Genomic DNA, 43,846 nt, shown 5'->3' on the forward strand with positions numbered 1-43,846 from the left:
ACCGGCTCGTCCAGCACCAGCACCTTCGGCTTCAGCGCGAGCGCGCGGGCGATGCCGATGCGCTGGCGCTGACCGCCGGAGAACTCGTGCGGGAACCGGTTGCCGTGCTCGGGCCGCAGGCCGACGGTCTTCATCAGGTCGCGGACCTGCTGCTTGCCGCCGTTCTCGTACAGCCCGTGGATGCGCAGCGGTTCGGCGATGATCTCGTTCACCGGCAGCCGGGGGTCGACCGAGGCGTACGGGTCCTGGAACACGATCTGCATGCTGCGCCGCAGCCGCTGCAGTTCGCGCTTGCCCATCGTCGCGAGGTCTTTGCCCTCGTAGGTCACCTTGCCGCCGGTGAGCGGCTGCAGCGCCAGCGCCACGCGGGCGGTGGTCGACTTGCCGCAGCCGGATTCGCCGACCAGCGCGAGCGTCTCGTGCGGGTAGATGTCGAACGACACGTCCGACACCGCCTGCACCGCGCCCGAGACGCGGCGGATCAGGCCGCCGCCGCGGATCGGGAAGTGCTTGACCAGGTTCTGCGCGGAGAGGACGGGCGCCTGCCCCGTCGTGGCCTCGCTCATCGGTTCGTCTCCGTGTCGGTCGCGGTGGCGTCCACGGCGACCGGGACGGCTGCCGCGTCGGCCGAGGTGGCGCTGAACAGCTCGGCCGGGTCCTTCCCGACGACCTGCTCGGTGAAGTGACAGGCCGCGTGCTGGCCGTTCGGGCCCGCGACGAGCTCGGGTTCCTCTTCGTCGCAGATCGGCTGCGACAGCGGGCAGCGCGGGCTGAACGGGCAGCCCGGCGGCATGTTCTGCGTGGCGGGCGGCGAACCGGTGATCGGCGTGAGCCGTTCGGTCTTCACGTCCAGCCGCGGCAGGCTGCCGAGCAGGCCCAGCGTGTACGGCATCCGCGGGTTGTAGAAGATGTCGTCGACCGTGCCGGATTCGACGACCTTGCCCGCGTACATCACGTGCACCCGGTCGGCCTGGCCGGCGATCACGCCGAGGTCGTGCGTGATCAGCACCATCGCCGCGCCGGTTTCCTTCTGCGCGGCCTGCAGCGCCTCGAGGATCTGCGCCTGCACCGTCACGTCGAGCGCGGTGGTCGGCTCGTCCGCGATGATCACGTCCGGGTTGTTGGCCATCGCGATCGCGATCACGACGCGCTGGCGCATGCCGCCCGACAGCTGGTGCGGGTACTCGTCCGCGCGCTGCTTCGGGTTCGGGATGCGGACCAGGTCGAGCAGTTCGATCGCCTGCTTCTTCGCGACGTCCTTGCGCACGTCGTGGTGCGCGGTGATCGCCTCGGCGATCTGGTCGCCCACGGTGTACACCGGGTTCAGCGACGTCATCGGGTCCTGGAAGACCATCGCGATGCCCTTGCCGCGGACCTTGTTCAGTTCCTTCTCGTTGCACTTCAGCAGGTCTTTCCCGCCGAACCGGATCGAGCCGGACACCTTCGCGGTCTTCGGCAGCAGGCCCATCACCGCGAGCGAGGTCACCGATTTTCCGGAGCCGGATTCGCCGACGATGCCGAGCACCTCGCCGCGGCGAAGCTGGTAGTTCACCCCGCGGACGGCGCTGACCACGCCCTCCCCGGTAGGGAACTGCACGGTCAGGTCCTCAACGACGAGGACGGGATCGCCGCCGCGTCCGTCGGAGACGTTCTGGGTCATGCGCGCACCTTCGTCTGCTGGGGGTCGAACGCGTCCCGCAGGCCGTCCCCGATGAAGTTGATCGTCAGTGCGATCAGGATGATGAAAATGCCCGGGAAGTAGAACAGCCACGGCCGCGTGTCGATCGCGGTCTGCGCGCTGCTCACCAGGAGACCGAGCGAGGTGTCCGGCGGCTGCACGCCGAAGCCCAGGAACGACAGCGCCGTCTCGAGCAGGATGGCGATCGACACGAGGATCGTCAGGTTGACGATGATCGCGCCGAGCGCGTTGGGCACCAGGTGCCGGAAGATGATCCGGCTGTCGCTCGCGCCGAGCGCCTTCGACGCCTCGACGAACTCCTTCTCGCGCAAGGAAAGCACGACGCCGCGGGCCACCCGGGACACGTACGCCCAGTAGAGACCGCCGATGACGACCGCGATCAGCCACCACGAACCGCCGGACTGGTGGCCGAGCACCGCGGCCACCGCGAGCAGCGGCAGCGTGAGCACGAGGTCGGCGATGCGCATCAGGACCGTGTCGAGCCAGCCGCGGTAATAACCGGCGACCGCGCCCCACACCGTGCCCACGACGGTCGCGAAGATCGCGACGAGGATCGAGATCTGCAGCGAGATCTGCGTCCCGCGCATCACCTGCGCGAGGGTGTCGTGGCCGACGGCGTCGGTGCCGAACGGGTGATCGCCCGAGGGCGGGGCCGAGTTCTGCTCGGTGATGGTGCCCGCGTCGTACTTCCAGATCGCCGCGCCCACGTAGGCGAACAGGATGATCAGCACGAACACGACGAGGCTGATCATCGCGAGCCGGTGCTGCAGGAACCGCCGGAAGACCAGCTGCGCCTGGCTGCGTTCCTTGACCGTGAACTCGCGTTCCGGCCCGGCTTCCGGGGTGGTCGCGACCTGCAGGCGGGAATCCGAGCCGGTCGGCATGTCGGGAATCGTTTCGTCAGGCATAGCGGATCCTCGGGTCGAGCAGGCCGTAGAGCAGATCGGCGACCAAGTTGAGCAGGATGATGAACGTGGCCGCGATGAGAAGCCAGGCCTCCACCGCGTACACGTCGCTTCGCTTGATCGCGTCCAGCAGGAAAGCGCCCGCGCCCTGCCATTGGAACACGGTCTCGGTCACGACGGCGCCGCCGAGGATCGAGCCGATGTCGAGTGCGGTCACCGTGGTCAGCGGGATCAGCGCGTTGCGCAGCGCGTGCTTGCGCGTCACCGTCCAGCGCGGCAGGCCCTTGGCCCTCGCGAGGCGGACGTAATCGCTGTTGAGCACCTCGAGCATCGAGGCGCGCTGGTACCGGCTCCAGGCCGCGTAGCTGGTCAGCGCCAGCGAGATCGTCGGCAGGATCAGGTGGCCGAGCACGTCGCCGAACTGGGCCCAGAACCCGCCCGCGGCGACCACCGACGAGGAACCGATGGTGTAGAAGACCTGGTCGCCGACCGTCGTGTTGATCGAGATGCCGACCTGCTTCAGCACCAGCGCGAACCAGAACGACGGCATCGACAGGAACAGGAAGCCGAAGAAGGTCGCGGTGTAGTCGAACTTGGAGTACTGCCGCGACGCGCTGATGACGCCGATCAGCACGGCGAGGATCAGCGCCACCACCATGGCGAGCACGATCAGCCGCAGCGTCACGCCGAAGCGGCCGAACACCTCGCTGCCGATGTTCATGGTGGACTGGACCGAGGGGCCGAAATCACCGTGCAGCACGCCGGTGATCCAGTGCCAGTATCGCTCGAGAATCGGCTGGTCGAGATGCAGCCGGATGCGTTCGAGTTCGATGGTGCGAGGGGGCGGCGGCGGGTTTCTCGCGATCAGCGGGGTCAACGGGTTGGCCGAAAGCGACACCATCACGAAGACGACGAACGTCGACACGATGAGGATCGGCACCGAGACGAAAAGCCGGCGCAGTGCGAAGGCAAGCATGGAGGTCTTCCTGCTCTGGACGGTGTTCTGCCGGCGCCCGCCGCTCGTGGTGGCAGGGCCTTGGCGACGAAACGGGGCAATCGTGGTGTTCGGGAACTAAAAGGGCATTCGGTTGCGGATACGGTGAAGGGCCGGCATCTCGGCCGGCCCTTCACCGGGTGTCCCGCGGGAATCTACCGGTCGTTGATCACTTCCGGATGCCCCACTCCGCCATGTTGTACACCGGCCCGTCGAGGGTCGAGTTGTTGCGGATGTTCGCGATCTTGTCCGACGAGGCGATGAAGGTCGGCTTCTGGTACAGCGGAAGCACGTACGCGTCGTTCGACATGACCTGGTCGGCCTGGTTGAGCAGGTCCGCCGCCTTGGTCTGGTCGGTCTCGGCGTTGGCCTGCGCCATCAGGCTGTCGACCTGCGGGCTGCTGTACTTGCCGTAGTTGTTGCCCTGCCCGGTGCCCCAGTTCTGGATGGCGCCGCCGAACGGGAACGGCGAGGCGACCCAGGCGAAGACGATGACGTCGTAGTCGCCGCTGGTGGTGGTCTGGCCGAGGTCGTCGGTGGACTGGACCTTCACCTTGACGCCCAGCTGGGCAGCGGTCTGCGCGAACAGCTCGCACTCGTTCTGCCGGATCTGGTTGCCGACGGTGTAGCGGATGCGCAGCTCGGGGATGGCCTTGCCGCTCGGGTCCGACAGCTGGTTGTTGTTCAGCTTGTAGCCCGCGTCGGTCAGGATCTTCTTGGCCTTCTCGATGTCACCGGAACCCTGGCCGGTCGAGCTCACCGTGTCCTTGTAGCCGGTCTGCTGCGGCACGAAGTTGTGGTTGTTGAGCGGCTCGACCTTGTTGGTGAACTGGCCGACGGTCTTGGCGATCATGTCCTTGCGGTTGATCGCGGTGAACAGCGCCTGGCGCAGCGGCTTCTGGGACAGCGCCGGGTTCTTCAGGTTGAAGTCGAAGTGCTCCCAGGTCAGGCCGAGGCCGATGAACGAGGAGATGTTCGGCATGTTCTTGACCTGGTTGATGAGGTCGACCTGCGGCTGCGGGTAGATGACCTGCACCTCGTTGTTCTGCAGGGCGGTCGGCTCCTGCGTCGCGTCGGTGATGACGCGGAAGATGACGCTGTTCAGCTTCGGCTTCTCGCCCCAGTACTTCTCGTTCGGGACCTCGGTGACCGACTGGTTGTTGACGAACTTCGAGATCTTCCACGGGCCGCCGGACCAGGTCGGGACGGTCGTGCCGAACCACTTGAAGGACGACGCGAGGCCGGCCGGGGTGTTGATGTCGCCGTGCTCCTTGGCCAGGTGCGCCGGGTACATCGCGCCGCCGGAGCTCCAGAGCAGCTTCCAGTCGGTGAACGGCTTGTCGAACACGACCGTCACGGTCTTGCCGCCGTCGGAACCGGTGACCGACTTGACCTGGTCGTAGCCCGCGGTGCTGGCCGCGGCGCAGTCGGGGCAGTCCTTGCCGTTCTGGACCTTGTAGTTGTAGATGAAGTCGTCGGCGGAGAACGCGGTGCCGTCCGACCAGACGGCCTTCGGGTTGAGCTTGTAGACCACCGTCTGCGGGCTGGTGCTCGTGACGTCGGCCGACTCGACGAAGTCCTTGTTCAGGACCGGCTTGAGGTCGGGCGTCGCGTAGAAGGTGTAGGGCAGCAGGCCCTTGGTGACCTCGCCGGTTTCGAAGACGTTGCCCTCGGCCGAGATGACGTTCCAGTTCGGGACGTTCTTCTCGATGGCGTAGGTGACGTCGCCGCCCTGCTGCAATTGGTCGGCCTGCGCCGTGTTGCAGCTGTTCGGGTTCTTGTCGCAGTCGGCGAATGCCTGCCCGGTCTGCACCGCGCTGTTGCCGCCTCCGCCACCACCGCATGCGGAGAGCAGAAGGGCCGCGCCCGCGACGAACGCGCCGAGTTTGGCGGCGCGCGACCTAGTCGTCACTAACATTCATTCTCCTTGCTCGACGCCGTCGCGGGTTTGCGAGGCGGCTCTTCCTGACGCGCAAGCACCGATCGGTATCGCGTTGCTCACCGTAGCCGTGAAACTTAGGCATTGGACAGACGGCAAACCTATCGATCCGGACACTCTCAGTGAGATCGTTGCGGAACAGATATCTCGCACCCCCTGGTTGCACCGTGGTTTCCGCACTTGATCGACTACGGTTAGTAGTTGATCACGGAAATTCGGAACCGGTTCGGGTGGTGGTTCGGTCCAGTGGGCCGACTGGCCCGGCGGACAATAACCGCCCCGTTCCGTGTGCGGTACCCCAGCTAATGGAGCAATCACACGGCCGCGACGAACCCGAAGTGACAAGAAATTGGTCCGATCTCGTGAAACGAAACAATGCGCCCGCCGCCGGGCGCGGGCAGGACTGTCCGGACGGAGGCGGGTGCTCGGTGGGTGTTCCGAGCATCTTGCGTCCTTGCCCGCGCATTCCGAACCGCGGAACGTTCCGCGGAAGGGAACGCCCACGGTCCGGGACGCTGGTCCGACTTAGTGGGATGCCGATGCATTTTCCCGTGCACGCCGCGGATTTCGTTCCGGAACGCCGCGCCGGGGGTCGGCATCCCGGTGCCGGACGCGACGGTCACTAACCTGAGGGCGTGAAGCGGAAGCTGCTGCTGGTCCACGCGCACCCGGACGACGAAAGCATCGCCACCGGCGGAGTCATCGCGCGTTATGCGGCCGAGGGCGTCGAGGTGTGCGTCGTGACCTGCACACTCGGCGAAGAGGGCGAAATCGTCCCGCCGCGGCTCGCGCGCCTCGTCGCGGCGGAGGCCGACCAGCTCGGCGGATACCGGTCCGGCGAGATGGCCGCCGCGGCCGTCGCGCTCGGCCTCACCCGGCACGAGTACCTCGGCGGCATCGGCCGGTGGCGCGATTCGGGCATGGCGGGCACGCCGGCAGCCGACCATCCGAGGGCGTTCACCGGCGGATCTCTGGTGGAGCAGACCGCGCAGCTGCGCGAACTCATCGACGACTTCGCTCCCCAGGTCGTCGTCACCTATGACTCCTTCGGCGGCTACGGCCATCCCGACCACATCCGCGCGCACGAGATCACCATGGCGGCCGCGCCGGACGCCCCGTCGGTCGAGCGGGTCTTCCACGTGGTCCAGTCCGAGGCGGCGCTCGCCGTCGGGCTGGCGGAACTGCGCGCCGACGGAACATCACCGTTCCGGGTGGCCGCCGACGGCGAGCTTCCGTCCACTCCGGACGGCAAGATCACCACCGTGGTCGACATCTCCGCGCACCGGCAGGCGAAGCTCGCGGCACTGCGTGCGCACGAAACCCAGCTGACCGTGGTCGACGGCGCCGTCACGCACTTCGCGCTCACCAACAGCATCGCGCAGCCGATCCCGTCCGCCGAATACTTCGTGCTCGCCCAGGGCGACGCGCACGGCGCCGAGACCGATCTGTTCGGCGGGTGGTGATGGTGTCCACCCCGCCCGCGCCGCTCACCCGTGACCAGTGGCTGATGCTGGTGCTGCTGGCGTTCGACGCGGTCGTGCTGGCGCTGCTCGAACTGTTCTTCCTCCCGCTGCGCCTAGGCCCGCTCGGCGAGGTGCCGATGCCGGTCACCGCGCTCGTCGGAGCGGTCACCACGCCGTGGCTCGTGCTGACCGCGGCGAAGCTCGTCCGGCCCGGGCTGTCGTTCGTTCCGCTTCTGGTGTGGGTGCTCGTCGTGTTCGGGGTCGGCCTGTTCGGGCCGGGCGGTGACGTCGTGCTCGTCCAGGACTGGCGCGCGCTGCTTCTGCTCGGCGCGAGCGCGCTGCCCGCCGCGCTCGTCCTCGGCGGCGGGCTCGGCCGGGCCGCGGCGAAGAGCGGCGCCCGTGTCTGAGGCCATTTCGGACCGTCAGGTCGTCGCGATCCTGCGCCCGTTCGTCCGCGCTTGCGCTCCGATGATCGACGCCCTGCGCGAGGCCGACCCGTTCGGTTTGCAGGCGCGCGCCCGGCGCGGCGAGGGCGAGTTCTCCGACGCCGGGTTCAAGAAGAAAATGCTCCACGCGCTGACGACGGTGAAGGTGCCGGGCACCGCCGGATGGGCGGCGATGGACATCGACCAGCGCGCGAGCTGGTGGGTCAACCGGGTCGGCAGGCTCACCTCGTTGCTGACGTCGATCCCCGGTCTCGGCGGCGCGCTCGCCGACCGGCTGCCGGTGCAGGACACCCTCGGCGCCGCGTCGCAGGGGCTGGTGCTGTGCGCGATCGCGGGGGAGTACGGCGTGACCGACGTCGGCAGCCGCGTCCGGCTGATCGCCTCGGTGCTTTTCGAGCGGGACATCGACGCCGACCTCGCGGCGGGAGCCAGCCACGACAAGTCCGCTCAGTCCGCAGAGGACAGTGAGACCGCGCGGCTCACCGAGGAACTCGACGAATCCCACCGCAAACACGGCAACGTGACCGCGAAAGCCGTCGCCACCACGCTCTGGCACCTCGGCAAGTCGCTGTGGGGGATCACCGGCGAACTCGAGAAGCGCCCGCGCGGCCGGTGGTTCCACCGGGCACTCGGGATGCTGCCGGTGGTCGGCGCGGCGGGCGACTACCTCGGCGAGCGCTCCGGGCTCAAGAAAGTCTGGAAGCGCGCGCACGCCTGGCTCATGGCCCACCGGCAGTGGGCCTGAGCCCTTACCGCCAGAACAGGAACGCGCTCTGCCCGATGAAGGCCGCGGACGCGTTGCCGCCGAGCGGTGCGTAGATGTGCCCGGCGATCGTCCAGAGCAGATCCGACACTGGCCGGAAAAGGAAGAACAGCGCGAACAGCACCAGCGGAGCCCACGGCCGCACCCGCGCGCCGAACGCCCGCGCCTGCGGGGAGAGGTACGGCTCGAGCGCGCCCCAGCCGTCGAGCCCCGGCACCGGCAGGATGTTGATCAGGAACGTCATCATCTGCAGCAGCGCGAGGTAGGACATCGCATAGAAGAGGCCGGCCGCCATCGGGATCAGCATCGTCGCCAGGCACAGCGCGGCTCCGCAGGCGAGGTTGCTGAGCGGGCCGGCCAGCGAGGTCCACGACGCGGTCGCGCGGTTGCGCAGCGCGCCGCGGTTGATCCACACCGCGCCGCCGGGCAGCGGGATGCCGCCGATCAGCAGGAAGATCAGTGGCAGCACGAAGGACAGGACGGGGTCGGCGTAGCGCCGGACGTCCAGCGAGAGGTACCCCTTGTGAGCGATCTCGTGATCACCGCCGCGGAAGGCGACGAAGGCGTGCCCGAACTCGTGGAGCGTCAGCGACGTCATCCAGCCGCCCGCGACGAGGAGCACGACGCCGGCGATGAACATCGGGTCGCGGGAACCGAGAAGAGTCGTGGAATCACCGTATGCAGCCAGGAAACCACCGGCGACGGCGACGGCGAGGATGCCGAGGAAGATCGGGCTCGGACGCACTGCTGATCTCTGCACCCCACCAGTCTTCCGTATGCCCGGTGTGAAGTCTTCGGCGTGTCCCCTTGCGCACCCGGGCACAGAGATCCCCCGAACTCGCTACTCGGCTTGACCTGGCCGACCTACACAGGTGTAATCACAGTGATGTCATTCGCTGTCGGAGGGGGCAGCGGGTGTCGTTTCACCACCGCCAGCCTGGGGAGTGCGTAGGAGCGAGGAGGCGGACGTGCGGTTGGAAGCGGACAACAGGGAATGGGGGCACGTCGTGGGTTGGGGAGAGAACCCGGAGCAGCAGCTCGGGGATCTGACCGACCTTTTCGACGTCCCCGAGGAGCAGGACTGGCAGGAGCGCGCCCTGTGCGCGCAGACCGACCCGGAGGCGTTCTTCCCCGAGAAGGGCGGCTCGACCCGCGAGGCCAAGCGGATTTGCCTTGGCTGCGAGGTCAAGGACGACTGTCTCGAGTATGCGCTGGCGCACGACGAGCGCTTCGGCATCTGGGGCGGACTGTCCGAACGGGAACGTCGCAAGCTGAAGAAACGGGCTGTCTAAACGGGTTTCGGTTCCCCCGGTCCACGCGGACCGGGGGTGCGCCCCGCCGCCGTCGTGGCGGCGAGCCAGTGGTGCGGCCGGTGCGACGCGGCGGGGAGGGGAGCCCCCGCCGGGGTGTCGCCGGGCACATTCGACGGATTCGCGCGGCCTGATCCCGTGGCCCCGTGAGGGCAAAACTGCCGTCGCGGAGGCCGTAAATTTCGGTGCTGTGCCGTGGTTCTCTTTGTGATCTTCGTCTTCCGCGCACGAGATCCCCGGGGTGCCGCGGATCTCGTGCCCGGACCGGATGCCGCCGGTTCCTCGCTTGAGCGCCGGTTCGGCGCCCGCGGGATTTCTCTGGTGCTCGGGTTCGTCCACGCGGTGGGATTCGCCGGGCGTGCGGCGTGGGCCGGTGCCCGCGCGTCGAGCCACGCCGTAGGGTGACCGCACCCATCGTCCCGTCCGAGCAGGAGCCGTTCTTGCCTCGCACCGTCGTTCCGCCCGCTGTGCGGACGTTGCCCGTTCTGGCCATTGCGGTCTGTCACGACGGCGAGGAATGGCTGCCGCTGGCGCTTTCCGCGTTGCGGCGCAGCACAGTCCGTCCGCGGCACGTGCTCGCCGTGGACACCGGATCAACCGACCGTACCCCGAAACTGCTCGCCGACGCAGCACAGCCGGGCGTGGCCGCCGAGGAACCCGTGCTGTCCGGAGTTGTCACTCTGACGAGTGAAACCGGGTTCGCGGAAGCGGTCGCCGCGGCCGTCGCGCACGCGGTAGAACGGTGGGGAGACCCGGGAACGTGGCTGTGGGTGCTGCACGACGACTGCGCCCCCGAGCCGGACTGCCTCGACCAGCTCGTCCGCGCCGCGGAGGAAAACCCGTCCGCGAAGGTGCTCGGCGCGCTCGGCACCGACTGGACCGATCCGCGGCTGATCGTCGAGGCCGGGCTGTCCACCGACGCCTCCGGGCACCGCCAGCAGATGGCCGCGCCGGACGGCGAACCCACCGAGGTTCTCGCCGTGCCGAGCGCCGGATCGTTGGTGCGGCGGGAACTCTGGGACGCCCTCGACGGCTACGACCAGGACTTCCCGTTGCTGCGCGAGGATCTCGACTTCGGCTGGCGCGCCAACGCGGCCGGCTCGCTCGTGCTCTCGGTGCCCGCGGCGCGCGTCCGGCACGCCCGCGCGCTGTCCACCGGGCAACGCACTCCGGACGCCGCCGGACGCCCGCTCGCCGCGCTCAACCGCGCGCACGGCCTCCGCGTCTTTCTGGTGAACTGCTCGGCCCCGTCGTTCTGGTTCGGGCTCGTCCGGCTGCCGATCATGCTGGTGCTGCGCGCGTTCGTGTTCTTCGTGCTGCGGCGTACCACCGAGGCAGGTGCGGAACTGGCCGCGCTCGGATACTTGTGCGGGGGCAAGGGAAATCTCCGCGCGGCCCGTGCGCAGCGGCGGGACCAGCCTCGGCCGGGGACTGTCCGCGGGCTGTTCACGAGCCGGATCACGCGGCTGCGCAACGCAATCAGCGCCGGGGTGGTTGGGCTCGTCCGGCGCGGGGTACAGAGTGATGTCGCCCTCGGGACCGTTCCGGAGAGCGTCGAGCAGGAGTCTGCGTGGATTCCGCCGGAGGCGCTCGCCGCGTCTGGGGCGCGTCCGGTCGGTCCGGACGCATTGCCCGCTGGCGCGCTGCGCGGCCTGAGCACTCGGGGCCGGGGGCTGCGTCGGCCAGGCACGGTTGTCGCGGTCACGCTGCCGGAAGCGCCGGTGTCCGAAGAGGACACTGAAGCGGTCGAGGAGAGTGCGGCCTCGCCGTCGCCGTCGCCCCGTCCGGAGCCGGCCGCGCCGGAACCGGATCTGGTGTTCGTGGAGGTCAACCGGCGGCGCGTGCTAGCCGCGACCGTCTTCGCTCCTCCGGTGGTGCTGGTCGTCCTGCTCACCGCGCTGGCTTTGGTGCTCAACCGCGGGCGGCTCGGGCTCGACCTGTGGGGCGGCCAGTTGCTGCCGGTCGGCGGGCTGGGCGAGATCTGGTCGACGTATCTGTCGCCGTGGCATTCGATCGCTGGCGGCACTGGTGCGCCCGCTCCCGCGACGCTGCCGGTGCTCGGGACGATCGGGGCGATCTTGGCTCCGATCGGCGGTCCGGCCGCGCTGGTGGCGATCTTGCTTATCGGTGACATCCCGCTTGCCGCGCTCAGCGCTTATGTCGCTACTCGCAAGCTTGCGGTGCGTCGTTGGGTGCGTGCTGCTGTTGCTGCGACGTATGCGTTGCTGCCTGCCGCTACCGCGTCGGTCGCGCAGGGGCGGCTCGACGTGGTTGTGGTGCATCTCGTGTTGCCGCTTGTGGTCGCGGGGATCGTCCGGTTGCTGACTCGGCCGGGTACGCGGTGGTTGCACGTCTCGGCGCTGTCGGCGTTCGGTGTCGCGTTGCTGGGGGCGTTTTCGCCGCTCGCGCATGGGCTTGCGCTGGTGGGGCTGTTGGTCGGGTTCGTGGTGTTGCCCGCGCCGTCCGGGCTGGCTCGACGGGTGGCGTCGGTCGGGATTGTGGTGCTGCTGCCGCTGGTTCTGCTGCTGCCGTGGCCGACGGTGTTGTTGCGGCATCCGGAACTGTTGCTGCAAGGGCTTGGCGGTCCGGCGGCTCCGGCGTCGGCGACGGATCTTGCTGGGCTTACTCCGGGTGGGCCGGGGGCGTGGCCGATCGGGGTTGTCGTGTTGGCGGCGACGCTGGTCGCGCTGGTGGTTCGGCCGCGGAAACAGGTCGTCGGCGGGTTGGCTCTCGCGGTGCTGGGGCTGATCGGCGTGGTGTTGGTCCGGCAGGTGCAGTTGACGCCGATGCAGGGCGGTGCGCCCGCGTCGGGGTATGCCGGGGTGCCGTTGCTCGTAGTCGGGGCTGGGTTGTTGTGGGCTGTGCTGGCTACTTGGCAGCGTGGTGGGCTTGCGATGCCTGCTGCTTGGTTGCCGAAGGTGCTGGCGGTGGCTGGGGTTGTGGTGGTGGCCGCGCTGGGGGTTGGGGCCGTCGCGACTGGGGCTGAGGGGCCGTTGACGGCGGCGGCTCGTCCGCAGTTGGCGCCTGAGGTGGCTGCCGATGTCGCGGCTACTGGGCGGGGCGTGCTGGACGTTTCTTCTGGGCAGGTTCGGCAGACCGGTGGTCGGTTGGCGCTTTTCGGTGATGATGAGCTCGCGCCGGTCAAGGGGTCGCCGGACCGGTTGGCTGAGTGGCGGCGAGGGCTGGGGCAGGGGGATGTTGCCGCGCTGAAGCGGGTGTTCGCGGCGGCTGCGGCTTCTGGGGTGCAGTACGTGGTGTTGCCGCTGGGGACGGATGCTCGGGCGTTCGCTGGTGCGGTTAGCGATTTTGCCGCGGTGGCTGCTCCGATGGCGGACGGGCGGCCGGTGTTGCGGTTGTTGCCCAAGGCTGGCGAGGTGGCGTTGATTTCGCCGGAGTTGGCTAAGCAGGCTGTTACCGGTGGGGGTGCGCCGGGGACTAATCCGGGGATTTCGCCGGTGGCGGCGCGGTTGCCGGATGTTCGGGTTCGGGCTTCCGAGGGGCCTACTGGGCGGTTGCTCGTGTTGGCGGCTGAGCAGGAGGCTGGGTGGCAGGCCAGTGTCAATGGGAAGGCTGTGCCGATTGTGCCTGCTTGGGGGCATCAGGTCGCGGTGTCTGTGCCGCCGCAGTCTTCGGAGGTGTCGGTGATGTTTCCGGGGACTGAGCGGGGGTTGTTGCTGTTGGTGCAGTTGGCCGCGGTGTTGTTTACGGCGTTGACTGCGATTCCGTCTCGGCGGCGGGGGTGACTGCTCGTCGCCTGGCGGCGACATTGCGCCTGAGTGGGGGCCACCACCCCGAAGCTTGATTGTCCTGACGGTTCGGGGGTGCTTGTCAAGGCGGGAAAGATGCCTTGACAAGCACCCCCGAACCGCAGAGGAGGCTTCGTATCGGGGTTGGGGGTGGGGTGGGTGGCTCCAGCGGTGGGTGCAGCGGCTGCGGTTTGTTGGTCGTGAGGGGAACCCTGAGGGACTCAGAGTCCGTGAGGGTTCCCCTCACGGACTGGGCCAAGGGTCAGTCGCCTTCGATTACGTCTGGTTCTACGCCTAGGTAGCCTGCGACCTGTTCTACCAGGACATCGTGGACTAGGTCTGCTAGTTCTGACGGGTCTTTGGCGCGTGCTTCCAGGGGGCGTCGGTAGAGCACGATCCTGGCGCGGGTGGGGAGGCCGGTTCGGTCTACGCCTGCGGGGACCAGGCGCGATAGGGGGACTGCGCCGTCGTGCAGTACGCCGTCTGCGGGGGCTCGGCCGTCCATGCGGACTTCTGGGACGTCGTCCACCGCTACGTCCAGTTTTGTCAGTTCGTGGCGCCAGCGGGCTTCGATGGGCTCCAGGGCGTCCAGCACTAGCGCGTCGAAGCGCTCCGCGCGGCTTGCTGCTGCGGGCAGGGTCGCTGGATAGAGCGTCCCGCGCAGGCCCCGGCCGTGCCGGTCCCGTCGCATTCGCTGCCGTTGTCGGTAGTCACGAGCCGTCGCCACCGTCCAAGTCTATGCGGTCGCCAGGACAACGCGCGTGTCGCCGGTACTCGCTTGCGGCGACGCGCTATCGTTTCGGATCGTGCGGAGCGTACGGAAATGTTCGCGAACGGGTTGCCTCGAACCCGCTGTCGCCACGCTCACGTATGCCTACCAGGACTCGACCGCGGTCGTCGGACCGCTGGCCACCGCTTCCGAACCGCATTCCTACGACCTGTGCGAGGCCCACGCGCTGCGGCTGACCGTCCCGAAGGGCTGGGAAGTCGTCCGCCACGAGGGGGCCTTCGCCGCGCCGGAGCAGTCCGCCGACGAGCTCACCGCGCTGGCCGAGGCGGTCCGCGAGGCCGGTCGCTCCGACGTCCCCGCGGCGCAGCCCGAGCCGGAAGGCCCCTCCGGCAGGCGCGGCCATCTGCGCGTCCTCCCGGGGCGCGCCTGAGCTGTCCTCCCGCCCGGTAGGCTTTCGCCCGCGGCGCGACTGGCGTCGCCACGGAACTAGCGGCGGGGAGAAGGCGTGCCAGACCTTTCGGGCATCGTGAAGGCCTACGACATTCGCGGCGTGGTCGGCGAGCAGCTGGACGCCGCCCTCGTCCGGGACTTCGGGGCCGCGTTCGCGCTGCTCATCAAGCCCGAGGCACCGGCCGTCGTGATCGGCCACGACATGCGCGACTCGTCGCCCGGCCTGGCCGAGGCGTTCGCCGACGGGGTCACCTCCCAGGGCCTCGACGTGGTGTCGATCGGCCTGGCCAGCACCGACCAGCTCTACTTCGCCTCCGGTTCGCTCAACCTGCCCGGCGCGATGTTCACCGCCAGCCACAACCCCGCGAAGTACAACGGCATCAAGATGTGCCGCGCCGGCGCGTCCCCGGTCGGGCAGGACACCGGCCTCGCCGAGATCCGCGACACCGTCGAGCAGGGCGTCCCCGCCTTCGACGGCCAGCGCGGCACCGTTTCCGAGCGCGACGTCCTCAGCGACTACGCCGCCTACCTGCGCAACCTCGTCGACCTCTCCGGCTCGCGGCCGCTCAAGGTCGTGGTCGACGCCGGCAACGGCATGGGCGGGCACACCGTCCCGACTGTCTTCGACGGGCTGCCGATCGACGTCGTGCCGATGTACTTCGAGCTCGACGGCACCTTCCCGAACCACGAGGCCAACCCGCTCGACCCGGCCAACATCGTCGACCTGCAGGCCAAGGTGCGCGAGGTCGGCGCGGACGCCGGGCTGGCGTTCGACGGCGACGCGGACCGCTGCTTCGTCGTCGACGAGCGCGGCGAGCCGGTGTCGCCGAGCGCGATCACCGCGCTGGTCGCCGTGCGCGAGCTGGCGAAGGAGCCGGGCGGCACGGTCATCCACAACCTGATCACGTCGAAGGGCGTGCCGGAGATCGTCGCCGAGCACGGCGGCAAGCCGGTGCGCACGCGGGTCGGGCACTCCTTCATCAAGGCCGAGATGGCCCGCACCGGTGCGATTTTCGGCGGCGAGCACTCCGCGCACTACTACTTCCGCGATTTCTGGCGCGCCGACACCGGCATGCTGGCCGCGCTGCACGTGCTGGCCGCGCTCGGCGAGCAGAACGGGCCGCTGTCCGCGCTCACCCAGGACTTCTCGCGCTACGCGGCGTCCGGCGAGATCAACTCGACGGTCGGCGACCAGGTCGCGCGGATGCTCGCGGTGAAGGACGCGTACGCGGGCAAGTCCGGCGTCGAGATCGACGAGCTGGACGGGCTCACCGTGCAGCTGCCCGGCGGCGCGTGGTTCAACCTGCGTCCCTCCAACACCGAACCGCTGCTGCGGCTCAACGTGGAGGCCGCCGACCGCGCCGCGGTCGAGGCGCTCACCGCCGAGGTGCTCGCCCTTGTCCGGGCCTGACCCGCTGGCGCCGGATTGTGTCCGGAAGGCGCCCTCAACACCCCAACGACGCGTGGTATGGAGGAACTATGGCCATCACGCTTGACGCACAGCTGCTGGAGATCCTCGCGTGCCCGTCGCCGGATCACGCTCCGCTGCGTCCCGGCACGCCGGACGACGCCGAGGCGGACGCGCTGACCTGCACCGAATGCGGCCGGGTGTACCCGGTGCGCGACGGGATCCCGGTGCTGCTGCTCGACGAGGCGACGCTGCCCGGCTCGGCCGACCACGGCGACAGTGCTTGACCATGCTTGACGATTCCCTGCTCGACGACACCGCGCGGCTGGCCGACGCCGACCGCGCGGGGTTGCTGCGTGCCGCCGCGATGGCGGGCGCGCAGGTGCGGGCCACCGCCGAGGCGGCGGCCGAACTGGAGCTGAGCGACCGGCTGGACGTCGGGCGTCCGCGTTCGCTCGTGCTCATCGACCGGCCAGGGGTGAGCCGCACGCTCACCCGGCTGCTGGCCGCGCTGCTCACGCCGTCGTGCCCGGTGCCGGTCGTGGTGGCCGAATCGGTGCCTGCCTGGATCGGCGCGCTGGACGTAGTGTTCGCGCACACCGACGACGCCGGCGACCGCGAGCTGGCCGCTTCGCTGGAGCGCGCCGCCCGGTTCGGCGCGTCGGTGGTGCTGTCCGCGCCGGCGGAGGGGCCGGTCGCGGCGTCGGTGGCGGGCAAGGGCGTGCTGCTCGCGCCGCGTGTCCCGGTGCCGCCGGAGCTGGCGTTCCCGCGCGGGCTCGCCGCCGGGCTGCTCACCGCGAACGCGCTCGGCCTGCTGGTCGCGGACGTGCAGGCGCTCGCCGACCAGCTCGACCTCGAAGCGGAGAAGGACTACCTGGCGCGCGAGTCGTTCGCCAACCCGGCGAAGGCGCTCGCGCTGCGGGTCGCGGACCGGGTGCCGCTGCTGTGGGGGCTCGACCCGGTCGCGGTGGCGGTCGGCGAGCACGCGGCGCACGCGTTCGCCGCGCACGCCGCGCTGGTGTGCGACGTGGAGGACTACCGGCAGGCGCTCGCTCGCCCGGCCTTGCGGCGGATCGCACAATCAGGCGGCGTGGAGCGAGACATTTTCGCCGACCCGGACGACTCTCCTGGTGGAGTCGCGACGCGGGTGCTGCTGCTGTCGGTGCGGACCGGCCCGGCCACCGAGGCCGCCCGGTACCAAGCCGAGGAGTTCCTGCCGGGCGCGGACCTGATCGCGCCCGCCGAGGAGATCGAGGCCGACGAGATCGTCCGCGCCGCGGTGCTGGCGCTGCGGTTCGAGCTGGCCGCGGTGTACCTGGGGCTGGCGGCGGGCAGCATCGGCGGGGCCGGGAGATACGAACCGGCCTCCGCCTGAGGGAGCAGGGGGGAACGCGGGCAGGCGGTTCCGCCGCCGCGTGCGTCGGCCCAGTGCCGACGGGAAGGATTGGGAGTTGACAGTGGAGCTGTTGCGCAACGCCGTACGGCCCTACGCCTGGGGATCGCGAACGGCCATCCCGCAGCTGCAGGGCCGCCCGGTGCCGGCGCCGCACCCCGAGGCCGAGCTGTGGATGGGAGCGCACCCGGGGGACCCGTCGCACGTGCTCGGCCCGGACGGCACCGAACTGAGCCTGCTCGAACTCGTCGACGCCGATCCGGTCGGCCAGCTGGGCGAGGACTGCGCACGGCGCTGGGGCAACCGGCTGCCGTTCCTGCTGAAGATCCTCGCCGCGGAAGAACCGCTGTCGATGCAGGCGCACCCGTCCGCGGCGCAGGCCGCGGAGGGACACGCCCGCGAGGAGAAGCTGGGCATCCCGCGCGACGCCGCGAACCGGAACTACCCGGACCCGACGGCGAAGCCGGAGCTGGTCTGCGCGCTGACCGAGTTCCACGCGCTGGCCGGGTTTCGCGACCCGAACCGCACGGTCAAGCTGCTGAAGGCGATCGAGACGCCCGGGCTGGGGAAGTACACCGGCCTGCTGGAAGCCCAGCCGGACCCGGCCGGTCTGCGCGCGCTGTTCACCACCTGGATCACGCTGCCGCAGTCCGCGCTGGACGAACTGCTGCCGGAGGTGCTCGACGCGTGCGTCCGGCACGTCCAGGACCACGGCGAATTCGCGACCGAATGCCGCACGATCCTGGAACTGGGCGAGACCCACCCGCGCGACGCCGGCGTCCTGGCGGCGTTGTTGCTCAACCGCCTGACACTGCGCGCGGGCGAGGCGATCTACCTGCCTGCCGGGAACCTGCACCTGTACCTGCACGGCACCGCGGTGGAGATCCTGGCGAATTCGGACAACATCCTGCGTTGTGGCCTCACGCCGAAGCACGTGGATGTGCCGGAGCTGCTGCGCGTGGTCGACTTCGCGTGCGGGGAAATGCCGGTGCAGCACGGAGAATGCGCCGGCCAGCGGATGGCGGTTTACCACACGGACGCTCCGGAATTCGAGCTGTCACGGGTCGAATGGGCGGCTGGGGACGACGTCGAGATCGAGGTCGACTCGGCTGGGCCGCAGATCCTGTTGTGCACCGAGGGGGATCTTCTGGTGGTCGCCTCGGATGGGGAGCAGGTAGAGCTGCGGCGGGGGCAGTCGGTGTGGCTGCCTGCCGCCGATCCGGCGGTGCGGGTGCGGCCGTTGGCCGGGGTGCGGACGCAGCTGTTCCGGGCTACTGCTGGGGCTTGCGAGATGTGAGCTGACCGGCCGGTTGTCAGGTCCCGTGCTTCCGGCCGCAAAGGCTGCTCTAGGCTCCCACCGGGCAATTCGGGCGCGGAGCAGGGGAGCGGGAAGTGTCAGCTGGCGGGGGAACCAAGGCGATCATCGCGGCGCTCGCCGCCAATGCCGGGATCGCGGTGGCCAAGTTCGTCGGCTTCCTGGTCACCGGGTCGTCGTCGATGCTGGCGGAGGCGGTGCACTCGCTCGCCGACACGTCGAACCAGGGATTGCTGCTGCTCGGGCAGAAGACCTCCAAGCGGCGCGCGACCCGGGAGCATCCGTTCGGGTTCGGCCGCGAGCGGTACTTCTACTCGTTCATCGTCGCGCTCATGCTCTTCACCCTCGGCGCGGCGTTCGCGCTCTACGAGGGCATTCACAAGATCATCGAGCCGCAGCCGCTGGACACGCCGGTGGTCGCGGTGGTCATTCTGGTCGTCGCGATCTGTCTCGAGGGCTACAGCTTCCTCACCGCGATGGGCGAATCGCGCAAGATCAAAGGCAATGTGAGCTGGTGGCGGTTCATCCGCCAGGCCAAGGAACCCGAACTGCCGGTCGTGCTGCTGGAGGACTCCGGCGCGCTGCTCGGCCTCGTGTTCGCCCTGCTCGGCGTCGGATTGTCGGTGCTGACCGGCAACCCCGTTTTCGACGGCATCGGCACGGTCTTCATCGGCGCGCTGCTGGGCGTCATCGCGGTCATCCTGATCATCGAGATGAAGAGCCTGCTGATCGGCGAGGGCGCGACCGACACCGATCTCGCGACCATTGTGGACGAACTGGCCGCGGGCAAGGTCGAGCGCGTCATCCACATCCGCACCCAGTACCTCGGCCCGGACGAGCTCCTCGTCGCCGCGAAGCTCGCGCTCGTGCCCGGCCTCGACACCGCCGCGATCGCCACCGCGATCGACGACGCCGAGGCTCGCGTGCGCGCGAAAGTCCCCGTCGCGACGCTGATTTACCTGGAGCCCGACCTCGACCGCGAGACGCGCTGACTGTCCGGACAGCTGGCGCCCAACTGACACGCTAGGGTGGCGCCCGGTCCCCACGAAGGTCACCGCAGGAGGTCAACGTTGCCCGGCACTGGGTTGTGGCGCACCAAGTCAATCGAGCAGTCCATTTCGGACACCGATGAACCGGAGACGAAACTCCGCAGGAACCTGAGCGCCTGGGACCTCACGGTCTTCGGCGTCGCGGTGGTCATCGGCGCCGGCATCTTCACGCTCACCGCGCGCACGGCGGGCGACTTCGCCGGGCCGTCGGTGTCCGTCGCGTTCGTCATCGCCGCGATCGCCTGCGCGCTCGCCGCGTTGTGCTACGCCGAATTCGCTTCCACCGTCCCGGTCGCGGGCAGCGCGTACACGTTCTCCTACGCCACCTTCGGCGAGTTCATGGCGTGGATCATCGGCTGGGACCTGATCCTGGAGCTGGCCGTCGGCGCCGCCGCGGTGGCCAAGGGCTGGTCGTCCTATCTGCAGACGGTGCTGGAGTACATCTTCGGCAAGGGCACCAAAACGTCGATCGATCTCGGCGGCGGCTTCGGCATCGACTGGGGCGCGTTCATCGTCGTCGCCGCGTTGGTGACTCTGCTGGTGCTCGGCACGAAGCTGTCGTCGCGGTTCTCGATGGTGATCACCGGCATCAAGGTCGCCGTGGTGCTGTTCGTGGTCATCCTCGGCATCTTCTACATCAAGTCGAGCAACTACACGCCGTTCGTCCCCGAGGGCAAACCCGCCGGGTCCGGGTCGAGCGGCGTCGACCAGTCGCTGTTCTCGCTCATCGCGGGCGGCGGCAGCAGTTCGTTCGGCATCTTCGGGCTGCTGGCCGGCGCGTCGATCGTGTTCTTCGCGTTCATCGGGTTCGACATCGTCGCGACCACCGCGGAGGAGACCCGCAACCCGCAGAAGGCCGTGCCGCGCGGCATCTTCGGCTCGCTGGCGATCGTGACGGTCCTGTACGTCGCGGTGTCGCTCGTGGTCGTCGGCATGGTGCCCTACACCGACCTCTCGACCTCGGCGGGCGACGGCAGCCACAAGACGCTCGCCACCGCGTTCTCCGCGAACGGCGTCGACTGGGCCGCGAACATCATCTCCGTCGGCGCGCTGGCCGGCCTCACCACCGTCGTCATGGTCCTGATGCTCGGCCAGGTGCGGATCATCTTCGCGATGTCCCGCGACGGCCTCATGCCGCGTTCGCTGGCCAAGACGAGCGACCGCGGAACGCCGAAGCGCGCGACGATCGTGGTCGGCGCGCTGGTCGCGGCGGGCGCGACGTTCTTCCCGGCCGACAAGCTCGAGGAAATGGTCAACGTCGGCACGCTGTTCGCGTTTATCCTCGTGTCCGCGGGCGTGCTCGTCCTGCGCAAGACCCGCCCGGACCTGACGCGCGCCTTCCGCGTGCCCGCCGTGTGGGTCATCGCGCCGCTGGCGATCCTGGCGTGCCTGTGGCTGATGCTGAACCTGACCGTGCTGACCTGGCTGCGGTTCGTCGTCTGGATGGTCATCGGCGTGGTCATCTACTTCGCCTACAGCCGGCGGCATTCGCTGCTCGGGAAGCGGCAGTCGGGTGTGGAGCAGGGCGGGGCCGTCAAGGACTCCCCGCCATCGGTCGCCGACTGACCTGTTTTCGCTGTTCAGCGGCCCGTCGCCCACTGTGGGCGGCGGGCCGTTTCGCGTGCCTGGTCACGGGCGCGCAACTCGCGGATTTCGGTTCGGACGGCGACTCGAACCCAGGGTGATCGGACAACTGCGGGTGCGATACTCTCCGCGTCGTCTCCCTCTGACGGGTTAATCACTAGCGGGTAATTCGCGCGAACAGTGGTCGGGGTTCCTACGGAGGGTCGTGGTTTTTCGCATGTGCTGTCCCCCGTTCGGATTTTCCTTCGAGGAGTAACTCCATGCCCATCCCCACCAAACTTCGCGCCGGATTCGCCGTTGCCGCGGTCGCCGGGCTCGCCCTGCTCGGCTCGGCGACGGCGGCGTCCGCCTGCACCACTGGCGACGACCGCGGACACCCGGTTCCGGGTACGAAGATCACTGACTGCAGCAAGGTCGAGGGCGTCAGCGGCAGCAAACTCGACCAGGGCGACGTGAAGTTCACCGGCGGTGTCGGCGAGAAGACGCTGACCATCACGGAGACCGCTGAGGGCGTGACGGTCGAGGCGATCGTCGTCGTGGGCGGCGATGACGGGCATTCCGTTTACGTGCCGGGGAAGAAGAAACTGCCCAAGGTGGCTCCTTGGAAGGATCTTGTCGCGCCGTACAACTACGACCGGTCGCAGCCTAAGATCGACCAGTGGTTTGTGTGCGGGACGAAGACCGCGCCGACTAAGCCGCCGGTTTCCGAGACGCCTACCTCGCCGGCCAAGCCGACTTCTTCCGCTCCCACCGCCGCGCCGACTTCGGCGCCGTCCAGTGTTTCCGCCGCTCCGACCACGACTAGCGCTCCGGCCGCGGTTCCTGCCGGGAATCAGAATGGGACCGGTGGCGGGCTGGCCAACACTGGGTTTGACAATGCTTGGCTGTTTTGGGTTGGCGGAGTGTTGATTGTTGGCGGTGGCGCGTTGCTGGTGCTGTTGAAGTTGCGTCGTCGCGGGACGAATTGATTGTTGCTGGAAGGTTGAGGGGGCGGCTCGTCGCCTGGCGGCGACATTGCGCACGTTGGTTGCGTGGGGCACCCCGAAGCTGATTGTGACTACGGCGCGGGGGTGCTTGTCAAGGCGGGAAAGATGCCTTGACAAGCACCCCCGCGCCGCGTTTTTGGCTTCGTATCGGGGTGCGGGGGTGGTGTGGGTGCCTCGATGGTTGGGTGCACCGGCTGCGGTTTCGCGGGTGGCGGGGCTAGCGCCCCAATGTGGCATTGGGTGCGTCTGACGCACCGAACGCCGCATTGGGTGCATGCGACGCACCCAATGCCACATTGGGGCGCATCCCAGCGAGCGGGCGAGCGGGCGGGCGATGAGCGGGCGGGCTTCACGGACCGTGCTGGTCGTGAGGGGAACCCTGAGGGACTCAGAGTCCGTGAAGGTGGCCCTCACGGACGCGCGTGGGTCAGCGGGGGCGGGGCAGGTCGCCGAAGAGGGAGCCTTGTTCGCCCAGGGTGCGGGCGCGGCCGTTGGGGCGGCCCAGTCCGGCGGCCATCGCGACCGCGTTGTCCCACTCCGGGTCGGCCAGGTACTCGGTGTGCTTGAGGACTCCGGGGGCCCAGCGGCTGCGGCCGTCGGGGGCTCGCAGGGGGTCGGGGACCCAGTGGTCGCCGCCGAGGATGAGGACTCCCGCGTCGTCCGGGGTGGCTTCCAGGGCTCCCCACTTGCCTTCCGGGAGGTAGCCCTCGCCCAGCAGGTGGCCGCCGCTTGTCTGGTGCCGCCAGGTGGTTACGCCGCCGCCGAAGATGTCTGTTCCCCGGCACAGGGCGCGCCAGCGGCCGTCCAAGGAGGCGAACAGTTCGGCCAGCGAATCCTGCGGCAGGACTGCGGGGAAGGCGCGTTGGTAGCCCCACTGCAGGGGCGAGCCGGCGGTGAGAAGGCCGACTCGGTCGCGTTCGTCCGGAGGGAGTTCGGCGGACAGTTGGGCGGCGGTCAGCACCGTGAGGATGCTGCCCAGGTTCAGGCCGGACAGCACGACTCGGGTGCCGGGTTCGGCCAGGTGTTCCTTGACCCGGTCGGCCAGTTCGGGGACGACTTTGAGCGCGTAGCAAGGCGGTACGCCGGGGTGTGCGGCGCGCGGCCAGAAGGAGACGAGGTCCGCCAGGGCACCGAGGTGTCGGCTTCGCTGGGGGGAGCGGGCCGCGGAGTAGACCACTCGCAGCAGACCGGCGGCCAGGGCGCCGAGCGCGAATACGCCGATCGCCGAGACGGTGGTGAACCAGTTGGGCTGCAGGTTGAAGCCGAACCGTACGACCAGCAGGGTGATCGCGCCGACGCACAGGCCCAGCGCGACGATCAACGCCAGGTGGTGCAGGTGCCGCCGTTCCCAGGCGGAGCGGGCCCAGGCTCGGGCGGCGTCTTGTTCTTGCTGCTCGTCGTGTTCCATTAGTTCGACGATGGGCGGGATGCCGCGCCGGCGGCGGCGCAGCGGGACGCCGATGGCGTACCCGGCGATGGCCAGCAGTGCCATCAGGCCCAGGCCGCCGCCCCACAGGACGGTGACCAGGTCGTACGTCGTGGGCAGGGAAAGCTTTTCGGCGCGGAGCAGTTTTCGGACGGCGATCGCCAGCCCGGCGCCGAAACCGCCGCCGAGGAGTCCGGCGAGGGCGAGAACCGGGGCCGCGGCCCAGCCGCCGAGCCACGGGCGGAGCCGGCGCGGGCGGTCGCGCCAGGCTTTGCGGGCCAGCAGCGCCGACGGGATCAGCGCGAGCGCGAACAGCAGGGTGACCACGAGCAGAGAGCCGCCGAGGCTTTCGACGGTGTTGTCGACGCCAGGGAGCCGGTTGTCGACCGGCTTGGCCAGCACGGCGGCGAAGATGACCAGCAGCGTCGCGAAGGTGATCAGGCTTCGGCGCGCGATGGCGCCGGTGTCGCTGCCGATCGCGCAGCCGATCAGGACCGCGAGGACCAGCGCGAGGGTGCAGATCCACGCGACCAATTCCGGGATTTTCGTGGGCACGTGGAAGGGGCCGCCCAGCAGCAGCAAGGAAATGCAGGCAAGCGCGGCAACGGCGTGTGTCGCGGACATTCCGGGCGCTTCCGGATCCGCGCGCAACCGCATCGGGACGCCTTGGCGGCCGGGACGGTCGGGCGGGCGGACCCGCCAGTTCGTGGACGAGATCCGGTGCAGGGCGTAGACCAGCGCGAGCAGCACCGCCACGCCGACGCCGATGCGCAGCGATCCCTTGCGCAGCTCCGGCGCCACCCAGGTCAGACACGCCCGCCCGGGTGCGAGGCATTGCGTCGCGACGAGGTCCAGCACGGCCGCCGCGACCTGGCTGACCAGCAGCATGGTGAGCAGCACCGAGGCGATCCGCAGCAGGCCGCGGCACAGGCCGCCGAGCCACCGGCCGCGGTGCGCCGGCGGCAGCATCCAGAACGCGACGTTCGCCAGCGAGAACGGGAACAGCAGCGCCCAGGCGGCCTTCGCGACGCCGCCGGACGTCATGCCGCTCCACAGGTAGCCTTCGACGGTGCGCGGGATCGACCGGCCGAGCGCGGGCACCACCGGACCGGGTGCCGGACGCCGCAGCCGGTCGGCCGGGCGCACCACGCGGCCGAGTTCGTCGCCGGCGACGTCGACGGTCTGGACCGTGTCGAGGAGCGTTTCGCCGCTCGTGCCCACGAGTCCGGACACCCTCATTTCGACGATGCGGGTGTCAGGGCCGGGGAGCGGGGCGGGCACGGTGTTCTCTCCTCATCCGATCGAGTCAGGGTCGAGCCGACAACGGTACTGTTCAGGTGCCATCAAACCTTGGAGGAACCGCACTATGACCCCCGAAAGCGTTGTCAAGCGGCACGACACCCGGGGCGGCCTCGAATTCGCCGTCGCCGATCTCGAGGCCGCCGAGTTCGGCCGGAAGGAGATCCGGCTCGCCGAGCACGAGATGCCCGGCCTGATGGCGCTGCGTCGCGAATACTCCGAGGTGTACCCGCTGCGCGGCGCGCGAATCGCCGGCTCCCTGCACATGACCGTGCAGACCGCGGTGCTGATCGAGACGCTGGTGGCGCTCGGCGCGGAGGTGCGCTGGGCTTCGTGCAACATTTTCTCCACCCAGGACCACGCCGCGGCCGCGGTCGTCGTCGGGCCGCACGGCACCGCCGAGGAGCCCAAGGGCGTCCCGGTGTTCGCCTGGAAGGGCGAAACGCTCGAGGAATACTGGTGGTGCACTGAGCGGATGCTCACGTGGGAGGGCGAAGGCCCGAACATGATCCTCGACGACGGCGGCGACGCCACCATGCTGGTGCACAAGGGCACCGAGTACGAGAAGGCCGGCGTGGTCCCGTCCGCCGACGAAGAGGACCCCGAGGAGTGGAAGGTCTTCCTGGAGCTGCTGCGCGCGTCTGTCGCGGCGGACAAGGGCAAGTGGACCGCTGTCGGGCAGAGCGTCAAGGGCGTCACCGAGGAAACCACCACCGGCGTGCTGCGGCTGTACCAGCTGGCGGCCGCGGGCGAGCTGCTGTTCCCGGCGATCAACGTCAACGACTCGGTGACGAAGTCGAAGTTCGACAACCGCTACGGCATCCGGCACTCGCTGATCGACGGCATCAACCGCGGCACCGACGTGCTGATCGGCGGCAAGGTCGCGGTGGTCTGCGGCTACGGCGACGTCGGCAAGGGCGCGGCGGAATCGCTGCGCGGCCAGGGCGCCCGGGTGATCATCACCGAGATCGACCCGATCTGCGCGCTGCAGGCGATGATGGACGGCTACGAGGTCAAGCGCCTGGAGACGGTGCTGGACGAGGGCGACATCTACGTGACCACCACGGGCAACAAGAACGTGGTGATGGTCGAGCACATGGCGCGGATGAAGCACCAGGCGATCGTCGGCAACATCGGCCACTTCGACAACGAACTCGACATGGCCGGGCTGGCCCGCTACCCCGGCGTGCGGCGCGTGAACATCAAGCCGCAGGTCGACGAGTGGGTGTTCCCTGATGGCAAGAGCATTCTCGTGTTGTCCGAGGGCCGCTTGCTGAACCTGGGCAACGCGACCGGGCACCCGAGCTTCGTGATGTCGAACAGCTTCGCGAACCAGGTCATCGCGCAGGTCGAACTCTTCACCAAGACCGAGGAGTACGACAAGGAGGTCTACCGCCTCCCGAAGAAGCTGGACGAAAAGGTCGCCCGGATCCACCTCGAGGCACTGGGCGGCGAGCTGACGAAGCTGTCGAAGGAACAGGCGGAATACATCGACGTGGACGTGGAGGGCCCGTTCAAGTCGGAGCACTACCGTTACTGATCGCTGACACTGAAGCCGCCCCGGAATGTGTTTCGGGGCGGCTTTTGTCTGCACATGAAAACACATGATATCTCTAATGGGTGACGTGTTATCATGATGTGGTGAAACAATTGATCACTCGCGTCGACGACGAGCTGCACGCTCGGCTGAAGGCCAGGGCCGAGGCTGAGGGGCGCAGCATGAACGACCTGGTCACGGAAGTGCTCAGCGCTGCGCTCAACAGGGAAGAGACGCCGGAAGCATGGAAAGCCCGGCTGCTCGCGGAGGGCAAGCTGGTCACCTTCGAGCCTGAGCGGAAGCCGGTCGGTCTCGACGAACTGGAGCGGCGTTCGGCCGGTTGGGGAACGTCGGTCAGCGAGGCACTCGACTGGTCGCGGGGCGAATGGTGACTGTCTATTACGCCGATACGAGTGCGATCGTGCGGGTGTTTTTCGCTGACGAGCCTGAGCATGCCGAATTGCGCGACTTGCTTGCGAGCGGCCGCAACCGGGTTCTCACGAGTGAGCTGACTCGGATCGAGTTCGCCAGTGCGATGGCGGCGGCCAAGCGCTCGGGGCGCATCCCGGATGCGCGGGAGTTTCTGGATCAGTTCGATGCGATGAGCTGTTCTTCGACGTTAGGGGCGATCCCGTTTCGGCCTTCGCGCGTTTTTCCGGCCGCTCAGCGATTGGTCGCCGAGAACTATTCCCTCCGCACACTCGGCGCGCTTCACCTCGCGGTCGTGATGCGGGAAACGGCTGACCTTACTGGCGGCGAACCTGTCACTGTGGTGACCTGTGATGCGCGTCAGGCCGACGCGGCAAAAGCCAATGGGCTCCTCGTCCGCTAACGCGGATACCGCATCGTCAACACCGCGGTAGCCGGTCCGCCGATTCCGCGGTAAACATGGTCTGTTTCCGCGATAAACGTATGCGTCCCGGCAGCAGAAACCGTCACCGGCGCGGAAACCGGCCCTACTTCCGCCGTGCCGGTCAGCACCGTCAAAACCTCCCGCACCCCAGCGCTGTGCGGATGCGACACCTGAACCCGCTCGTGGATTGTCAGCCGGTACACCTCGGTCACGCCGTCCGCGTCCTCCCAGCGGCCGAGCAGGGTCGCGGCCACGCTGTCGCCGTGCGCTTCCGCCACTCCGTCGTCGCCGAAGAGCAAGTCGCTCAACGGGATCGACAGCGCGGTGGCGATGGCGAACAGCGTGTCCAGAGTCGGGTTTCGGCGGCCGTTTTCCAGCTCCGAAAGCGTTCCCTTGCCGAGACCGCTGTCGGCGGCGAGCGTGGTCAGGCCGACGCCCGCACGGGTGCGCAGCGTCCGGATGCGGGTACCGACCGCCGCGGCGAGGGCGCGGCCGTCCGGGGCGGGTGACGTCGACACTCGGCCTAGTCTAGTGTTCTGTTTACAGAACAGCAGGAGGTGTGCGGATGTCGGCAATGCAGAACGTGCAGGACGCGCTCGACGAGGCGGGCGTCACTGGTCAGGCGCGGACGCTCCCGCAGTCCACGCGCACGGCGGCCGAGGCGGCGGCCACGCTGGGCTGCTCGGTCGGCGCGATCGCGAACAGCCTGGTCTTCATGGCCGACGACGCCCCGCTACTGGTCTTGACCAGCGGCGCGCACCGGGTGGACGTCGACGCGCTCGCCGTGAAGCTCGGGCGCGGCCGGATCCGGCGGGCCAAGCCGGACGAGGTGCGGGCGGCCACGGGGCAGGTGATCGGCGGGGTCTCGCCGGTCGGGCACCCGGCCCCGCTGGAGACCGTGGTCGACGAGGCGTTGCGGCAGTATTCCGAGGTGTGGGCCGCGGCCGGGACGCCGAACGCCGTCTTTCCGACGACGTTCGACGAACTGGTCCGGATCACCAAGGGCACGCCGCAGCGAGTGGACGGGTAAATCCCGGGGTGTGGTCGTGCTCTGAATCCGCCAAGCTCGAGCGGGCTTCGGGCGATGTAGTTGGCGAGGCTGCGGAATCCGAGTACTGAGCCGAGGCGGTGGCTTCGGGCAAGGGGCCGCGATCACGGCTGGTCGCGGAAACTGATGCGCATCAGCCTGCTGTCGGCCCAGTCTTCGAGCCGGGTCGGTCGGATGGTGCCGGGGTCGTGGGGCTGATTGAGATCCGCGACGATCTCCGCCAGCACGGCCCGACGTTCGGCTGGATCGGTGACCGGCGTGGCCCGTGCGGGCAGATCCGCGCGGATCCCGTTTTTGAGGTGGAAGGTGAAGCTGGGATTGGCGAGAAGGTTCGCATGCCAGTCGGTCGCGGCACCGCCTGCGCCGCTGCACAGGTAGGTGCTGCCCGCGGCCCGGTAGAAGAAGATCTCGATGCGGCGTGGCCGGCCGGTGCGGCGGCCGACCGTCGTGATGTCGATGATCCGTTCCCTGGTGCCCGCAGCGCGAGTGAACTCGACGGCTCGTCGGATGTGGTCTGGCCAAGACACGTCCAGCGCGGAGCCGTTCGGGTCCGGGGTGCTCATGCCTGAAGGGCTGGGCCGAGGAGGAGTCCGCCGTCGATGACGTACTCCGACCCCGTGACGAACGACGCGTCCGATGACGTGAGGAACAGGAGAAGCCGGGTGACGTCGGCTGGCTCCCCGAGCCGGGGGACGGCGAACGGCTCGGGCGAGTAGAAGTCGGAGATCGCCGCGGTGGCGCCGGCCGCTGGCTCGTGGATAAAGGGAGTCGAGATCACGCCGGGGTGGATGGTGTTCACGCGGATGTGGTCGCGGCCGAGTTCGAGTGCCGCGGTTTGGGTGAGGCCTCGCACGGCCCACTTGCTGGCGACGTACGGCGCGTAGTGCGCCGTGCCGCCCAGGCCCATGATCGAGGCGATGTTGACGATGGCTCCGCCTGCCGCGCGGCGCAGGGCGGGGGTCGCGATCTTGATGCCGAGGAAGATCCCGGTGAGGTTGATGTCGAGGATGCGCGACCACGTGGCCTGGTCGGTGTTCTCGATTGTCGCCGGCGGATTCTGCACGCCCGCGTTGTTGACGAGCACGTTCAAGCCGCCGAAGGCGCTCTCGGCGACTTGAACGGCGGCGGACCACGAACTCTCGTCGGTGACGTCCAGGTGGGCGAAGCGAGCGCGGGGTCCGAGTTCGTCGGCGAGAGCGGTGCCGCGGTGCGCGTCGATGCCGCCGATCACCACGTTGGCTCCCTCCGCGTGAAAGGCGCGTACGTGGCTCGAGCCCTGGCCGCCGGCTCCGCCGGTCACGAGCACGGTCTGGTTGTCGAAGCGGGACATCGAATGTTCCTTCGCTGCGTGAGTGGTGAGCCGAGTGACTCACCACTGCAACGTTAGGGTCGGCCGCAGTGGCGAGTCAAGTCACTCGCCTCGTAGACTCAGCCCATGAGCAAGGTCGTGCCGACGTATCACCAGCGCGTCGCCCGGGAAAAGCGCGCGCTGATCGTGAAGGCCGCGACCGAGCTGTTTCTCGAATTGGGCTACGACCGGACGTCGCTGGCGCGGATCGCGGAGTGCTCGGGCGTTTCGCGGGCCACCTTGTTCAAGCAGTTTCCGAGCAAAGCCGCCCTGTTCGACGCCATCGTGACCGAGTCATGGTCGACCGCGGACGAGGAGGATCCACCGCCCGCGGGCGACATCGCCGACGGGCTCGCCGTCATCGGCCGCCGTTACGCCGAGCTGCTGGGCCAGGCCCAGATGACCGATCTGTTCCGGATCGTCATCGCGGAGCTGCCGCGGTTTCCTGAGCTGGCCCACGCGCAGTTCGCGCGCGGGAAGATGCCCTACTTCGAGTCCGTGCGCAGCTACCTTCTGGCCGAGCACGAGGCGGGAACGGTGCGGGTCGAGGACGTGGAACTCGCGGCCACGCAGTTCCTCGGCATGATCTCCAATTACGTCTTCTGGCCGACGCTTCTGGTGCCGGGCTGGGAAGTGAGCGCTGAACGCGTCTCTCAGGTCGTCGACGAGGCCGTCCGCACCCTCGTCGCTCGGTACGCCGTGACTGGATCAGGGGCGTCGGCCGACGACTGACTCAGTTCCATTCCACCGCGATGCCGGCCAGCCCCGGTCCGGTGTCGCGGAAATACCCGCTCGTCACGCCGCCGGTGTCGCACGGCAATTCCTCCGCCTCGACCGGCAGGGCGTCGTCGCGGGCGCGGACCTCGCGGGTGATCCGGGCCGGCATCGCGGTGGGCGCGAACTGCAATTGCAGCAGATAGCTCGCGCATTGGTCGCGCAGCATCCGGTAGTACCCGGGGAATGTCACGGCGGAATTGTCGTGGATTTCGAAGCAGAAAACGTGGATCTCGCCCTCGGCGAGCTTCCGGTCGAAAAGCAGCTCCGTCGCCATCGTCTCGCGCGCCGGATGCCTGCGGATCCGGCCGACGCGGCAGCCTTCGGCGGTGATCAGCTCGACGTCGTCGATCCGGCAGCCGGGGTCGCCGTTGTAGACGGCCACGTACCGGTCCGGGCCGTGCCGCCGCGCGCGGGTGACCAGCCGGGTCCGGAATTTCACCTGGTGCTGCTGCTCGTCGATGGTGATCTGGTCGTGCACCGACAGCATTTCCAGATCGGAATTCGACTGCCGCGACGTCGGCGGCGCGCCGAGGTCGCTCATCAGCTGCTCGACGATCGCGCCCATCTCGCCCGAGCGCAGGTCGTGGAACGACGCCGCCGCCTGGTGCCCGCGCGGACGCGCCGTGCGCGGGCCGATCAGCACCACCAGCGAGTCCGCGGGCAGTTGCAGCACCGACTCCAGCGCGCGGACCGCGGGCAGCGCCTTCGGCACCTCCGGCTGGCGGAGCCCGCGCTGCCAGTAGCTCAGCGTCGACTGTCCGATGTGGACGCCGCGGAGCGCGAGGTGCGCCCGCAGCCGGGCGAGCGACAGGCCGCGATGTGCGATCGCGAGCCGCAGCGCCTGGTGGAATTCACCGGACCGCAGTGCTTCGCCGAGCTCGGGCGGCAGTTCACCCGCGCCGCGCCGGCCAGGTTCCATGATCAGTGGGCCATCCCCGTCTCGTGCCACCGCTGTCCCTTCAACGCCGCCCGTGCGCTGGGCGTGAATGCCGCGGAACGTTCACGTTAGCAGCGCGCGGTCACGGGTCCGGCCCCCGTTTGGTGTGCTTGGCCACGGAAGGGTAACCGTTCCGTGTTCCACCGCCGACCCGGAACACCCCCGTTGCCGGACGGGCATCTTGCTCGGAGTGATCGACCGGTTCACCGTTGTGACCACCACTGGCCACGTCTAGGCGGGAGGTGCGTCATGGGCTTGGGGAAACCGAATCACGTGGGGAGCACTGCCGGGCGGGTCCGGCGGTCCTCGACCAGTTGCCGAAGGCACGTCGGACGCTTGCTGCTCCTCATGGCGTTCACGGGCCTGGCGTTGCCGGTGTCGGCTCCGGGCGCGGGCGCGGCGCAGCCCGCTGACACCGGCAACGCCCACCTTACGGCCGCGCCGCGCGGCGAGGTGGTGCCCAGAGACGGCCAGAGCACGCCGGCGCAGCCGCACGGCGACGACTGGATTCCGCTGCTGTGCCTCGCCGGACTGCTGGTCGCGGTGCCGGTGGGTTACTTCGGCTTCGTCCGCGCGCGCCGCGAGACGGCCTGAGGACGCCACCAAGTATCTTCGACCGGGTGGGGCGACTGGTCGTAATCGAAGGTTTGGACGGCGCGGGCAAGCGCACGCTGTCCGAGGGGCTGACTGCTGCGCTGAAGGACGCTGGCGCGAGCGTCGGCAGTCTCGCCTTCCCGCGTTACGGCCGCAGCGTGCACGCCGATCTGGTGCGGGAAGCGCTGCATCGCGGGCACGGCGACCTCGCCGATTCGGTGTACGGAATGGCGCTGCTCTACGCCCTCGACCGCAGCGGCGCGGCTGACGAGATCCGCGAACTGCTCGCGGCCAACGACGTGGTCCTGCTGGATCGCTACGTCGCCTCGAACGCCGCGTACGCCGCCGCGCGGCTGCGCGAGCACGCGGATGGCGCTGTGGTGCAGTGGGTTTGGGACCTCGAGGTGACGCGGTTCGGCTTGCCGCGGCCAGACGCGCATCTGCTGCTGCGGGTGAGCCCGGAGGTGGCTGCCGAGCGGGCAGTGCGCCGCGCGGAGTCGGACGCGGCGCGGGCACGGGACGCGTTCGAGTCGGATGATTCGCTGCAGCAGCGTTGTGCCGCGGTCTACGACGAGCTCGCCGCCGAGTCGTGGCTCGCGCCGTGGCATGTGCTGGACGGTGTGGCCGGCGTCGATCTGCCGACGTTGGCGAAGTCCCTGCTGGCTTAGCCCAGGTCCGCGGTCGCGGCGCGCAATTCGTCGAGCGCTTCGACTGCCAGCGCGCCGAACTCCCGCCGATTGTCCGCCTCGACCCAGCGGTGGAAAGCCGTGCCGAACGCGAGGCAGCCCAATTCGGCCGCGACGGTGACTGTCGGTTCGCCGACTCCGCGCGCGGCGAGCGCGTCGTGCATGCCCGCGACCAGCTTGGCGCGCTTGAGCAATTCGCGTTCGAGCAGATCGCTGTTCGCCGCCACGACCGGCTGCCGTTGCCGGGCCAGAGCGAGCCGCTCGCCGGTGAAAACCGCCGCGACGGCATCCAATGCCCCGCCGACTGCTTGGAACGGCGTCGCGCCCGCTGGCGTCCCGGCGATGCCCTCGGAGAACAGCCGGGTCAGTTCCTCCTGCCCGCCGAACAGCACTTCCCGTTTGTCGGCGAAATAGCGGAAGAAGGTCCGCTTCGTGAGACCGGCGCGTTCGGCGATTTCGGCGACCGTGGTCTGGTCGTAGCCGCGTTCGGTGAACAGGTCGAGCGCGGCCCGCTCCAAGCGTTCGCGTGCGTTCGGTTCCCAGCGGCCCATGCCGTCCAGTCTAGGTGATGACACCGAATGACATCAGGCGTACTGTGATGGCACTAGGTGTCATCAACCGTGGAAGGAACACTCATGCGCGTTTTCGTCACCGGGGCCAGCGGCCACGTCGGCTCGGCTCTCGTCCCCGAACTCCTCGCCGCCGGGCACGAGGTGACCGGCCTCGCCCGGTCGGACGCCTCCGCCGCGACACTCGCCGAACGCGGCGCGCAGGTGCGTCGCGGCGACCTCGACGATCTCGACGGCCTGCGCGCGGCGGCGGCCGAGGCGGACGGCGTCGTGCACCTGGCGTTCAAGCACGACCTGATGGCCAGTGGCGAGTTCGCCGGCGCGGTCGACGCGGATCTCGTCGCGCTGAAGGCGCTCGGCGAGGCCCTCGCCGGCACTGGGAAACCGCTGGTCTCGACCTCCGGCACCCTGATGTTCGCCGGGCTCGGCCGCACCGGCACCGAGGACGACCGGCTTCCCGGCGGGCCGCGAGTCGATGCGGAAAACTACGTGCTCGGGCTCGCCGACCGCGGCGTTCGGACGTCAGTCGTGCGGCTGCCGCCGTCGGTGCACAGCTCGCTCGACAAGCACGGTTTCGTCCCGACCATGATCCGCTTCGCCCGCGCGGCCGGGGTTTCGCCGTACGTCGGCGAAGGGGCCAACCGCTGGTCCGCTGGGCACACGCTCGACGCGGCCCGGCTCTACCGGCTGGCTCTGGAGAGCGCCCCGGGTGGGGTCGTGCTGCACGCGGTCGGGGATGAGGGTCTTTCGCTCCGGCAGATCGCCGAGACGATCGGTGCGCGGCTCGGTGTCCCGGTGAAGTCCATCACCGCGGAGGAAGCTCCCGCGCACTTCGCGTTCCTGGCGCCGATGGTGCAGTCGGACGCGCCGACGTCCGCCGCGCGTACTCGCGAACTGCTCGACTGGAAGCCGGAACACCCTGGCCTGCTTGAGGATCTGGCTCAGGAGCACTACTTCGCTACGGCGTGAACCTCGCCGGATCGAACAACGAGATCGGATGCCGGGTGGTGCCGTCGACGATCAGCTCGGCCAGGATCTCTCCGACTACCGGCACGAATTTGAAGCCATGGCCGGAAAATCCGCACGCCACGACCACCCGCGGATGCTGCGGATGCGGGGCGATCACGAAGTGCTCGTCCGGGGTGTTGGTGTAGAGGCAGGTCGCCGCGCGGCGGAAGGTCGCCGGGAGCGTCGGAATCCGGGAACCGACGACGGCCGCGACCGCGCGTACCTCGTCGTCGTGGATCCCCCGGTCGATCGTGTCGGCCGTGCACGGCTCGCCGCCAAGGTGGATCGCAACCTTGACGCCTTGCGCGGTGTGCGCGGGGAATCCGTAGAACTGGCCGCCTTCCGCGGTTTCCCAGATGTACACGGGATGGTCGACGAACGGCTGCACGTCCGCCGGTTCGAACCAATACTGGACCTGGCGGCGCACCTCGAAATCGACGCCTAGGTCGCCGAGCAGCACCGGTGCCCACGCGCCGGGGCACAGCACGAGCCGCTCGGCGGTGTAGTAGCTCGAAGCGGTGCCGACCCGGACCCCGGTTTCCGTGCTGGTCCAGGTGAAAACCTGCTCTTCGTGGTGCAGTTCGGCGCCGTGGCGCGCGGCGAGTTGAAGGTGTGCGGCGACGCTTCCTTCCGGCGACACGAAACCGGCGCCGGGTTCCCACAGCGCCACCTCGTCCTCGGCCGGGGCGATGGTGGGGAACCGGTGCCGGATCTCGGCCGCGTCCAGGATTTCGTGCGGGATGTCGAATTTCTCGGCGGAAAGCGTGCTTCCCGTGATCGTGCGCGACTCCGGCGGTCCGCCCATCACCGCGCCGCAGCGGGTGAACAGCGACCGTCCGGAGTCGCGTTCGAGCTGGTCCCACATCTCGTGCGCGCGCAGCAGCAGCGGTACGTAATCCGGACCTTCGAGGTACGCCTGCCGCGTGATCCGCGAACCGCCGTGGCTCGAACCGAGGTTGTGCACCGGCGCGAACTGATCGATCCCGAGCACCTTCTGGCCCCGTTGCGCCAGCCGGTAGGCGGCCGCGCTGCCCATGCCGCCGAGGCCGATCACGATCACGTCGTAATGCGTCATTCAGTGCTCCTCAACGGTTTCGCGGCCACTTTCGCCGCGAACCGTTCCCCGAAGTGTTCGATCTCCACTGGCGTGCGCGGCCGGGCGTCCTCGACGGGAAGCCAGGCGTAGGCCAGGTTTTTGTCGACGGTGTAGCCGTACGCGCCGCTCGTGACGTATCCCGCCGGGCGACCGTCGACGTACACCGGTTCGCGACCCTGCATCACGGAATGCGCGTTGTCGACGGTCAAGCACACCAGTTTCCGCCGAACCGTCGAAGGAGAACGGTGGAGAAGCGTGTCCCGGCCGAGGAAGTAACCCTTGTCCATCCGCACCGCGAACCCGAGCCCGGCTTCGTACGGATCGTGCTCGGTGGTCACGTCGATGCCGCAGCGCCGGTGCCCTTCCTCCATCCGGAGGCTGCGCAGCGCGTCCTCGCCGGCCGCGACGATCCCGTGCGGCTGCCCGGCCGCCCAGAGCGCGTCCCACAGTGCCCGGCCGAGATCCGCGCCGGTGTGCAGCTCCCAGCCGGGTTCGCCCACCTCCGACCCGCGCAGCACGGTCACCGGCACGTCGCCGACGTACGTCCGCCATACGCGGGAGTCCGATGTGGACAGTTCGGGCAGCACCCGCTCGGCGACCGGTCCCCACAGGCCGAGACAGCAGGTGCCGCCAGTGGTCTCGCGCAGCTGGACCGAGCCGTCGCCGGGCAGGTGGCGGCGCAGCCAGGCGACGTCCCGGTGATGATGCGCGGCGACGTGAAACTCCTCCACGCCGAGCCGGGCGACGGTGAGCTCGCTGCGGATCCCGCCGTCTTCGCCGAGCAGCAACGTCCCGGCGACCGAGCCGGGCGGACGGTCGAGCTGGTTCGTGGTCATCGTCTGCAGGAACGGCAGCGCGCCGCGTCCGGTGATCTCCAGCCGTCGCCGCGGGGTCAGGTCGAACAACGCCACCCGGCTCCGAGCCGCGACGGCCTCCGTGCGGCTGTCGGTATACCGCTGCGGCCGCGCCCAGCCGTCTTCCTCGCGAAACTCCGCGCCCAGCGCGACTTCGCGCTCATAGCAAGGCGAGGTCCGCAGCAGTTCCGTCGCGGGCCGTTGATGCCCCGCCGTCGCCAAACTCCGCTCCCGGACCCGGCCGGGAGCGAGCTGCAGCCGATCGAACCGCGCGAGGTCGACGGAGTGCAGGTCGAGGTGCGCTTGCCCCTCGATGAGCCAGCGCGTCAACTCCCGAGCGACGCCGGCGGACCACGCGCAGTCCACCGCCTCAGCGACCCAAAACCCGTCGAGATCCGGATGTTCGCCCAGCAACGGCAACCCGTCCGGCGTACCCGGAACCAGCTGCCGGACCCCCTCCTCGACCTTCGCCTCGGCGAGCGCGGGCACCAACCCGAGCGCAGCCGTCCACGACTCCTCGAAGCCCGCCGGAGCGAACTCGGCGTCAGTCTCGACCGGGCCGAGCGCACTGATGCCCAGCCGGTCGACGTGCTCGCGCAGCGACAGCCCGGCCCCGCGCAGAATGGGTTTGTCCGCTTCGGTGAAATGGTCGTTGTCTCCGGCGAGCTGCGCCAGCGGCGTGGTGCGCGCGTGATCGACGGCGATCGGCACCACCGGCACCGCGAGATCGACCAGCCGCCCGAACTGCGGCCCGCGCACTCCGGCGCACGAGATGACCACGTCGGCACGGAACCGGTCGGTCGCGGTCGCCACCGCGGTCACCCGGCCCGCCGTGCGCACGATCTCGACAATCTCTTGTCCGGTAAGGAATTTCGCGCCCCGCTCCTTGGCGCGACGGGCTTGGGCGAGCGCCGCGCGGATCGGCTTGACGAGCCCGTCGCCGGGAAGGTGCAGTCCGCCGATCACCTTCGCGGGGTCGAGCAGCGGGTGCAGCTGGGCGCATTCGCCCGGTTCGCGCAGATAGCCGCGCACCCCGGACGACGTCGCCCAGCCAAGCCGTTGCCGCAGCCGGGAAAGCTGCTCCGGCGCGGTCGCGAGTTCCAGGCTCCCGACCGGCTGGAAACACCAGCCGCCGTCGACGGTCAGCCCGCTGTACTTCTCCGCGGTGTACTTCGCGAATTCGGACGCCGTGCGGTCGGCGTGGGTGCGGAAGAGCAGCCCCGGCCCGGCCGAGGCGATGGCCGGCTCCGGTTCGAGGACGGTGACGTCCGTCCAGCCTCGTTCGGTCAGCTCGTCGGCGACCGCGCAGCCGAGGAGCCCGGCGCCGAGCACAACCACCCGCGGTCGCACCGCCATCGCGAGGTACCTCCTGCCTGCCGGCCGTCGCGGACGGCCCGGCTCGGGACGAGACAGGCATGCCGGAACGCCCCCGCCGGGGAACGGACGCGTTGCGGATGGAGATCGATGTTCCGTCTGCTGCAACTCACAAATTGCGGGATCGCGGGCGCGCTGTCAAGAGAGCCGCCGCGGCCCGGGAGTTCACGCGGAAAAGTAGCCAAGCTGAGCGGAAAGCTCCCGCGCCGCGTCCGCCATCGGCGCGACGATCTGCCGGATCCGTTGTTTGGACAACCGGTAGGACGGACCGGACGCGCTCATCGCCGCCACGACGTCGCCGCCGGGCCCGCGCACCGGCACCGCGACCGCGTGCATGCCCAGTTCCAGCTCCTCGAAGGACGCCGCGTAGCCGTCCTCGGCGACGCGCTCCAGCTCGGCCGCCAGCTCGTCCCGGTCGACCATGGTGCGCGGCGTGTACTGCTCCAGCTCGTGCGCGAGCATCCGCTTGCGCTCGGCGTCGTCCATCGCGGCGAGCAGCACCTTGCCGCTGGAGGTGGCGTGCAGCGGCGTGCGCTGTCCGGTCCAGTTCTGCGTGGTGATCGCCGCCGACCCGCGGGCCTGGCTGATGTTGATCGCGACGCCGTCGTCGGCGATCGCGATGTTGACCGTCTCGCCCAGTTCCTCGGCGAGCGTCTGGCAGGTCTGCCTGCCGAGCTTCGCCAGGTCCATCCGGCCGGTCGCGGCGCCCGCCAGCCGGACCACGCCGAACCCGATCGCGTACTTGCCGCGTTCGCCCAGCTGCTCGACCAGCCCGTGCGCCTCCAGCACGCTCAGCAGCCGGGACGCCGTCGACTTGTGCACGCCCAGCTCGCCCGCGATTTCGGTGATGCCGGTTTCGCCGTTGCGGGCCAGCAGCTCCAGGACCGTGATCGCCCGGTCGACGGACTGCACCGCGCTTCCCGTTGCGTTTCCCGAGTCCTGGTTCCGCATAGCGCAACAGTAACCGTTCGGCTGCGATCTGTTCGGCTGAGCGGGCGAATCCGGTCGCGGCCGGACGCCGGAAGGGGCCGGATGGCCCAACCGGGCCGGTGATCTTGATCTTTCCGGTGGTCAAACGCGCGGGTCGTGCGCGCGAGTGCGGGCGGTAGTGCGAACATGTGGTCATGAAGGCACGTGTCTTGGTGGTCGACGACGACCCGGCGCTGGCGGAGATGCTCACCATCGTCCTGCGCGGCGAGGGGTTCGACACCGCGGTGGTCGCGGACGGTTCGCGGGCGCTGCCCGCGCTGCGGGAGCTGAAACCGGACCTGGTCCTGCTCGATCTCATGCTGCCCGGCATGAACGGCATCGACGTGTGCAAGGCGATCCGCGCCGAGTCCGGCGTGCCGATCGTCATGCTCACCGCCAAGAGCGACACCGTGGACATCGTGCTCGGGCTCGAGTCCGGCGCCGACGACTACGTGGTCAAGCCGTTCAAGCCGAAGGAACTCGTCGCCCGCGTGCGCGCCCGGATGCGCCGCACCGAGGCCGAGCCCGCCGAATCGCTCACCATCGGCGACCTCGCGATCGACGTTCCCGGGCACGAGGTCACCCGGGAGGGCAAGGCGATCCCGCTGACCCCGCTCGAGTTCGACCTGCTCGTGGCGCTGGCCCGCAAGCCGCGCCAGGTGTTCACCCGCGAGGTGCTGCTGGAGCAGGTGTGGGGCTACCGGCACGCGGCCGACACCCGGCTGGTGAACGTGCATGTCCAGCGCCTGCGCTCGAAGGTGGAGAAGGACCCGGAGCACCCCGAGGTGGTGCTGACGGTGCGCGGAGTCGGGTACAAGGCCGGCCCGCCGTGAGCGTGCGATGACCGGTCTCGCGGGGCGGCTTCGAGCCGCCGCCCGCGCCACGGCCCGGCTCGCCGGCCGGGTCGTGGTTTTCGCCCGCCGCCGCGCGGTGGCGTTCAACGAGCTGTGGAAGCACTCGCTGCAGTTCCGCGTCACGATCTCGACGCTGGCGCTGTCGTCCGCCGTGGTGTTCGTGCTGGGCATGGTCCTGCAGAACCAGATCACCGAACGGCTGCTCGACACCAAGCGCCGCGCCGCGATCGAGCAGACCCAGGCGCTCGCCGACACCGCCGCGCGCGAGCTGGTCGGGATCGGCGGCGAGTCCCCGGACGCGCTGCACACGCGTCTGCAGAACGCGCTCAAGAAGATCGCGACCACGTCCTCGTCGCGCGCGGGTTCCACCGCGGGCACCTTCGAACCGGTGCTGGCCAGCGTCGGGCGCGGGCAGTCGGACACCGACCCGGTGTACGTCGGGCCGTTCAACTCGGTGCCGGAGCGGCTGCGCCAGTTCGTCGAGGCCGACCACCTCGCCCGGCTTGAGCACACGGTCGACGAGAACGGCGTGCGGACCACGTACCTGATCGTCGGCACCTCGCTGATGTCCGGGGCCAGTCCGCTGCAGCTGTACCTGCTGTTCCCGCTCACCAGTGAGCAGACCACCGTGTCGACCGTCCAGAACACCTTGTTCGTGGCCGGCATCGTGCTGCTGCTGTTGCTCGCCGGCATCACGAACCTGGTGGTCCGGCAGGTGGTGCGACCAGTCCGGCAAGCGGTCGCGGCGGCCGAGCAGTTCGCCGGCGGCGACCTCGATCAGCGACTCGCCGTCGTGGGCGAGGACGACCTCGCCAAACTCGCGGTGTCCTACAACAGCATGGCGGCCAGCATTCAGAACCAGATCCGCCAGCTCGAGGAATTCGGCGGCCTGCAGCGCCGGTTCACCTCCGACGTGTCGCACGAGCTGCGCACCCCGCTGACCACCGTGCGGATGGCCGCCGACGTGCTGCACGCGTCCCGCGAGCAGTTCCCGCCCGGCCTTGCCCGCTCGACCGAACTGCTGGTCGACGAACTGGACAGGTTCGAGGCGCTGCTCGGCGACCTGCTGGAGATCAGCAGGCTCGACGCGGGCGTCGAAGAGCTGTCCGCGGAGTACATCGACGTGCGGCCGATCGCGACCCGCGCGGTCGAGCAGGTGCGGGTGCTCGCCGGAACCGCGGGCAGCGCGGTCGAGCTGGTGCTGCCGGACGAGGACACCTCGGCCGAGGTGGACGCGCGCCGGATCGAGCGGATCCTGCGCAATCTGCTGGCCAACGCCGTCGACCACAGCGAGGGCAAACCGGTGGTGCTGACGGTCGCGGTGAACGAGACCGCGGTCGCGATCACCGTCCGGGACTACGGCGTCGGCCTGCGGGCGGGGGAGGCCGAGCTGGTGTTCAACCGGTTCTGGCGCGCCGACCCGTCGCGCAACCGGCGCACCGGCGGCACCGGGCTCGGCCTCGCGATCAGCCAGGAGGACGCGCGGCTGCACGGCGGCGTCCTCGACGCGTGGGGCGAGCCGGGCCACGGCGCGTGCTTCCGGCTCGAGGTGCCGCGCCGCCAGGGCGTGCCGATCGCGGAAAGCCCGCTGGTGCTGCCGCCGCCCGACGCCGTTTCGGAGATCACGCTGTCGCCGTCGTCGGTCGCCGAACTGCACCCCGCGCCGGAAGCGATCCTCGCCGATCCGGCCCCGGACCGGGAGGAGGTCGGTCAGTGAGGCGAGCGCTTCTTCTTCTCGCCTGCGCGCTGATGCTCGTGAGCTGCGCGAACGTTCCGCAGGAGTCGCTGCCGGTCGTGGTGTCCGCGGAAAAGGCGCCGCAGCAGGCCAACAACGCGCCGGAACCGCCGGCCAACGCCGAACCGCTCGACATCGTGCGGCTGTTCATCAAGGCGAACGCCGATCCGCGTTCGAGCAACGCGGCGTCGAAGGCGTTCCTCGACGACAAACAGCGCGGCGCGTGGCGGCCGAACCGTTCGTTCACGATCATCGACAAGACCTTCAGCACGGTCTACGACACCGCCGCCTCCGGCCCGACCAGCACGCCCGCTCCGCCGTCGACCACGCCGGATCCGAACGTCCGCACGGTCACCGTGCGCGGTTCGGTGCTCGGCACGCTGAGCGCGGACTCCGCGTTCATCCCCGGCAGCGGCCCGGCCGAGCAGACCTTCCAGGTGCGCAAGCAGGCCGACGGCCAGTGGCGGATCTCCAGCCCGCCCCCGCCGGTGCTGCTGGTGACCGACGACGAGTTCGACGGCAACTACAACCCGGTCGCGGTGAGCTTCTACTCGCCCGATTCCGGGGCCTTCGTGCCGGACCTGCGCTACGTCCCGGCGAAACCGCAGTCGGGCATGCCGGGCCGGGTGATGGACCTGATCCTGCAGGGCCCGTCGGCCGGGCTCACCGGTGCGGTGAAGAACCTGTTCGGCGACGGGGTGTCGCTCGAGAACAACGTGAAGAACAACGACGACGGCTCGCTCACCGTCCCGTTGAGCGGGCTCACCGGGACCAGTCCGGAAACCCGGTCGCTGATCGCCGCGCAAATCGTGCTGTCGATGCAGACCGTCACGTCCACCCGGATCCGGCTGCTCGCCGACGGCGCGCCGCTGGTGCGCGACCACGAGTACTGGCGCGGCAGCGACGTGCCCTCGTACAACGCGAGCCCGGACCTGCGGGGCCTGATGACGATCGGCGGCCGCGTCCGCTCGCTCAGCGACGGCGCGCCGATCGGGGGCGCGGTGGGCAACGGCGCGTACCAGGTGCTGAACGCGGCCCAGTCGATCGACGGCAAACGGCTCGCGGTGGTCGAACAGGACGGCGACCGGGTGCGGCTGCGCATCGGCGACCTCGGCCGCGACCTGCCGACGGTCGACCTCGGCGGCGGTTCGCTGAGCCGCCCGACCTGGCGGCCCGCCCCGACCGGAGCCGGTCCGTCGAACGAGGTGTGGACGGTCGTCGACCATTCGATCATCGCGCGGATGGTGCTCGACCCGAACGGCCGCTGGCTGCGCCAAAGCGTCAACGCGAACGACCTGCTGGCACTCGGGCCGATCGGCGTTCTCCGGCTTTCCCGGGACGGCGCCCGTGTGGCCGCGACGGTGAACGGCCAGCTGGTCGTGGCGTCGGTGGTGCGCAGCGGGGACACGGTCACCTTGCGCGAGCCGCGCGTCCTGCAGCCTGGTGTGCTGATCGACGTCCTGGACGTGGATTGGGGTTCTACGCCGGACACTCTCGTGGCCGCGACGTCCTCGCCCTCGCAGCCGGTCCAGCGCCTGTCGGTCGACGGACGGCGGATGGACGCCTACAACAGCTCGAACCTCACCGCCCCGGTGCGCGCGGTCGCGGCGGCGCCGGGCCAGCCGATCGTGGTCGCGGACGCCGGAGGCCTGTGGACGGCGACCGAACTGGGCGAGGTGTGGCGGCCGCAGTCGCACTCGATGCAGAACGCGGAGCCGTTCTATCCGGGGTGATCCCTTCTTGGTGCGGATTTCGGGCCGAGGTGCTCGCGCGGCCCGAAACTGTCGGTGGTCGGGTGCACACTCTTGGTCATGTTGCTGAGACTTCTGCTCAACCTGATCCTGCCGACCTTCTGCGCGGGATGTGAAACCCGCGGCGCGGCCGTGTGTGCCGGATGCGCCACGGCGTGGGGGTCCCCCACTGAGGTGTTTCGCGCGCCGCTGGCGTCGCTGGCTCCGGCGTACGCTCTGGCTCGCTATGCGGGAGTCGCCAAGCGAACCTTGATCGCCTACAAGGAACGCCGCCGTCGCGACGTGGCTCCGTTTTTGGGCCGGGTGCTGGCTGCTGGCTTGACGGCGTTGCTGCCGGGCGGTCCTCGCGCCAGTCCGTGGTGCCTGGTTCCCGCCCCGAGCCGACGGACTGCTTCCCGGGTTCGCGGCGGCCCGCACGTCCTGCGAATCGCCTCGGAAGCCGCCCGGCTGACGGGTGGTTATGTCGCGCCCGCCCTGGTGCTGACCGGTGGACGGGACGCGGTCGGTTTGAGCCGGGCCGAGCGGGCGGCCAACCTGGAAGGTCGGCTTCGCTTCGCCGCGGCTGGCCGTCCGCCGCCTGGTGCGCGGGTCGTGGTGGTGGACGACGTGATCACCACAGGCGCCACGTCCGCCGCATGCGTCACGGCGTTGAAAAACGCGGGCGTGCCGGTGGTGGCGGTGCTCGCCCTGCTCGGGACAGTCTGAAAGGCAGCCTGTCCCACGTCCGAAACCCGAACGCGTCCTGGCCCGCGTCCATCCCGTGAGTCCGCTGCGCCGAGACGCGGCGGCGTTCCAAACCGGAGGGGTCCGAAACCTGAAAGTGTCCTGGCCCGAGTCGATCCTGTGCCGCTGCGCCGAGACCGGCGTCGTCCGAGACCTGAACGTGCCCTGGTCCGAGCCCGTCCCGTGAATCCGCCGCGTCGAGGCGGGCGGCGGCCGAGATCGGCGTCG

42 protein-coding genes (1 of these 42 only partly in view) are annotated in these 43,846 nt (G+C 69.5%); 26 read left to right on the top strand and 16 right to left on the bottom strand.

What is annotated here, in order from left to right:
* The 5 genes from ABD156_RS39945 to ABD156_RS39965 form a co-directional block, all read right to left on the bottom strand.
* A protein-coding gene (locus ABD156_RS39945) for an ABC transporter ATP-binding protein (protein ID WP_344286233.1) crosses the window boundary here: on the bottom strand, window positions 1-566 show its 5' portion. 466 nt of this gene lie to the left of the window's left edge; the window shows 566 of its 1,032 coding nt (coding positions 1-566); it begins with the start codon at window positions 564-566; its stop codon lies beyond the left edge, outside the window.
* Window positions 563-1,660 carry an ABC transporter ATP-binding protein gene (locus ABD156_RS39950; protein WP_344286234.1) on the bottom strand — a complete coding sequence of 366 codons (1,098 nt, stop codon included), beginning with the start codon at window positions 1,658-1,660 and terminating at the stop codon, window positions 563-565. The genes ABD156_RS39945 and ABD156_RS39950 overlap by 4 nt, the downstream gene beginning before the upstream one ends.
* Window positions 1,657-2,607 (bottom strand): ABC transporter permease, encoded by a 951-nt coding sequence (locus ABD156_RS39955; protein WP_344286235.1) that lies wholly within the window; start codon window positions 2,605-2,607, stop codon window positions 1,657-1,659. The genes ABD156_RS39950 and ABD156_RS39955 overlap by 4 nt, the downstream gene beginning before the upstream one ends.
* The gene (locus tag ABD156_RS39960; protein ID WP_344286236.1) at window positions 2,600-3,580 is read right to left on the bottom strand and encodes an ABC transporter permease; all 981 of its coding nucleotides are present in this window, start codon (window positions 3,578-3,580) and stop codon (window positions 2,600-2,602) included. The genes ABD156_RS39955 and ABD156_RS39960 overlap by 8 nt, the downstream gene beginning before the upstream one ends.
* A gap of 187 nt (window positions 3,581-3,767) precedes the next feature.
* Window positions 3,768-5,516: an ABC transporter family substrate-binding protein gene (locus tag ABD156_RS39965; protein WP_344286237.1), complete on the bottom strand. Its 1,749-nt coding sequence runs from the start codon at window positions 5,514-5,516 to the stop codon at window positions 3,768-3,770.
* Window positions 5,517-6,172: 656 nt separating this feature from the next.
* Between ABD156_RS39965 and mshB the strand changes: the two genes are divergently transcribed.
* From mshB to ABD156_RS39980, 3 genes are read left to right on the top strand one after another with little or no spacing between them, the layout of a single operon-like run.
* The gene (mshB, locus tag ABD156_RS39970) at window positions 6,173-7,000 is read left to right on the top strand and encodes an N-acetyl-1-D-myo-inositol-2-amino-2-deoxy-alpha-D-glucopyranoside deacetylase (protein WP_344286238.1); all 828 of its coding nucleotides are present in this window, start codon (window positions 6,173-6,175) and stop codon (window positions 6,998-7,000) included.
* A 44-nt stretch (window positions 7,001-7,044) separates the two neighbouring features.
* On the top strand, window positions 7,045-7,407 hold the full coding sequence (locus ABD156_RS39975) for a hypothetical protein (protein ID WP_377928515.1): 363 nt from the start codon (window positions 7,045-7,047) through the stop codon (window positions 7,405-7,407).
* Window positions 7,400-8,191, top strand: coding sequence for a hypothetical protein (locus ABD156_RS39980; protein ID WP_344286239.1), 792 nt, complete (start codon window positions 7,400-7,402; stop codon window positions 8,189-8,191). Before ABD156_RS39975 ends, ABD156_RS39980 begins: the two co-directional genes overlap by 8 nt.
* Before the next feature lie 4 nt (window positions 8,192-8,195).
* On the opposite strand, the gene ABD156_RS39985 is transcribed toward ABD156_RS39980, so the two are convergent.
* Window positions 8,196-8,954 (bottom strand): site-2 protease family protein, encoded by a 759-nt coding sequence (locus ABD156_RS39985; protein WP_344286272.1) that lies wholly within the window; start codon window positions 8,952-8,954, stop codon window positions 8,196-8,198.
* Window positions 8,955-9,177: 223 nt separating this feature from the next.
* Here ABD156_RS39985 and ABD156_RS39990 point away from each other — a divergent pair, with 223 nt between their 5' ends.
* The 3 genes from ABD156_RS39990 (at window position 9,178) to ABD156_RS40000 (ending at window position 13,262) form a co-directional block, all read left to right on the top strand.
* Complete coding sequence (locus tag ABD156_RS39990; RefSeq protein WP_037355639.1) at window positions 9,178-9,501, top strand: WhiB family transcriptional regulator; 324 nt, start codon at window positions 9,178-9,180, stop codon at window positions 9,499-9,501.
* Window positions 9,502-9,714: 213 nt separating this feature from the next.
* A complete protein-coding gene (locus tag ABD156_RS39995; protein WP_344286240.1) occupies window positions 9,715-9,924 on the top strand; it encodes a hypothetical protein in 210 nt (69 codons plus the stop codon).
* Window positions 9,925-9,959: 35 nt separating this feature from the next.
* The gene (locus ABD156_RS40000; RefSeq protein ID WP_344286241.1) at window positions 9,960-13,262 is read left to right on the top strand and encodes a glycosyltransferase; all 3,303 of its coding nucleotides are present in this window, start codon (window positions 9,960-9,962) and stop codon (window positions 13,260-13,262) included.
* Between the two features lie 265 nt (window positions 13,263-13,527).
* Here the strand turns inward: ABD156_RS40000 and ABD156_RS40005 are convergent, their stop codons facing one another.
* Window positions 13,528-13,956 carry a metallopeptidase family protein gene (locus ABD156_RS40005; RefSeq protein WP_344286273.1) on the bottom strand — a complete coding sequence of 143 codons (429 nt, stop codon included), beginning with the start codon at window positions 13,954-13,956 and terminating at the stop codon, window positions 13,528-13,530.
* A 115-nt stretch (window positions 13,957-14,071) separates the two neighbouring features.
* On the opposite strand from ABD156_RS40005, the gene ABD156_RS40010 reads away from it, so the two are divergent.
* The 8 genes from ABD156_RS40010 (at window position 14,072) to ABD156_RS40045 (ending at window position 22,162) form a co-directional block, all read left to right on the top strand.
* Window positions 14,072-14,425, top strand: a complete 354-nt coding sequence (locus ABD156_RS40010) for a DUF3499 domain-containing protein (protein WP_116206536.1) — start codon at window positions 14,072-14,074, stop codon at window positions 14,423-14,425.
* A 75-nt stretch (window positions 14,426-14,500) separates the two neighbouring features.
* Complete coding sequence (locus tag ABD156_RS40015) at window positions 14,501-15,856, top strand: phosphomannomutase/phosphoglucomutase (RefSeq protein ID WP_344286242.1); 1,356 nt, start codon at window positions 14,501-14,503, stop codon at window positions 15,854-15,856.
* Between the two features lie 68 nt (window positions 15,857-15,924).
* Window positions 15,925-16,140 carry a Trm112 family protein gene (locus ABD156_RS40020; protein WP_344286243.1) on the top strand — a complete coding sequence of 72 codons (216 nt, stop codon included), beginning with the start codon at window positions 15,925-15,927 and terminating at the stop codon, window positions 16,138-16,140.
* Window positions 16,141-16,142: 2 nt separating this feature from the next.
* The gene (locus ABD156_RS40025) at window positions 16,143-17,228 is read left to right on the top strand and encodes a hypothetical protein (RefSeq protein WP_344286244.1); all 1,086 of its coding nucleotides are present in this window, start codon (window positions 16,143-16,145) and stop codon (window positions 17,226-17,228) included.
* Between the two features lie 82 nt (window positions 17,229-17,310).
* Entirely contained in the window at window positions 17,311-18,543 is a 1,233-nt protein-coding gene (gene manA / locus ABD156_RS40030; RefSeq protein ID WP_344286274.1) for a mannose-6-phosphate isomerase, class I, read from the top strand.
* 95 nt (window positions 18,544-18,638) lie between these two features.
* Window positions 18,639-19,553: a cation diffusion facilitator family transporter gene (locus tag ABD156_RS40035; RefSeq protein WP_344286245.1), complete on the top strand. Its 915-nt coding sequence runs from the start codon at window positions 18,639-18,641 to the stop codon at window positions 19,551-19,553.
* Between the two features lie 78 nt (window positions 19,554-19,631).
* A complete protein-coding gene (locus tag ABD156_RS40040) occupies window positions 19,632-21,176 on the top strand; it encodes an amino acid permease (RefSeq protein ID WP_344286246.1) in 1,545 nt (514 codons plus the stop codon).
* Between the two features lie 278 nt (window positions 21,177-21,454).
* A complete protein-coding gene (locus ABD156_RS40045) occupies window positions 21,455-22,162 on the top strand; it encodes an LPXTG cell wall anchor domain-containing protein (protein ID WP_344286247.1) in 708 nt (235 codons plus the stop codon).
* A 445-nt stretch (window positions 22,163-22,607) separates the two neighbouring features.
* Here the strand turns inward: ABD156_RS40045 and ABD156_RS40050 are convergent, their stop codons facing one another.
* The gene (locus ABD156_RS40050) at window positions 22,608-24,845 is read right to left on the bottom strand and encodes a hypothetical protein (protein WP_344286275.1); all 2,238 of its coding nucleotides are present in this window, start codon (window positions 24,843-24,845) and stop codon (window positions 22,608-22,610) included.
* Between the two features lie 127 nt (window positions 24,846-24,972).
* Here ABD156_RS40050 and ahcY point away from each other — a divergent pair, with 127 nt between their 5' ends.
* From ahcY to ABD156_RS40065, 3 genes are all read left to right on the top strand, one after another.
* A complete protein-coding gene (gene ahcY / locus ABD156_RS40055) occupies window positions 24,973-26,445 on the top strand; it encodes an adenosylhomocysteinase (protein ID WP_344286248.1) in 1,473 nt (490 codons plus the stop codon).
* A gap of 101 nt (window positions 26,446-26,546) precedes the next feature.
* Window positions 26,547-26,834 carry a FitA-like ribbon-helix-helix domain-containing protein gene (locus ABD156_RS40060; RefSeq protein ID WP_344286249.1) on the top strand — a complete coding sequence of 96 codons (288 nt, stop codon included), beginning with the start codon at window positions 26,547-26,549 and terminating at the stop codon, window positions 26,832-26,834.
* Entirely contained in the window at window positions 26,828-27,274 is a 447-nt protein-coding gene (locus ABD156_RS40065) for a type II toxin-antitoxin system VapC family toxin (protein WP_344286250.1), read from the top strand. Before ABD156_RS40060 ends, ABD156_RS40065 begins: the two co-directional genes overlap by 7 nt.
* Here ABD156_RS40065 and ABD156_RS40070 read toward each other — a convergent pair.
* Complete coding sequence (locus ABD156_RS40070; RefSeq protein WP_344286251.1) at window positions 27,271-27,813, bottom strand: helix-turn-helix domain-containing protein; 543 nt, start codon at window positions 27,811-27,813, stop codon at window positions 27,271-27,273. The two genes, ABD156_RS40065 and ABD156_RS40070, sit on opposite strands and share 4 nt — an antisense overlap.
* A 47-nt stretch (window positions 27,814-27,860) precedes the next feature.
* Between ABD156_RS40070 and ABD156_RS40075 the strand changes: the two genes are divergently transcribed.
* Entirely contained in the window at window positions 27,861-28,325 is a 465-nt protein-coding gene (locus ABD156_RS40075; RefSeq protein WP_344286252.1) for a YbaK/EbsC family protein, read from the top strand.
* 122 nt (window positions 28,326-28,447) lie between these two features.
* Here the strand turns inward: ABD156_RS40075 and ABD156_RS40080 are convergent, their stop codons facing one another.
* The gene (locus tag ABD156_RS40080; protein ID WP_344286253.1) at window positions 28,448-28,906 is read right to left on the bottom strand and encodes a nitroreductase/quinone reductase family protein; all 459 of its coding nucleotides are present in this window, start codon (window positions 28,904-28,906) and stop codon (window positions 28,448-28,450) included.
* Window positions 28,903-29,673 carry an SDR family oxidoreductase gene (locus tag ABD156_RS40085; RefSeq protein WP_344286254.1) on the bottom strand — a complete coding sequence of 257 codons (771 nt, stop codon included), beginning with the start codon at window positions 29,671-29,673 and terminating at the stop codon, window positions 28,903-28,905. Before ABD156_RS40085 ends, ABD156_RS40080 begins: the two co-directional genes overlap by 4 nt.
* 105 nt (window positions 29,674-29,778) lie before the next feature.
* Between ABD156_RS40085 and ABD156_RS40090 the strand changes: the two genes are divergently transcribed.
* Window positions 29,779-30,423, top strand: a complete 645-nt coding sequence (locus ABD156_RS40090) for a TetR/AcrR family transcriptional regulator (protein WP_344286255.1) — start codon at window positions 29,779-29,781, stop codon at window positions 30,421-30,423.
* Window position 30,424: 1 nt separating this feature from the next.
* On the opposite strand, the gene ABD156_RS40095 is transcribed toward ABD156_RS40090, so the two are convergent.
* Window positions 30,425-31,387 carry a hypothetical protein gene (locus ABD156_RS40095; protein WP_370934301.1) on the bottom strand — a complete coding sequence of 321 codons (963 nt, stop codon included), beginning with the start codon at window positions 31,385-31,387 and terminating at the stop codon, window positions 30,425-30,427.
* Window positions 31,388-31,753: 366 nt separating this feature from the next.
* On the opposite strand from ABD156_RS40095, the gene ABD156_RS40100 reads away from it, so the two are divergent.
* Both ABD156_RS40100 and ABD156_RS40105 read left to right on the top strand, forming a co-directional pair.
* Window positions 31,754-31,999 (top strand): hypothetical protein, encoded by a 246-nt coding sequence (locus ABD156_RS40100; RefSeq protein ID WP_344286257.1) that lies wholly within the window; start codon window positions 31,754-31,756, stop codon window positions 31,997-31,999.
* A gap of 26 nt (window positions 32,000-32,025) precedes the next feature.
* Entirely contained in the window at window positions 32,026-32,667 is a 642-nt protein-coding gene (locus ABD156_RS40105; protein WP_344286258.1) for a dTMP kinase, read from the top strand.
* On the opposite strand, the gene ABD156_RS40110 is transcribed toward ABD156_RS40105, so the two are convergent.
* Window positions 32,664-33,236 carry a TetR family transcriptional regulator gene (locus ABD156_RS40110; protein ID WP_344286259.1) on the bottom strand — a complete coding sequence of 191 codons (573 nt, stop codon included), beginning with the start codon at window positions 33,234-33,236 and terminating at the stop codon, window positions 32,664-32,666. The genes ABD156_RS40105 and ABD156_RS40110 overlap by 4 nt on opposite strands.
* An 84-nt stretch (window positions 33,237-33,320) precedes the next feature.
* Here ABD156_RS40110 and ABD156_RS40115 point away from each other — a divergent pair, with 84 nt between their 5' ends.
* Window positions 33,321-34,223 carry an SDR family oxidoreductase gene (locus tag ABD156_RS40115; RefSeq protein ID WP_344286260.1) on the top strand — a complete coding sequence of 301 codons (903 nt, stop codon included), beginning with the start codon at window positions 33,321-33,323 and terminating at the stop codon, window positions 34,221-34,223.
* Here the strand turns inward: ABD156_RS40115 and solA are convergent.
* The 3 genes from solA to ABD156_RS40130 all read right to left on the bottom strand — a co-directional run bounded on the left by solA (window position 34,213) and on the right by ABD156_RS40130 (window position 38,537).
* The gene (gene solA / locus ABD156_RS40120) at window positions 34,213-35,337 is read right to left on the bottom strand and encodes an N-methyl-L-tryptophan oxidase (protein WP_344286261.1); all 1,125 of its coding nucleotides are present in this window, start codon (window positions 35,335-35,337) and stop codon (window positions 34,213-34,215) included. The two genes, ABD156_RS40115 and solA, sit on opposite strands and share 11 nt — an antisense overlap.
* Window positions 35,334-37,568 carry an FAD-dependent oxidoreductase gene (locus ABD156_RS40125; protein WP_344286262.1) on the bottom strand — a complete coding sequence of 745 codons (2,235 nt, stop codon included), beginning with the start codon at window positions 37,566-37,568 and terminating at the stop codon, window positions 35,334-35,336. The genes solA and ABD156_RS40125 overlap by 4 nt, the downstream gene beginning before the upstream one ends.
* A 183-nt stretch (window positions 37,569-37,751) precedes the next feature.
* Window positions 37,752-38,537 carry an IclR family transcriptional regulator gene (locus tag ABD156_RS40130; RefSeq protein WP_344286263.1) on the bottom strand — a complete coding sequence of 262 codons (786 nt, stop codon included), beginning with the start codon at window positions 38,535-38,537 and terminating at the stop codon, window positions 37,752-37,754.
* Window positions 38,538-38,710: 173 nt separating this feature from the next.
* Here ABD156_RS40130 and mtrA point away from each other — a divergent pair, with 173 nt between their 5' ends.
* The 4 genes from mtrA (at window position 38,711) to ABD156_RS40150 (ending at window position 43,600) form a co-directional block, all read left to right on the top strand.
* Window positions 38,711-39,388 carry an MtrAB system response regulator MtrA gene (mtrA, locus tag ABD156_RS40135; protein ID WP_005150760.1) on the top strand — a complete coding sequence of 226 codons (678 nt, stop codon included), beginning with the start codon at window positions 38,711-38,713 and terminating at the stop codon, window positions 39,386-39,388.
* Window positions 39,389-39,395: 7 nt separating this feature from the next.
* A complete protein-coding gene (mtrB, locus tag ABD156_RS40140; protein WP_344286264.1) occupies window positions 39,396-41,126 on the top strand; it encodes an MtrAB system histidine kinase MtrB in 1,731 nt (576 codons plus the stop codon).
* Entirely contained in the window at window positions 41,123-42,877 is a 1,755-nt protein-coding gene (locus ABD156_RS40145; RefSeq protein WP_344286265.1) for an LpqB family beta-propeller domain-containing protein, read from the top strand. Before mtrB ends, ABD156_RS40145 begins: the two co-directional genes overlap by 4 nt.
* Before the next feature lie 78 nt (window positions 42,878-42,955).
* Window positions 42,956-43,600 (top strand): ComF family protein, encoded by a 645-nt coding sequence (locus tag ABD156_RS40150; RefSeq protein WP_344286266.1) that lies wholly within the window; start codon window positions 42,956-42,958, stop codon window positions 43,598-43,600.
* The last annotated feature ends 246 nt before the right edge of the window (window positions 43,601-43,846 follow it).

The sequence above is a fragment of the Amycolatopsis albidoflavus genome, from assembly GCF_039525725.1.
Classification (GTDB): domain Bacteria; phylum Actinomycetota; class Actinomycetes; order Mycobacteriales; family Pseudonocardiaceae; genus Amycolatopsis; species Amycolatopsis albidoflava.

Bases quoted from the DNA above. Each gene is read 5' to 3' on its own strand.
- ABD156_RS40050 (WP_344286275.1), bottom strand. From the start codon at position 24,845: ATGAGGGTGTCCGGACTCGTGGGCACGAGCGGCGAAACGCTCCTCGAC.
- mtrA (WP_005150760.1), top strand. From the start codon at position 38,711: ATGAAGGCACGTGTCTTGGTGGTCGACGACGACCCGGCGCTGGCGGAG.
- ABD156_RS40090 (WP_344286255.1), top strand. From the start codon at position 29,779: ATGAGCAAGGTCGTGCCGACGTATCACCAGCGCGTCGCCCGGGAAAAG.
- ABD156_RS40110 (WP_344286259.1), bottom strand. From the start codon at position 33,236: ATGGGCCGCTGGGAACCGAACGCACGCGAACGCTTGGAGCGGGCCGCG.
- ABD156_RS40005 (WP_344286273.1), bottom strand. From the start codon at position 13,956: ATGCGACGGGACCGGCACGGCCGGGGCCTGCGCGGGACGCTCTATCCA.
- ABD156_RS40085 (WP_344286254.1), bottom strand. From the start codon at position 29,673: ATGTCCCGCTTCGACAACCAGACCGTGCTCGTGACCGGCGGAGCCGGC.
- ABD156_RS39975 (WP_377928515.1), top strand. From the start codon at position 7,045: ATGCTGGTGCTGCTGGCGTTCGACGCGGTCGTGCTGGCGCTGCTCGAA.
- ABD156_RS40115 (WP_344286260.1), top strand. From the start codon at position 33,321: ATGCGCGTTTTCGTCACCGGGGCCAGCGGCCACGTCGGCTCGGCTCTC.
- ABD156_RS40130 (WP_344286263.1), bottom strand. From the start codon at position 38,537: ATGCGGAACCAGGACTCGGGAAACGCAACGGGAAGCGCGGTGCAGTCC.
- ABD156_RS40095 (WP_370934301.1), bottom strand. From the start codon at position 31,387: ATGGAACCTGGCCGGCGCGGCGCGGGTGAACTGCCGCCCGAGCTCGGC.
- ABD156_RS40045 (WP_344286247.1), top strand. From the start codon at position 21,455: ATGCCCATCCCCACCAAACTTCGCGCCGGATTCGCCGTTGCCGCGGTC.
- solA (WP_344286261.1), bottom strand. From the start codon at position 35,337: ATGACGCATTACGACGTGATCGTGATCGGCCTCGGCGGCATGGGCAGC.
- ABD156_RS40080 (WP_344286253.1), bottom strand. From the start codon at position 28,906: ATGAGCACCCCGGACCCGAACGGCTCCGCGCTGGACGTGTCTTGGCCA.
- ABD156_RS40020 (WP_344286243.1), top strand. From the start codon at position 15,925: ATGGCCATCACGCTTGACGCACAGCTGCTGGAGATCCTCGCGTGCCCG.
- ABD156_RS39955 (WP_344286235.1), bottom strand. From the start codon at position 2,607: ATGCCTGACGAAACGATTCCCGACATGCCGACCGGCTCGGATTCCCGC.
- ABD156_RS39965 (WP_344286237.1), bottom strand. From the start codon at position 5,516: ATGTTAGTGACGACTAGGTCGCGCGCCGCCAAACTCGGCGCGTTCGTC.
- ABD156_RS40075 (WP_344286252.1), top strand. From the start codon at position 27,861: ATGTCGGCAATGCAGAACGTGCAGGACGCGCTCGACGAGGCGGGCGTC.
- ABD156_RS40065 (WP_344286250.1), top strand. From the start codon at position 26,828: ATGGTGACTGTCTATTACGCCGATACGAGTGCGATCGTGCGGGTGTTT.
- mtrB (WP_344286264.1), top strand. From the start codon at position 39,396: ATGACCGGTCTCGCGGGGCGGCTTCGAGCCGCCGCCCGCGCCACGGCC.
- ABD156_RS39950 (WP_344286234.1), bottom strand. From the start codon at position 1,660: ATGACCCAGAACGTCTCCGACGGACGCGGCGGCGATCCCGTCCTCGTC.
- ABD156_RS40125 (WP_344286262.1), bottom strand. From the start codon at position 37,568: ATGGCGGTGCGACCGCGGGTGGTTGTGCTCGGCGCCGGGCTCCTCGGC.
- ahcY (WP_344286248.1), top strand. From the start codon at position 24,973: ATGACCCCCGAAAGCGTTGTCAAGCGGCACGACACCCGGGGCGGCCTC.
- ABD156_RS40025 (WP_344286244.1), top strand. From the start codon at position 16,143: ATGCTTGACGATTCCCTGCTCGACGACACCGCGCGGCTGGCCGACGCC.
- ABD156_RS40150 (WP_344286266.1), top strand. From the start codon at position 42,956: ATGTTGCTGAGACTTCTGCTCAACCTGATCCTGCCGACCTTCTGCGCG.
- ABD156_RS39960 (WP_344286236.1), bottom strand. From the start codon at position 3,580: ATGCTTGCCTTCGCACTGCGCCGGCTTTTCGTCTCGGTGCCGATCCTC.
- ABD156_RS40100 (WP_344286257.1), top strand. From the start codon at position 31,754: ATGGCGTTCACGGGCCTGGCGTTGCCGGTGTCGGCTCCGGGCGCGGGC.